Below are 57461 nucleotides of genomic sequence, written 5' to 3' on the forward strand. Positions count from 1 at the left end.
CCCGTGCGGTGTTCTTGGTCTCCATCGGGCCCCGAACGCCCTTCCAATATCTTCAAGTTGTGGTCTCAAAGGGGCAATTCCGCGCCCGATCGCGATAGGGTTGGAGGGTTGCGACGCCGCCGAAACCACCCAGTGATTGCCGGGTCGGTCCGGCGGCATTGTGCTTCATGGCGGGATATCCGCCACCACAGTTTTTGATGCAGACCTTTATACAGGGAGGACCCACATCGTGGCGCCACTAGCAGACACCAGCGATTTCGCCTGGAGCGGCCTTGACCAGCGAGCCGTCGATACCGCACGCGTGCTGGCCGCAGACGCGGTCGAAAAGGTAGGAAACGGACACCCGGGCACGGCGATCTCGCTGGCCCCGGCCGCCTATTTGATCTTCCAGCAGCACCTGCGCCACGACCCCAGCGACCCGGCCTGGATCGGCCGCGACCGCTTCGTGCTCTCCCCCGGCCACACGTCGCTCACCCTCTACCTGCAGCTCTTCCTCTCCGGCTACGGCCTGGAAATGGAAGACCTCGAGGCGCTGCGCACCTGGGGAGCCAAGACCCCCGGCCACCCGGAATACGGCCACACCGCGGGCGTGGAAATCACCACCGGCCCGCTGGGCCAGGGCCTGGCCTCGGCCGTCGGCTTCGCCTACGCGCAGCGCCGCATGCGCGGCCTGCTGGATGCCGAGGCCCCGGCCGGCACCTCCCCGTTCGACCACACCGTCTGGGTCATCGCCTCCGACGGCGACCTGCAGGAGGGCGTCACCGCGGAAGCCTCCTCGCTGGCGGGCCACCAGGAACTCGGCAACCTCGTGGTTGTCTACGATGAGAACCACATCTCCATCGAGGACGACACCGACGTGGCCTTCACCGAGAACGTGCTCGGCCGCTACGAGGCCTACGGCTGGCACACCCAGCGCGTCGACTGGACCAAGACCGGCAACTACGTCGAGGACCTCGCCGAACTGGACGCCGCGCTGCGCGCCGCCAAGGCCGAGACCAACCGCCCCTCGATCATTTCCCTGCGCACCGTCATCGGCTGGCCGTCCCCGACCAAGGCCGACACCGGCGGCATCCACGGCTCCAAGCTGGGTGCCGAGGAAGTCGCCGGCCTGAAGAAGGTCCTGGACTTCGACCCGGCCGAGTCCTTCGCCATCGAGGCCGAGGTCCTGGAGCACGCACGCTCCGTCCAGGACCGCGGCACCGCCGACCGCACCGCGTGGCAGGCCGGCTTCGACGCCTGGGCCGCCGCCAACCCGGAGAACGCGGCGCTGCTGCGCCGCCTCGAGGCCGGGGAGCTGCCCGCGGGCTGGGACGAGAACCTGCCCGTGTTCGAGGCCGGCAAGGATGTCGCCACGCGTTCGGCCTCCGGCAAGGTCATCAACGCCGTCGCCGGCGTGCTGCCCGAGCTGTGGGGCGGCTCGGCCGACCTCGCCGGCTCCAACAACACCACCATCGAGGGCGCCGCCTCCTTCATCCCGGCCTCGCGTTCCACCGAATCCTGGACCGGCAACCCCTACGGCCGCGTGCTGCACTTCGGCATCCGCGAGCACGCCGCGGCGTCGATCGTCAACGGCATCACGCTGGCCTCACCGACCCGCGCCTACTCCGGCACCTTCCTGATCTTCTCCGACTACCAGCGCCCGGCCATCCGTCTCTCGGCGTTGATGGGCGTCCCGTCGATCTACGTGTGGACCCACGACTCGATCGGCCTGGGCGAGGACGGACCGACGCACCAGCCCGTCGAGCAGCTTGCCTCCCTGCGTGCCATCCCGAACCTTGACGTGGTCCGCCCGGCGGACGCCAACGAGGTCTCCTACGCCTGGAAGAAGATCCTGGAGACCACCTCCAACCCGGCAGGCATCATCCTTTCCCGCCAGAACCTGCCGGTCTACGACCGCAGCGCACTCGGCTTCGGTGCCGCCTCAGGCGTCGAGAAGGGCGCCTACGTGCTCGCCGACGCCACCGCCGACGGCCAGGTCGTCGCCCCCGAGGTGCTGCTGCTGGCCACCGGTTCCGAGGTCTCCCTGGCCGTCGAGGCCCGCGAGGCACTGCAGGCGCAGGGCGTCGCCACCCGCGTGGTCTCCATCCCGTGCCTGGAATGGTTCAACCAGCAGGACGCCGACTACCGCGAAGCAGTGCTGCCGGCCGCAGTCAAGGCCCGCGTCTCCGTCGAGGCCGGCGTGGCCATGGGCTGGCGCGAACTGGTAGGCGATGCCGGACGCATCATCTCGCTCGACCACTACGGCGCCTCCGCCGACTACAAGCGCCTGTACTCGGAGTTCGGCATCACCACCGAGGCGGTCACCGCCGCCGCCCTTGATTCCCTGGCCGCCGGCTCCATCGCCGCCGCCAAGTAACCCGGAACGACTCGAAGGAACACCACCGTGAGCAATCCCAACACCCAGGCCCTCTCCGATGCCGGCGTATCCATCTGGCTCGATGACCTGTCCCGCGAACGCCTGAGCTCCGGCTCGCTGGCCGCACTGATCGCCGAGAAGAACGTCGTGGGCGTGACGACCAACCCGTCGATCTTCCACGCCGCCCTCTCCGACGGCGAGTCCTACGCAGCCCAGGTCGCCGAGCTGGCGGCCGCCGGCCTGGACGCCGAGCAGGCCGTCTTCAAGATCACCGGCGCCGACGTCACCGCCGCATGCGACCTGTTCGCCCCGATCGCCGCCGCAACCAACGGTGCCGACGGCCGCGTGTCGATCGAGGTCGACCCGCGTCTGGCCCGCAAGACGGCGGAGACCATCGCCGAGGCCAAGGAACTGCACAAACTCGTCGACCGCGAAAACGTGCTCATCAAGATCCCGGCGACCGTCGAGGGCCTGGAGGCCATCGCCGAGACCCTTGCGGCCGGCATCTCCGTGAACGTCACGCTGATCTTCTCGCTGGAGCGTTACCGCGCGGTCATCAACGCGTTCATGACCGGCCTGGAGAAGGCCAAGGCCAACGGCCACGACGTCTCCACGCTGCACTCCGTGGCATCGTTCTTCGTCTCCCGCGTGGATTCGGAGATCGACGCCCGCCTGAACGCCATCGGCACCGACGCGGCGCTGGCGCTGCGCGGCAAGGCCGGCGTGGCAAACGCGGTGCTCGCCTACCAGGTGTACGAGGAGTCCTTCTCCTCCGAGCGCTGGGCCGTGCTGGCCGGCGCCGGAGCCAACGCGCAGCGCCCGCTGTGGGCCTCGACCGGAGTGAAGGACCCGTCCCTGCCGGACACCCTGTACGTCACCGGCCTGTGCGCACCGAACACCGTGAACACCATGCCGGAAAAGACGCTGCTGGCCACCGCCGACCACGGCGTGGTCACCGGCGACACCGTCACCGGCGCCTACGCGCAGTCCAATGCGGTGCTCGACGAGCTCGCCGCCCTGGGCGTGAACTACAACGACGTCGTCGCCAAGCTCGAGGTCGAGGGCCTGGAGAAGTTCGAGATCGCCTGGAACGAACTGCTCACCGACCTCGACGCCTCGCTGGCGCGGGCGGCTGCGAAATGAGTTCGCTCGGCTTCATCGCCACCGGCGCCGCCCAGGCAGCCATCGAAACCCACGTCCCGGCGCTCGTCGCCGACGGCGTGGCAAGCCGCATCGCCGCGAAGGACACGACCCTCTGGGGTCCTGACGCGCAGGCCGAGGCCTCGATCCGCCTCGGCTGGGTCGACGCCGCGGAAACCTCCGCGGCCCTGGTCCCGGGCATCCTTGCGCTGCGCGACGAGCTGCGAGCCGAGGGAGTGAACCGGATCGTGCTGGCCGGCATGGGCGGCTCCTCGCTCGCGCCGGAGGTCATCGCCGCAACCTACGACGTCGAACTCGTGGTCTGCGATTCCACCGACCCGGAAATGGTCGCCGGCATCCTCGCCGACCGGCTGGCAACCACCGCACTGGTTGTCGCCTCCAAGTCCGGCTCCACCGTGGAGACCGACTCGCAGCGCCGCGTCTTCGAGCAGGCGTTCACCGACGCCGGCGTCGACGCGGCCCGCCGCATCGTCGTCGTCACGGACCCGGGCTCCCCCATGGACAAGGCCTCCCGCGAGGCCGGCTACCGCGCGGTCTTCAACGCGGACCCGAACGTCGGCGGGCGCTACTCGGCGCTGACCGCGTTCGGCCTGGTCCCCGCGGGCCTGGCCGGCGTCGACATCGAGGGCTTCCTGGAGGAGGCCGCGGCTGCCGCGGAGTTCCTGGCCGAGGACGACGAGGACAACATCGCCCTGGCCCTGGGTGCCGCGATGGCCGGGACCGCGCCGCTGCGCAACAAGCTGGTCTTCGCCGACGAGGGCTCGGGCCTGGTGGGCTTCGCCGACTGGGTCGAGCAGCTCATCGCCGAATCCACGGGCAAGTCGGAAACCGGCGTGCTGCCGGTGGTCGTCGAGGCCAACGCCCCGGAAACCACCAGCACCGCCGCTGACCTGCTGCAGGTCCGCCTGGTCGCCGACACCGGCCTGCTTACCGACGACGACGTCGACTCCGACGCCGCCTCGGTGTGCGTCTCCGGCTCGCTCGGTGCGCAGATGCTGCTCTGGGAGTATGCGACGGTCGTGGCCGGGCGCCTGCTGGGCATCGACCCGTTCAACCAGCCGGACGTGGAGGCCGCCAAGGTCGCCGCCCGCGCCCTGCTGGAGGCAACCCCGGAACCCGTTGAACCGGCGCTCGTCGAGGACTCGATCGAGGTCCGCGCCTCCGCGGGGCTGCTGGAGGGCACCACCGACCTTCAGGGCGCGCTGCGCGCCCTGTTGGCCGCGCTTCCGGCCGACGGCTACCTGGGTGTCCAGGCCTACCTGGACCGCCACGGCGATGCCGCGCTGGAGGGCATCCGCCCGGTCCTGGCCGCAGCGACGGGACGCCCCGTCACTTTCGGCTGGGGGCCGCGCTTCCTGCACTCCACGGGCCAGTTCCACAAGGGCGGGCCGCGCATCGGGGCCTACCTGCAGCTCACCGCCGACTCGGCGATGGACCTGGGGATCCCGGGGCTTCCGTTCACCTTCGGGGAACTGATCTCCGCACAGGCCTCCGGCGACGCGCGCGTGCTGGAGGACCTCGGGCGCCCGGTGTTGCGCCTGCACCTGCGCGACAAGGAATCGGGCATCGCCCGATTGGGTAAGATCATCCAGGGTCTGGCCCAGGCCTGACCCCGCCAAGGCGGGTGTGCGCGGCACGGGGGTTTTCCCGCGCCGCGCACGCCCGCCCGGCACCACTCCCCACTCGCACCGCACGTTCGCACCCCCCCTCCGCGATCCACAGGCACCAGAACAGTTGAAGGCGCTTCCCCGAATGCTTGATTCTTCACCCGGCCCCACCGGCCAGCACCCCAATCCGCTCCGCGACCGCCGCGACCGGCGGCTGAACCGCATTGCCGGCCCCTCCGCACTGGTCTTCTTCGGCATCACCGGCGACCTGGCCCGCAAGAAGCTCATGCCGGCCGTCTACGACCTGGCCAACCGCGGCCTGCTGCCCCCGAACTTCGCCGTTGTCGGCTTCGGCCGGCGCGGCTGGAGCCCCGAGGAGTTCGCCGCCCAGGCCCGCGGCTGGGTCATCGACCACGCCCGCACCCCCTTCAACGAGACGGTCTGGGAGCAGCTGGCCAGCGGCTTCCGCTTCATCACCGGCGGTTTCGACGACGACGAGGCGTTCATCACGCTGCGCGAGACGCTCGACGAGCTCGCGGCAACCCGCGGCACCGGGCACAACCACGCCTTCTACCTCTCCATCCCGCCGAACTCCTTTGAGGTCGTCTGCGAGCAGCTCTCCCGCCACGGCCTGGCCCGCGCCGAGGACTCCGGGGAGCAGCCCGCCGGCTGGTCCCGCGTCGTCATCGAAAAGCCCTTCGGCCACGACCTGCTCTCCGCGCGCGAGCTGAACGAGATCGTCGAGTCGGTCTTCCCGCCCGACGCGGTGTTCCGGATCGACCACTACCTGGGCAAGGAGACGGTGCAGAACCTGCTGGCGCTGCGCTTTGCCAACCAGCTCTTCGAGCCGCTGTGGAACGCCAAGTACGTGGACCACGTGCAGATCACCATGGCCGAGGACATCGGCATCGGCGGTCGCGCGGGCTACTACGACGGAGTGGGCGCCGCCCGCGACGTCATCCAGAACCACCTGCTGCAGCTGCTGGCGCTCACCGCCATGGAGGAGCCGATCAGCTTCGACGCGGACCACCTGCGCAGCGAAAAGGAAAAGGTGCTCACCGCCGTGCGGCTGCCGGCGGACCTCTCCGCCGCCAGCGCACGCGGACAGTACACCTCCGGTTGGCAGGGCGGCGAGCAGGTCACCGGCTTCCTGGACGAGGAGGGCTTCAACCCGGCCTCCAAGACCGAGACCTACGCCGCCATCAAGCTGGAGATCAACACCCGCCGCTGGGCCGGGGTGCCGTTCTACCTGCGCGCCGGCAAGCGCCTGGGACGCCGCGTCACCGAGATCGCCGTGGTCTTCAAGCGCGCCCCCAACATGCTCTTCCAGGACCACTCGGACGACGAGTTCGGGCAGAACGCCATAGTCATCCGCGTCCAGCCGGACGAGGGCGCCACCATCCGCTTCGGGTCCAAGGTCCCGGGCACGCAGATGGAGGTGCGCGACGTGACGATGGACTTCGGCTACGGCCACGCCTTCACCGAGTCCTCCCCGGAAGCCTACGAGCGCCTGATCCTGGACGTGCTGCTGGGCGAGCCGCCGCTCTTCCCGCGCCACGAGGAAGTCGAGCAGTCCTGGCGCATCCTGGACCCGTTCGAGGAGCACTGGGCACAGCTGCCCGAACAGCCCGAACCCTACGCCCCCGGATCCTGGGGACCTGCATCCGCCGATGAATTGTTGGCCCGCGACGGAAGGACGTGGCGCCGGCCATGATCGTTGAACTGGAAGACACCACCACCTCCAAGATCTCCAAGCAGCTTGTCGCCATGCGGCAGGCGCAGGGCGTCGTGGCGCTCTCGCGCGTGCTCACGCTCCTGGTGATCACCCGCGCAGGCTTCGAGGAGGACGCGATAGCCGCGGCAAACCTCGCCAGCCGCGAGCACCCCTGCCGCATCCTCGTGGTCGTCAAGGGCCGCGTCACCGGGGACACCCGGCTTGATGCCCAGATCCGCGTGGGCGGCGACGCCGGCGCCTCGGAGGTCATCGTCATGCACACCTACGGCCCCGGCGCCCACGTCGACGAATCCCTGGTCTCCGGCCTGCTGCTGCCCGACGCCCCGATCGTGGCCTGGTGGCCGCACGGCGTGCCCAAGAACGCCTCGCAGACCCCGCTGGGCCGGATCGCCCACCGACGCATCACCGATTCGGGCGCCGAGGCGGACCCCCGCAAGGCCCTGTTCACCCTTGCGGATTCCTACCGGGCCGGCGACACCGACCTGGCGTGGACGCGGCTGACCCTGTGGCGCGCCCAGCTCGCCGCGGTGTTTGACCAGCTCGACCCCACCGAGGTCACCGGCGTGACGGTCAAGGGTGCCGTGGACTCCCCCTCCACGGTGCTGCTCGCCGCCTGGCTCACGCTCTGCCTGGACGTGCCCGTCACCATCGCCTCCGCCCCGGAGGGCACCGGGGTGCGCTCCGTGCGCTTCACCCGGGACTGCGGCGACATCGAGCTCTCGCGCCCCGTGGGCGACGTCGCCGAGCTCTACCAGCCGGGGCAGAAGCCGCAGCTGATCTCCCTGCCGCAGCGCCCCGTGGCAGACTGCCTGGCCGAGGAGATGCGCCGGCTGGACCCGGACGAGGTATTCGGCGAGGTCGTGCGCACGGGCCTGAAGCGCACCAACCTGAGGAGCATCCGACCCAGTGAACGCTAAACGCCACATCCTCGTCCACCCGGACCTGCCCGCCACCGCCGCGGCTGTCGCCGCGCGGCTCATCACCGCGGTCCTGGACGCCCAGGCCGCCCGCGGGGAAGCCACGGTGGTGCTCACCGGCGGAACGCTGGGCATCGCCTCGCTCAAGGCCGTCGCGGACTCCCCCGCGCTCACCGCCGTCGACTGGTCGCGCGTGAACTTCTACTGGGGCGACGAGCGCTTCGTGGAAGCCGGTTCCCCCGACCGCAACGCCGTCCAGGCGGAGGTGCTGCTCTCGGTGCTCGACGGCCACGGACTTGACCGGGGCCGGGTGCACGCCATGGGTTCGTCCGACGAGTTCGCCACTCCGGAGGAGGCAGCCGCCGCCTATGCGCAGGTGCTCGCCGCCGAGGCCGTCGAGGAGGGAAGCACTTCGCTTCCCGTGTTCGACGTGCTGATGCTGGGCATGGGCCCGGACTCCCACGTGGCATCGCTCTTCCCCGACCACGTCGGGGCCGCCACCGCCGGCGCCGCAGTCATCGGGGTGCACGACTCCCCCAAGCCGCCGCCGCTGCGCGTGTCGCTGACCTTCGAGACCATCAACACCGCCCGTGCGGTGTGGCTCGTGGTGGCCGGGGCCGACAAGGCGCCGGCCGCCGCCGTGGCGCTGGGCGGGGAGGCAACGCGCGAGCGGGTCCCCGCCTCCGGCGTGCAGGGAACCGAAGGTACCTGGTGGCTGATGGACAGGGCCGCCGCGGCACTCATCTAGCAAGGCCCCGCGCCGTTCGCCGCGTGGGCACCCGACCCAAGGACATGCATGGTGGAACAAGTGGTGCTCGGCCTCACCGGCGGGCTGCTGGGCGCGCTACTGCTCTCCCTCTGGTTTGCCGCCATCACGAGCAAGAGCGTGCTGGGGGTGCTGCTGGCCGTGGGCATGGCCACGGCGCAGGTGCTCACCAGCATCCTCGATATCCCGTGGGCCCCGGATGCCGGTGCGGCCTTCGCCCTCGTGGGCATCGACAGCAACGTGGAGCTGGCGCCGGCCGGGGTCTCGACCCTCGTGGCTTCAATGCTCGGCTTCCTGGCCGTCGCCTGGTTCGGAGGCTTCATCCGCGCCCTGGCCCGGTGCATCGACCGGATCGGGGCGGCGTGCGGCACGCGTCGTTCCGGCCCTGCGGATCCGGACGGCATGGTTTAGCGAGTGGTGGTTTAACAAGTGAAGGACGGCTTCCCCGAGGGGAGGCCGTCCTTCACTTGTATGCCGTGAAAACTAGGATTCGACGTTGAAGCGCATGATCAGGGCCAGGCCGATGATCACGGTGACCCAGGTGATGCCCAGGACCACGGTGATGCGGTTCAAGTTGCGTTCGGCCACGCCGGAGGAGCCCAGCGAGCTGGTCATGCCGCCGCCGAACATGTCGGACATGCCGCCGCCGCGTCCCTTGTGCAAAAGGATCAGCAGGGTCAGCAACAGGCTCGTGATTCCCAGAAGTACCTGCAAAACAATCTTGATGGCGTCCATCATTGCCCTTCAATCAGCTGGTGGCGATTACTCGGTCACCAGGTGGTGCTCGAACCTAACAATGTTAGCAAATTCTGCGGCGTCAAGGCTTGCCCCGCCGACCAACACGCCGTCAACGTCCTTTTCAGCAAGGATTTGCGCCGCGTTGCCAGCCTTCACCGAACCGCCGTAGAGCACGCGGACCTTGCCGGCGACCTCGTCGCCGAACAGCGTTGCGAGCTCGACGCGGATCGCGGCGCACAGTTCCTGCGCGTCCTTCGGACCCGCGACCTCGCCGGTGCCGATGGCCCAGACGGGCTCGTAGGCAACGACCAGGGTCTCTGCCTGCTCGGCGGTGACGCCGGCCAGCGAGCCACGCAACTGCTCGAGCGTGAACTCCACGTGGGTTCCGGCCTGGCGGATCTCCAGGCCCTCGCCGACGCAGAGCACCGGGGTCACGCCGTGGCGGTAGGCCGCGGCGATCTTGGCTGCGAGCAGCTCGTTGGATTCCCCGTGCAGGGCACGGCGTTCGCTGTGGCCCACGAGCACGTAGCTGCATCCCAGGCGGGAGAGGAACTGCCCGGAGATTTCCCCGGTGTAGGCACCGGAGTCGTGCGCCGAGAGGTCCTGTGCGCCGTAGCGCACCGGCAGGTTGTCCCCCATGGTCAGCGTCTGCACGCCGCGCAGGTCGGTGAACGGCGGGAAGACGGCCACCTCGGTGCGGTCGAAGTCGTGTTCCGCGTCGGCCAGCGTCCAGGCAAGCTTCTGCAGCAGGGTGATGCCCTGGACGTGGTCCATGTTCATCTTCCAGTTGCCGGCAATCAGCGGCTTCCTGTCGAAGACCCCGTTGGTCGATGTTGTCACTTGGCACCCTCCAGCGCTGTCAGGCCGGGCAGTTCCTTGCCCTCGAGGTATTCGAGGGAGGCACCGCCGCCGGTTGAGATGTGGCCGAATTCGTCGTCGTTGAAGCCCAGCGTGCGCACGGCTGCCGCCGAGTCGCCGCCGCCGACGACGCTGAACGCCTCGGAATCCGCAAGGGCACCCGCCACGGCACGGGTGCCGTTGGCGAACGCCGGGATCTCGAAGACGCCCATCGGGCCGTTCCAGAACACCGTGTTGGCGCCCTTGATGTAGCTCGCGAACGTTTCGCCGGAGGCCGGTCCGATGTCAAGGCCCAGGCCGCCGGCCCCGAAGGAGCCACCCTCGATGTTGTCGGCTGCGAGCACCTCGTGCTCGGCGTCGGCACCGAACTTGGATGCCACGACCACGTCTGTCGGAAGCACGATGTCGCAACCCAGTTCCTTGGCGCGCGACAGGTAGCCGCGGCAGGTCTCGAGCTGGTCTTCCTCGAGCAGCGAGCCGCCGACCTCGTGGCCCTGGGCCTTGAGGAAGGTGAAGGCCATGCCGCCGCCGATCAGCAGGTGGTCGGCGCGTCCAAGCAGGTTGTCGATGACCGCAAGCTTGTCGGAGACCTTCGAACCGCCCAGGACGACCACGTAGGGTCGCTTGGGAGCCTCGGTGAGGGTCTTCAGCACGCGGACCTCGGTGGCCACCAGGTCGCCCTGGTAGGCCGGCAGCAGCGCCGCGATGTCGAAGACGGAGGCGTGCTTGCGGTGCACCGCACCGAAGGCGTCGTTCACGTAGGCGCCGTTTTCGCCGGTCAACGCGGCAAGCTCGGCCGCGAACTCGGCGCGTGCCGCGGCATCCTTGGAGGTTTCGCGGGCATCGAAGCGCACGTTTTCCAGCACCAGCACGGTGCCGTCGGCCAATTCACCGGCCAGCGTGCGGGCGGATTCGCCGACGACGTCGGTTGCCACGCGCACGTCGAGCCCGGAAAGCTCGGCCAGCTTGGTCGCCGCCGGGGCGATCGAGTACTTGGGGTCCGGTTCGCCCTTGGGGCGACCGAGGTGGGCCATCACGATGACGCGTGCGCCGGCCTCGGCCAGCTTCTGCACCACGGGGATGGAGGCGCGTACACGCCCATCGTCGGTGACGGTAACGCCATCGAGCGGCACGTTCAGGTCGCTACGGACCAAAACGCGCCGCCCGAGGACACCGTCGGCGAGTAGTTCGTCGAGAGTGTGGGAAGTCATGAGACTAGGTTATCCGAATCAACCGGACTAACCGAGCTGGCCACCGACGTATTCGACGAGGTCAACCAGCCGGGAGGAGTAACCCCACTCGTTGTCGTACCAGGCAACCACCTTGACGGTGGAGCCGATCACTGAGGTGAGGCCGGCATCGAAGATCGCCGAGTGCGGGTCGGTGACGATGTCGGTGGACACCAGCGGATCCTCCGAGTACTTCAGGAAGCCCTTCAGCGGCCCTTCCTCGGATGCCTTCTTGAACGCGGCGTTGATCTCCTCGACGCTGGCCTCGCGGGCCAGGGTGACGGTGAGGTCGGTGGCGGAACCGGTCGGGACCGGGACGCGCATGGCGTAGCCGTTGAGCTTGCCCTTGAGCTCCGGAAGCACCAGGCCGATGGCCTTTGCGGCACCGGTGGAGGTCGGGATCATGTTCAGGGCCGCGGCGCGCGCGCGGCGCGGGTCCTTCTTGTGCGGGGCGTCCTGCAGGTGCTGGTCGGCGGTGTAGGCGTGGATGGTGGTCATCAGGCCGTCGACGATGCCGAACTGGTCGTTGAGCACCTTAGCAACGGGGCCCAGGCAGTTGGTGGTGCAGGAGGCGTTGGAGATGATGTGGTGCTTGTCGGCCTCGTACTTCTCGTGGTTGACACCCATGACGATGGTGATGTCTTCCTTGGAAGCCGGGGCGGAAATGATGACCTTCTTGGCGCCGGCCTGCAGGTGCTTCTCGGCATCCGCGGCCTTGGTGAAGAAGCCGGTCGATTCGACGACGACGTCTACGCCGAGGTCCCCCCAGCCGAGGTGGGCCGGGTCCTTCTGGGAAAGCACCTTGATGCGCTTGTCGCCGATGACGATGTAGGCACCGTCTACGCTGACCTCTTCGGACAGGCGGCCCAGGACGGAGTCGTACTTGACGAGCATCGCCAGGTCGTTGATCGAACCAAGGTCGTTGACTGCGACAATTTCGATGTCTGCGCCATTGGCGAGGCTCGCTCGCAGGAAGTTGCGTCCGATGCGTCCGAAACCATTAATGCCAACACGGGTAGTCACGTGAATGTCTCCTAGACAGAGTGGTGTTGCCACAGCCGTCTGACACGCACCCAACGGGGCATGCATAACGGAGTGGCTTGGAATAATGACACTCCGTTGTGTCGCCGGCTGATGCCGGCCGGGTTGTTTCGGGTCTCGCGACACAGGCCGCGAGACCCGAAAAACACGTTGTTTTTATCTTACGCTATTTTGGCGCTCGATGTGACGGACGTAACGCCCGTCATGTTTTGTTGCTTTTCGGTGTTGCTTGGCCGTTGCTACTTGCCCGGGACGATCAACGTCGCAGCACCCGCACGCGCAGCCTCAAAACGAGCCGACACATCCGCCCAATTCACAATGTCCCAAAACGCCTTCACGTAATCCGCCTTCACGTTCACGTAATCCAGGTAGAACGCATGCTCCCACATATCCAGCATCAACAACGGAGTCGTCGCCACCGGAACATTGCCCTGCTGGTCATACAACTGCTCGATCACCAACTGGCCACCCAGCCCCTCGAACCCCAACAACGCCCAACCCGAACCCTGCAAGCTCATCGCAGCAGCAGTGAAATGCGCACGGAACGCATCAAACGAACCAAACGCATCATCGATCGCCGCAGCCAACTCACCCTCCGGCTTGTCCCCACCCTCCGGCGAAAGGTTGTTCCAGAAAATCGAGTGGTTCGTGTGACCACCCAAGTGGAACGCCAAATCCTTGGACAACTTCGGAATGCTCCCGAACTCACCCTTCTCCCGAGCCTCCGCCAACTGCTCCAACGCCGCATTCGCACCCGCCACATACGCCGCATGGTGCTTGCTGTGGTGCAATTCCATGATCCGCGCAGAAATGCTCGGCTCCAGCGCCGCGTAGTCGTACTGCAGCTCAGGCAAGGTATAAATAGCCAAAATGACTCCTCAGTCTCTGTGCACCCGGGACAACTGGATGCAATTCATTGGGGGTTACTGCATCTCCGCACTGAAGCGGAAAATCTCGCTGCCGGTCAGTTTTCCAGCATGTCTAGTGGAACGCTCGCCTCGGTGCCGGGTATTCCCAACTCGGAGGCCCGTTTGTCGGCCATAGCCAACAGCCGGCGGATGCGTCCGGCGATGGCGTCCTTGGTCATCACGGGGTCAGCCATGCGGCCGAGCTCGTCGAGGCTGGCCTGCTTGTGCGCGACCCGCAGCGCACCGGCGTACTTGAGGTGGTCGGGGACCTCGTCGCCAAGGATCTCCAGCGCGCGCTCCACGCGGGCGCCGGCGGCGACTGCGGCCTGGGCCGAGCGGCGCAGGTTGGCGTCGTCGAAGTTGGCCAGGCGGTTGGCCGTGGCGCGCACTTCCTTGCGCATGCGGCGCTCCTCCCAGACCATCAGGGCGTCGTGCGCCCCCATCCGGGTGAGCAGCTGGGCGATGGCCTCGCCGTCGCGGATGACCACCCGGTCCACCCCGCGCACCTCGCGGGCCTTGGCCACCAGGCCGAGCCGGCGCGCGGCGCCGACCAGGGCGAGCGCCGATTCCGGGCCCGGGCAGGTGATCTCCAGGGCCGAGGAGCGGCCGGGCTCGGTGAGCGAGCCGTGCGAGAGAAAGGCGCCGCGCCACACGGCCTCGGCATCGGCCGTGGAGCCGTTGACGATGACCGAGGGCAGCCCGCGCACCGGGCGGCCGCGGCCGTCCAGAAGGCCGGTCTGGCGGGCCAGGGCCTCCCCGTCTCGAACCACGCGGACCACGTAGCGGTTGCCGCGGCGCAGGCCGCCGCCGGAGACCACGAGGATCTCGGAGCTGTGGCCGTAGACCTCGGCGATGGCCGCTCGCAGGCGGCGGGCGGTGGAGGCAAGGTCGACCTCGGCCTCGATGACGATGCGTCCGGAGATGATGTGAAGTCCACCGCAGAAACGCAACATGGTGGAAACTTCGGCCTTGCGCTCGGATGATTTCCGGACTTCAAGGCGGGACAGCTCGTCCTTGACGGAAGCCGTCAGTGCCATGGATTGATTCCTAACTGGTGGGCTCGTCTGTGGTGAACGTCGTGAAAACGTCGTGGTACGCGGCGGCGAGTCGCAGGGGGTCGTGGACGGCACGTCCGGCACCAACCCCTACTTTACCGAAAAAGGTGCGCGCACCTAGCCGGGCCGCCGCGCGGGTGAAACTTTCGTGGTCCGCGACAGTGGAGGGATCGGCCAGCACGGCGTCGAGCCGCAGCCCGGGGGCGTAGCGCGCGATGACCTCCAGGTGGGCTGCCGCGTCCAGGCCGGCGGTCTCCGCGGTGTCGGTGGCGAGGTTCATGGTCAGCAGGCGCCGGGCCGGGGTCGACTCGAGCGCCTGGCGCATCTCCGGCAGCAGCAGGTGCGGCAGCACGGAGGTGTACCAGGAGCCGGGGCCGAGCACGACCCAGTCGGCGAGTTCGATCGCCTCGAGCGCCTCGCTACAGGCCGGCGCATCGGCCGGTTCCAGCCGGACGTTGGAGACAAGCCCCTCGCTGCCGGCCGTCGCGAGCTTCGCCTGGCCCACCACGTGGCGGCGCACCAGGCCCTGCTCCCCCGCGTCCTCGAGCACGTCGCCGGCGATCGTGAGCGGGACGGTGCTCATGGGCAGCACCTGCCCGCGGGCACCGAGCAGTGCCCCTGCCCAGCGCAGGCCGGCCACGGGGTCCTTGAGCAGTTCCCAGAGCGCGACGATCAGCAGGTTGCCCACGGCATGCCGGTCCAGCGACGCTGCGGAGTCGGGGGCCGAGGTGAAGCGGTGCTGCATGACATCGCGCCAGGTCCGGCCCCAGTCGGTGTCGTCGCACAAGGCGGCAAGGGCCATCCGCAGGTCGCCCGGCGGCAGCACGTTCAGTTCCTCGCGCAGCCTGCCGGAGGATCCCCCGTCGTCGGCCACCGTCACGATGGCCGTCAGGTCCGTGGTCAGCCGGCGCAGCGCGGAGAGCGACGCAGAGAGCCCGTGCCCGCCGCCCAGGGCGACGACGCGGACCAGCTGGTTCTCCTCCGGGGAGCGCGAGGGCGGCTGGATCGGAAGGGGTCCGGTGAAGAACGCCATGGCAGGCTACTCGCGGCCCAGGTCGCGGTGCGTGACGTTGACGCGGACGCCGGGAAGCTGCGCCAGGCGGCGCCCGACCTCCTCGGCCGTGGCCACCGAGCGGTGCTTGCCGCCGGTGCAGCCGATGGCGATCGTCGCGTAGTGCTTGTTCTCGCGGCGGTAGCCCTCGAAGACCGGCTCCAGCGCGGCGATGTAGTGCTTGATGAACTCCCCGGCACCCTTGGCGCCCAGCACGTAGTCGGAGACCTGCTTGTCCTTGCCCGTGTGCGGGCGCAGCTCCGGCACCCAGTGCGGGTTGGGGATGAAGCGGACGTCGGCGACGTAGTTGGCGTCGGTGGGGACCCCGTACTTGAAGCCGAAGCTCATCACGTTCAGGCGCAGCACGATCGGGCCCGAGTCGGTGAAGAGCTCGGTGACGGAGCGGGCGAGGTCGTGCACCGAGAGCTCGGTGGTGTCAAGCACGATCTCCGCGGCTTCCTTCAGTTCGCGCAGCACCTCGCGTTCCTTGGCGATGCCGTCGACGATGCGCCCGTCGCCCTGCAGCGGGTGCGGGCGGCGGCCCTGCTCGAAGCGGCGGACCAGCAGCTCGTCGCCGGCGTCGAGGAAGAGCACGCGGTAGGTGATGCCCGCGGCGCTGAGCGAGTGCAGTGCCTCGCGCAGCTGCGGGAAGAGCGACTTGGAGCGCACGTCCATGACGACGGCCAGCTTGGGGATCGAGCCGCCCGAGTGGGCGACGAGTTCCGTCAGCGTGCCCAGCAGCGCCGGCGGCAGGTTCTCCACGACGTACCATCCGTGGTCTTCCAGCGCATGGGCCGCGGTGGTCCGTCCTGCACCGGACATGCCAGTGATGACTAGTAGTTCGGTCTCGGCTGGTTTCACGGGGGAAAGCTCGGTGCTCATGTGGACAAGCCTAGTCCAGCACCTCTCCGGTCGTCATGTTGACGGCCGGGGCCGCGGCCCCGGAGCCGGCCAGCGACTCGTGGATGGTTGCGGCAAGCACCGGGCCGATGCCGGGGACCTGCGCCAGCTCCTCCGGGGAGGCGGCGCGCATCTTCTTCACCGAGCCGAAGTGCTTGCGCAGGGCGTCGCGCTTGGCCGGGCCCAGGCCGGGGATCTCGTCGAGCACCGAGGCCATCATGGAGACCGAGCGCTTCTTGCGGTGGAAGGTGATGGCGAAGCGGTGCGCCTCGTCGCGGATGCGCTGGACCAGGTAGAGCGCATGGGAGGCGCGCGGCAGGATCACCGGGAACTCGTCGTCCGGCAGCCACAGCTCCTCCAGCCGCTTGGCCAGGCCCACCACGTAGATGTCGTCGATGCCCAAATCCGCCAACGCGCGCGTGGCGGCGGCGACCTGCGGCGGGCCGCCGTCGACGATGACCAGCGAGGGCGGGTAGGCGAAGCGCCGCGCCGGGGCCTTGGCCGCGGCATCGGAGATGTCCACCTCCCCGGAGACCATCGGCACCATGTTTGCCGATTCCTCCAGGTAGTTCCTGAAGCGCCGGGAGATCACGTCGTACATGGAGGCTGTGTCATCGCGGGCGGCGTCCCCGGTGATGGAGAACTTCCGGTAGTCGCTCTTCTTGGGCAGCCCGTCCTCGACGACCACCATGGAGGCCACCACGTTGGTGCCCTGCACGTGGGAGACGTCGTAGCACTCGATGCGCAGCAGCGGCACCGGCAGGCCCAGGGCGTCCTGGAGCTCCTGCAGCGAGGCGGAGCGGGTGCTCAGGTCCCCGGCGCGGCGGGACTTGTGCAGGCGCAGCGCCTGCTCGGCGTTCTCACGCACCGTCTCGGCCAGCGTGGCCTTGTCCCCGCGCTGCGCCACGCGCAGCGAGACGGCCGATCCGCGGCGTTCGTGCAGCCAGGCGGCGACCTCGTCGTGGTTTTCCGGAAGCACCGGGACCAGCACCTCGCGCGGGATGCGGTCGTCCCCGTCTGCCTCGCCGTAGACCTGGGTGAGCAGGTGCTCGATGAACTCGGCCGGCGTGGAGTCCTCCACCTTCTCGACGACCCAGCCGCGCTGGCCGCGGATGCGCCCGTTGCGCACGTGGAAGACCTGCACCGCGGCCTCGAGCTCGTCCTCGTGCACCGCGAAGATGTCGGCCTCGGTGTTCTCCGCCAGCACCACGGCGTTGCGTTCGAAGACGCGGCGCAACGCGGCGATGTCGTCGCGGAAGCGGGCCGCCTGCTCGTACTCGAGCCTCGAGACGGCGTCGGCCATCTTGCCCTCGAGCTCCCTGATGAAGCGGGTGCCTTCCCCGCCCATGAACTGGCAGAGATCGGCCGCGAGCTTCTTGTGGTCCTCGGCGCTGATGCGTCCCACGCAGGGGGCCGCGCACTTGTCGATGTAGCCGAGCAGGCAGGGGCGCCCGGAGGATTCGGCCCGCTTGAAAACGCCCATCGAGCAGCTGCGCACGGGGAAGACGCGCAGCAGCGTGTCGAGGGTTTCGCGGATCGCCTTGGCCGGGTAGAACGGCCCGAAGTACTTCGCGTCCTTGCGCTTGTCCCCGCGCATGACCTGCGCGCGCGGGTAGGTCTCCCCCATGGTCACGGCCAGGTACGGGTAGGACTTGTCGTCCCGGAAGACGATGTTGAAGCGCGGGTTGTACTCCTTGATCCAGGTGTACTCCAGCTGCAGCGCCTCCAGCTCCGAACCCACGACCGTCCACTCGACCGAGGCGGCGGTGTGCACCATCGCATGGGTCTTGGGCGTGAGCCCCGCGGGGTTGGCGAAGTAGGAGTTCAGCCGCGAACGCAGCACCTTGGCCTTGCCGACGTAGATGACCCGCCCGACCTCGTCGCGGAAACGGTAGACGCCGGGATTCAGCGGGATGTCCCCGGTCCGGGGCCTGTAGCTCTGCGGGTCTGCCACGTGGGTGCGCTTTCGGTGTCTACTCTGCGGTGATTACTCTGCGGTGGGCGTCTGGTTGTAGGCGTCGACCCGGTCCTGGCCGGTCAGCTCGGCGATGGCGTCGACGATCTGGTCGGTGGCGGCGCGGCGCTGCGGCAGCGGGTGCTTGCGGCCGAGGTGCTCGAACTGCAGCGGCTTGCCGAACGCCAAGGTGAAGTGGTGCGGCTTGATGGTGTTCTTGCCCGCCGGCTGCAGGTTCTCCGTGCCGATCAGGCCCACCGGGACCACCGGGGCGCCGGTGGTCAGCGCCAGCCAGCCCACGCCGGTGCGGCCGCGGTAGAGCTTGCCGTCGCGCGAGCGGGTGCCCTCCGGGTAGATGCCGATGCCGCCGTCCGCCTCCAGGATGTCGACGAGCGATTCCAGGGCCGCCACCGAGGCAGCCTGCTCGCCGCGTTGCACCGGGATGGACCCGACCGACTCGAAGAAGGTCTTCATGGCCTTGCCCTTGAGCCCGGGGGTGGTGAAGTACTCCGCCTTGGCGAAGAACGCCACGTCGCGCGGGGTCAGCGCCTGGATGATGATCGAGTCCAGGAAGGAGAGGTGGTTCGAGGCGATGATGACCGGCCCGGTGCGCGGCACGTTCTCCAGCCCGGTGACGGTGGGGCGGCACAGCCCGTTGAGCAGGCCGCGGATCGAAGAGCGGGTCATGGTGTACAGGCTCATTTAGGCACGCGCTCCTTCGTGGTGGGTTGTCAGTTGTGTGCGGATGGCTTCCTCGGCGGCGTTGCCCAGCAGCAGCCCGGCAAGTTCGGCGGGGTCCTTGGCGTGGGCCCCGGCGCCGGCGGCTTCCAGCTCCCCCGGCGGGGCGAATCCCCACCTGGCGCCGATGGACGCCATGTTGTGGTCGTTGGCCGCCTCGATGTCGTAGCGGCGGTCCCCCACCATGAGGCAGCGTTCGGCTTCCAGGCCGTGGGCCTCGAGCACCGCGGCGACGATGTGCGCCTTGGATGCCGAGTTCCCGTTGGCCTCGTCGTCGTTCCCGAAAACGCCGTCCACCGCCCCGTCCAGGCCCTGGATCCCCAGCAGCTGCCGGGCGATGGCCGTCGGCTTGGCGGTTGCGACATACAGGGCGATGCCGGCCTCTCGCAGCGCGGCAAGCGCCTCGCGGATCCCGGGGTACGGGCGGGAGTCCGCCATCCCGGTGGCCGCGTACTCCGCGCGGTAGTCGGCGATGAGGCCCTCGATCATGTGCCCCTCGACGCCGTCGATCTCCGCGAGGCCCAGCACCAGCGGCGGGCCGACCAGCGTGCGGAGCTTGTCCTCGCCCGGATCCGGGACGCCGGCCTGCGCCAGTGCGCGGCGGATGCCCGAGGTGATGGCCCCGGCCGGATCCACAAGGGTTCCATCGAGGTCAAGCAGAACGGCGGAGGGAGCAATCATCACTGTCGTATTCTCGCATGAACCGGGTGCATCTGCCGTACACGCATGCCGCAATCGGCATACATGCACGGCAGAAACCCCTAGCCAAGCAGTGGTGCCAGGAATCGGCCGGTGTGGCTTTCGGGCACCGCGGCGACCTGCTCCGGGGTGCCGGTGGCGATGATCATGCCGCCGCCCGAGCCGCCCTCGGGGCCCAGGTCGATGACCCAGTCCGCGCTCTTGATCACGTCGAGGTTGTGCTCGATGGTGATCACCGTGTTGCCCTTGTCCACCAGCCCCTGCAGCACCAGCAGCAGCTTGCGGATGTCCTCGAAGTGCAGGCCCGTTGTCGGTTCGTCGAGCACGTAGATCGAGCGCCCGTTCGAGCGCTTCTGCAGCTCCGCGGCCAACTTGACGCGCTGTGCCTCGCCGCCGGAGAGCGTGGTGGAGGCCTGCCCCAGGCGGACGTAGCCGAGCCCGACGTCGACCAGCGTGCGCAAGTGGCGGGCGATCGGGGTGAAGGCGGCGAAGAACTCGGCACCTTCCTCGATCGGCATGTCCAGCACGTCGGCAATCGTCTTGCCCTTGTAGTGGACCTCGAGCGTTTCCCGGTTGTAGCGCGCGCCGTGGCACACCTCGCAGGGAACATACACGTCGGGCAGGAAGTTCATTTCGATCTTCAGCGTGCCGTCGCCGGAGCAGGACTCGCAGCGCCCGCCCTTGACGTTGAAGGAGAAGCGGCCCGGCAGGTAGCCGCGCACCTTCGCCTCGGTGGTCTCCGCGAACAGCTTGCGGATGTGGTCGAACACCCCGGTGTAGGTCGCCGGGTTGGAGCGCGGGGTGCGGCCGATCGGCGACTGGTCCACGTGGATGACCTTGTCCAGGTGCTCGAGGCCCTCGACGCGCGTGTGCCGGCCCGGCACCTGCTTGGCGCCGTTGAGCCGGTTCGCCAGCACCTTGTACAGCACGTCGTTGACAAGCGTCGACTTGCCCGATCCGGACACGCCCGTGACGGCAGTCAACACGCCCAGCGGGAACCTCGCAGTGAGGTCCTCGAGGTTGTTTTCGCGCGCGCCGACGACCTTGACCTCGCGCTTCTTGTCGATCTTGCGCCGCTTGGCAGGCACCTCGATCTTCTTGCGGCCGGAGAGGTAGTCGCCGGTGATCGACTTGGCGTTCGCCTTCAGGTCCTCCAGGGAACCCGAGTGGACCACCTCGCCGCCGTGCTCGCCGGCACCGGGTCCGATGTCCACGATCCAGTCGGCCTCGGCGATGGTGTCCTCGTCGTGCTCGACGACGATCAGCGTGTTGCCCAGCGAACGCAGGCGGGTCAGCGTCTCGATGAGCCGGCGGTTGTCCCGCTGGTGCAGGCCGATCGACGGCTCGTCGAGCACGTACAGCACGCCCACCAGGCCGGAGCCGATCTGCGTGGCCAGGCGGATGCGCTGGGCCTCGCCGCCGGACAGCGTTCCCGCCGCGCGCTCCAGGTTCAGGTATTCCAGCCCGACATCGAGCAGGAAGCGCAGGCGCGCCTGGATCTCCTTGAGCACCTGGCTGGCGATCTGTGCCTCGCGGCCGGTGAGCACGAGGTTCTCGAGGAACTCCGAGCACTCCCGCATCGGCATCGCCGACACCGCGGCGATGGACTTTCCGTTGATCAGGACCGACAGGGAGGCCGAGTTCAGGCGCGCACCGTTGCACTCGGGGCACGGGATCTGCCGCATGTACTCCTCGTAGCGGTCGCGCGCGTGGTCCGACTCGGTTTCCAGGTGCTTGCGGTGGATGTACTGCACCACGCCTTCGAAGCCCGTGGAGTACTTGCGTTCCCGGCCGAAGCGGTTCTTGTACTGCACCACGACCTTGTGGTCCTTGCCGTGCATGATTGCGGTGCGGGCCACGGCCGGCAGCTTGTTCCACGGGGTGTCGAGGGTGAAGTCCATTTCGGCGCCGAGGCCCTCGAGCAGGCGGTTCCAGTACTCGGTGGTTGCCGCGCCGAGCGACCACGGGGCGATCGCACCCTGCCCCAGCGGCATGTCCACGTCGGGAATGATCAGGTCCTCGTCAACCTCAAGCCGGGTGCCGATGCCGCTGCATGCCGGGCAGGCGCCGAAGGGGTTGTTGAAGGAGAACGAGCGCGGTTCGATCTCGTCGATGGCCAGCGGGTGCTCGTTCGGGCAGGCGAGGTGTTCGGAGAAGGCGCGGATGCGGCCGTCGTCTTCCGGGTCGACGTCCACGAAGTCGATCAGCACGCGTCCCTCGGCCAACCCCAGGGCGGTTTCGATGGAGTCGGTCAGGCGCTGGCGGACCGTGTCGTTGATGGCCAGACGGTCGACGACGACCTCGATAGTGTGCTTGAACTGCTTGCCGAGCTTCGGCGGTTCGCTGAGCTGGATGGTCTCGCCGTCGACCCGCGCACGGGAGTACCCCTTGGAACTGAGCTCCTTGAACAGGTCGACGAATTCGCCCTTGCGTCCACGGACAACCGGCGCAAGCACCTGGAAACGGGTCTTCGGTTCGAGTTCCAGCAGCTGGTCGACTATCTGCTGCGGCGTCTGCTTGGTTACGGCTTCGCCACACTCGGGGCAGTACGGTCGACCGACTCGCGCCCAAAGCAGACGCATGTAGTCGTAAATCTCGGTGATCGTTCCCACCGTCGAACGGGGGTTCTTGGAGGTCGACTTCTGGTCGATCGACACAGCCGGGGAAAGACCTTCAATGAAGTCCACGTCAGGCTTGTCCACCTGCCCGAGGAACTGTCGGGCGTAGGCCGAGAGGGATTCGACGTAGCGTCGTTGCCCCTCCGCGAAGATCGTATCGAAGGCCAGCGACGACTTTCCGGATCCGGAAAGACCGGTGAAGACGATCATTGCGTCTCTCGGCAAATCGAGGTCGACGTTGCGCAAATTATGCTCGCGCGCGCCCTTGACCACCAACCGGGTCAAATCGTGCGGACGAGGGGTTTCGAGGGAGCGGGAAGTAGCCACCCAAACATGCTAATCGAAAACTACTTCGAATGGCGCCGATGTGAGCAATTAGACCGGCCTTTGTTAGACCTGCGAGCTGAAGGCCGCCCTGACGTAGCCGATTGCGGCTTTTTCACTGATTCCCCAACGCGTTGCAACCGCCGCCAATTCCGAAGCGGCATCCGCCACGGCAATCGACCCCTGATCCTCCGAGGCTTGGACGATAGTGCCGTGCCGTCCTCGCGTAACCACCGCACCGCTTGCCTCAAGTTCCTTGTAGACCTTGGCCGCAGTGTTCACCGCAAGGCCCAGTTGCTCGGCGAGCGCCCGCACCGAAGGCAGCTTGGTTCCCGCTTTGAGCTTGCCCTTGGCGATTGCTGCGAGGATCTGCTGGCGCACCTGCAAATACGGCGCCGTCTTGTCTGTGCTGTCCACGTTGATGAATGCCAACGGATTGCTGTCCATGGATTAGGTCCTTTGATTGGGGAAGGTCGTTCCGCTTTCCAGATTATCCCGCTCGCCAATCCTCGCGTCGTAAAGTGGTGGTCATGAGCACAATCTTGCATGACCTAAATGACGTGACGGTTCGAGGTATCAGCGTTTCCGAGATGGCGAACAACGTGTATCTCGTGACATCCAAAGCCGATGGATCACAGCTGCTCATCGACGCAGCCGACGATGAGAATGCAATTTCCCAGCTGGTTCAGTCCGCGTCAGCCGATGCAGCGGTTCCGACATCACTGGTGGGCATCGCTACTACGCACCAGCATTGGGACCACATCCGCGCATTGAAGGCGCTGGCCGATTCCACGGGAGCGAAGACTTTCGCTGGGGCCGAAGACGTCGCCGGGATCCTGGAAGGCGCCTCGGTCAAGATCGACTCACCCCTTGGCCACGGAGACAAGATCCTTGTGGGCTCTACGGTTCTTGACTGCGTTCATCTTCGCGGCCACACCCCAGGCTCGATTGCCTTCATCCTTCGGGATAGCAGCGGAGCCACCCTGATCTTCAGCGGGGATTCGCTGTTCCCGGGAGGCGTCGGAAACACCGGAAACGACCCCGAGCGATTCACTTCGCTGTTGAACGACGTGACCGAAAGGCTCTTCGACCAGTATCCGGATGACTCGGTCGTGCTGACCGGTCACGGTAGTCCGACGACATTGGGTCAGGAACGACCACATCTTGGGGAATGGCGTAACAGGGGTTGGTAGAAGCCTTTGCTAGCCACCACCGGGCGGAATGGTGCCAAGGTCTTCCGGGGTACCGGGTAAAGGTGGCGCTATGGAGAGGAACACCTGGCCGCTCGGCGTTGTGATCTCGAAGGTGTGGCGAAGCCCGTCAACGACGCGCTCCTGCCACCCTTCGGTTTCCTTGGTGTAGTTGCACCATGCACAGCGCCCGTCACCGTTCACGGCGGTGGTTTGGCCTCCCATTGCCACCTGCTGGACGTGGTCGTAGTGCCTTATGGGCGCGTCGCAGTAGGGGGTTCTGCAGAATTGATCCCTGATTGCGATCATTCGCTTGAGCGGCTTGGGCATGATCCGCTTGGAAGACTCCATGGCGACAAGCTCGCCGCTGCTTGGCGCCGTGAACAGGCGCCTGATCCAGACTTGGGCTTTCGATTCCTTGGGCGAGCGGCTCGGGTCCCCCGTCACGAGATACCGGGCGTACCCGGCCGGTATGGTTCCATAGCCGCTGAGGTACGCCGGCTCGCTATCGCCTTGCAGCAAGGTGCGGTCGGTCATCACCAGATTGACCATCAAAGATGTGCCCGTGGCGGATGATTGTCCCGTAACGCGCTCCACGAATACGTCCACCTTCACCTGCATGTCCGTGCGGCGGTCTTCCGGCGAGCGCTTCTTGGCTACAGCGGCAGCCAATGCCTCATTCAGGGCCACGCCCTGTTCGAGAGGAAGCGTTCCGCTGATCCTCATGAAACCGCCTGGAACCACCCTCACTGAGATGGACCGTTTCCTGAGGGCCTCGGAGCTCCTGTTCATTTCGACAGTGCTGTCAAAAGCCAAGCTCAGTCGCTTCAGCCGGGCGGTAAGCTCCCGGGATCCCACTCCACGGAGGGCGCCGTTTCTGCCTGCGAGTTCACGGTCAATGATCTCTTGGACTACCGGATCCAGCTCACTTGTTTCCCGAACGATGATCATCGAACTTTTCTCATTGATCTCGCCTCGCCGCAACGCCTCAAAGGTATGCGGCATGTGCTCAAGCATTTTTCGGGAGTAGCTGAGGAACTGGGGTCCGAAGCATTGCGACTCGCCTCGCGCCAACGCAATTTCAGCGCCGGCGCCGCGGTTGGGGTTGTCCTGGTATTTGCCGGCGGATTGGTGGCGTGAAATCACAGCAACTTCCGCCGCGACGGCTTCAACCGATTGGCTTGCCGAGACCGAGGACTTCAGTTTTTCCAGGGCTGCGATTCGCGCGAATCCTGTGGCTTCGTCTTCAGCGGGCGGGAGGTTCCCCAGAGTTGCCGCGAACGCCAGAATCATCTCCAGGGCATCATCGTGCGTTGGGGTGCTGGCGTTTCGCGTCTCGGTGGAACGCCCCGGGACTTTCCGGATTGGCCTGTGCCCAAGAAGCATTTCCCCGGCCCGCTCGATTGGCAGCGATTCCGGGTTCGACGGTTCATCATCGAACTCTTCGAACATATTTACTACTATACGCCGCATGGGAGGTTTTGTGAAGGGTTCATCTTCCCTTGTTGGACACAAAACACCTAGTCACTACGAGTATCAGAAATCCACAGCCGGTTTCACGGGTATTGACACCACGTGACGAATTCAGCCCGGCACACTACTTGAAGGACATGCCTTGCGCTTCACAGGCACGCTTGAATTCGGCAGGGTCGTTGATCACGGGGCGACCGGCTTCATCGGTGTCGACGGCGTTCCGGATGGCTTCGGTCTTTGAAGACGCGCCATGCTCGGCAGCCTTGGCCAAGTTCGTGCGACCGACGTTGCCGCCGTCCGCATCCCCGCTCCCGAAATGGATACACGCCGTATTGCCCTGGACGTCGCTTTGTCGAAACTCGTCAGCACTGGGCCCCGCGCAGGCCGACAGGGTCAATCCAAGAACAACCAATGCAGGGATCACTTTCCTCATGACCTCACCCTACGAGCCAGCACCAACCGGCAACGAATTCAGCCCTTGCGGCCGACCATGAAAATGCGGCGGAACGGGAACAAAGTCATCAGTTCCCCGCCCACGCCCTCCATTGGCGGATAAGCCTGCGAGACAAGCCGCGCGTAGTCGGCCTCAAACGCCGCGGCATCAGCCGCATTCAATCTGGCAAGGACCGGACGCAGGGCTGTGCCTCGCACCCACTCGAGCACGGGGTCAGCACCCTTTAGGATCTGGCCGTACGTGGTTTCCCAGACGTCGGCTTCGAACCCCGCTGCAAGAAGGATCCTGAGATAGTCCGCCGGCTCCCCGACAGCATCGGTATGGCGCAACACGCCTGAGAGTTGCGGGGCCCAGCGGTCCGACTCCGCAAGTTCCCGCATGAGTGCATGCGAAGGGGAACCAAAATTGCCGGGCACCTGGACAGCAAACCATGCTCCGGGCCGCAGGGCATCGATCCAGCTGGCCATGAGTTCCCGATGACCGGGGATCCACTGCAGCATGGCATTGCTGACCAGGACATCCGTGGCGGGGTCCGGCATCCAGGTGATTGCATCGGCAAGTTCGAATTCCAGGCCGGGGGCATGCTGCCTGGCCCGGGCCTGCTTGACCATTTCCTCCGAGGCATCCAGACCGACGACCCTGGCGTCCGGCCACCTCTCGGCAAGCGACCGTGTCAACGGACCTGGACCGCAGCCAAGATCAACGACCAGCTTCGGGTCGTCGGCGGCGATGCGGCCCGTCAGGTCGAAAAACGGCCGGTCTCGGTGATCGGCGAACTGAACATACTTTTCCGGGTCCCATTTCATGCCCACAGCCTAGCTGTAGCCGAAACGGCCTGTCCGGGAGCACCGAAAGAAACCGCAACATAGGCGATAGGCTTGAAGCATCATGAATCTTACCGAGTTGCTGCCGAACACTCCCCCGCGTGGAGCCACCGCCGAATCCGTCTACGAAGCGTTCATCACCTGGGTGGAGGACCGCGGCATCGGACTGTACCCCGCACAGGACGAGGCCGTCATGGAGATCGTGGCCGGCAACAACGTCATCCTGGCCACCCCGACGGGTTCAGGGAAGTCGCTCGTTGCAGTCGCCGCCCACTTCTATGCGCTCGCCCGCGGAGAACGCAGCTACTACACGGCACCCATCAAGGCACTGGTCTCCGAGAAGTTCTTCGACCTGTGCAAAATCTTCGGCGCCGAGAACGTCGGCATGGTCACCGGCGACTCCTCGGTGAACCAGGACGCCCCGATCATCTGCTGCACCGCGGAGATCCTGGCCAACATCGCGCTGCGCGAAGGCAAGGAAGCCGACCTCGGCCCCGTCGTCATGGACGAGTTCCACTTCTACGCGGACCCGCAGCGCGGCTGGGCGTGGCAGGTTCCGCTGCTGGAACTGCCGCAGGCGCAGTTCCTTCTCATGTCCGCGACCCTGGGCGACGTCACCCGATTCGAGGATGAGCTGACGCTGCGTACCGGCCGCGAGACCACGACCGTGGCGCATGCCGAGCGGCCCATCCCGCTGCACTACTACTACTCGCAGGACCCGGTGCAGGAAGCCATCGAGGAACTGCTCAAGACCCGGCAGGTGCCCATCTACGTGGTGCACTTCAGCCAGTTGGAGGCGATCGACCGGGCCAGCAGCCTGATGAGCATCAACGTCTGCACCCGCGAGGAAAAGGACCGGATCGCCGAGCTGATCGCAGGATTCCGCTTCGCCGCCGGGTTCGGCAAGACGCTCAACCGCCTGGTCCGCCACGGCATCGGCGTGCACCACGCGGGAATGCTGCCCAAGTACCGCCGACTGGTGGAGCAGCTGGCACAGGCCGGGCTGCTGAAGGTCATCTGCGGCACCGACACCCTCGGAGTGGGCATCAACGTGCCGATCCGCACCGTGCTGATCACCGCTCTGTCGAAATACGACGGCGTGCGCACCCGCATCCTCAACGCCCGCGAGTTCCACCAGATCGCGGGCCGGGCCGGACGTGCCGGCTTCGACACCGCGGGAACCGTCGTCGTCCAGGCGCCGGAGCACGCCATCGAGAACAAGAAGGCCATGGAGAAGGCAGTCGCGAAGTTCGGCGACGACTCCAAGAAGATCCGCCAAGTGGTCAAGAAGAAGCCGCCGCAGGGCTTCGTGACATGGGGCGAGAAAACCTACGAGCGCATCATCGTCTCCACCCCGGAACCGCTGAGCTCCTCGTTCGTCGTCACGCACTCGATGCTGCTGAACCTGCTGGACCGCAAGGGCGACTCGTTCGCCGCGGCCCGCCGGCTGCTCACCGAAAACCACGAGACCCCGGCCAAGCAGCGCGCGCTGCAGCGCAAGGCATTGGGCATCCTGCGCGAGCTGCTGGCCACCGGCGTCGTCGAGCGCCTTGACGTTCCCGACGAGTACGGCAACAAGCTCGCGCTGACGGTGCACCTGCAGCAGAACTTCGCGCTGAACCAGCCGCTGTCCCCGTTCGCGCTGGCGGCACTGGAGCTCTTCGACGAGGAAAGCCCCGGGTACGCGCTGGACGTTGTTTCGGTCATCGAGGCCACGCTGGAGAAGCCCCGCCAGGTGCTCTCCGCCCAGGAGAAGAAGGCCCGCGGCGAGGCAATCGCCGCGATGAAGGCCGAGGGCATGGAGTACGACGCCCGCATGGCAGCCCTGGAGGAAGTCAGCTACCCGCAGCCGCTGGCCCAGGTGCTCGGCGACGCGTTCGAACAGTACCGCGCCGGCGCCCCGTGGCTCGGCGACTTCGAGGTCGCCCCGAAGTCCGTGGTCCGCGACATGTACGAGCGCGCCATGAGTTTCAGCGAATACGTTCAGCACTATTCGCTGGCCCGCTCCGAGGGCGTGCTGCTGCGCTACCTCACCGATGCCTACAAGGCGCTGCGCCAGACCGTCCCGCAGGATGCGCTGCGCGAGGACCTCGAGGACCTCATCGAGTGGCTCGGCGAAATGATCCGCCAGATCGACTCCTCGCTGCTGGACGAATGGGAGGAGCTGGCCAACGGCGTGCTCCACGAGCCGGACGCGGAAATCATCCCGCCGGCCCCCGAACGGCTGACCTCCAACGAACGCGCCTTCCGCGTGATGGTCCGCAACGACATGTTCAAGCGCGTGAAGCTCTTTGCCGACGAGCAGGACGAGGCGCTGGGCGACCTGGACGGGCACCACGGCTTCGATGCCGACGCCTGGGCCGACGCCATGGACGCGTACTTCGAGGAACACGAGGACATCGACGACGGCCCCGGCGGCCGCGGCCCGAACCTGCTGGTCATCACCCCGGGCGCCAAGACCTGGAAGGTGCGGCAGATCTTCGCGGACCCGGCGGGCAACCAGGACTGGGGCATCGACGCCACGGTGGACCTCGCCGATTCCGACGAGGCCGGCTACCCGGTCATCACCGTCACCAACGTGGGGCGCCTGGACTAGCACCGGGTACGCCAACGGCCCCGGTACTTCGTCTCCGCAGGGAATGAAGTGCCGGGGCCGTTACATTGGGGCGGCTAGAACCCCAGGAACTTGCTCAGCGACTGCGACTGGTCCCGGAGCACCAGCACCAGCGGCACCACCATACCCACCAGCGCGTAGGCGGAAACCGGGACGCAGAGCAGCCACTCGCGGCCGGACCCGGCCTTGCCCAGCACCGGGATGGCGATGCGGCCGCTGGGCTTCCAGACGTCCTTGAGCACCGGGACCTTGCGCAGCGCCCGTGGGGACTTGATCTTGATCGGCCAGATCAGGTTGCACCCGCCGACGGTGAGCATGTCGCCCAGGATGTGCACGGCGCAGCCCACGGCCACCGCGATGACCAGCCAGTTCTGCTCGTCCGGGGAGAACACCGCCACGAAGATGCCCGCCGGGACGGACAGCAGCCACGGCAACCTGGCCATGGTGTCGGGGATGAACTTCAGGGCCTTCAGCGCAAAGGACACCAGAAGCACCGCGAGCAACCCCGCGCCGGGGTAGATGATCCCGAACTTCTCGCTGTCCATGGTCCACAGTCCCAGCACCCAGGCCAGCGCCGTGAACACGCCGATGCCCAGCAGCGAGTGGGTGCCGTTGCGGTGCCCGCCGGAGACCTCGCCGATGCCGGCGCAGATCGCGTTGGAGACCGGCGGCAGGGAATGCGCGATGGTCGCGCGGCGGTGGTCGGCGTCGGGCAGCAGGGCCGCCCCGGCGCACACCATGGCGCCTGCGACTCCGGCAATGGGGGTTTGCTCCAGCAGGCCGAAGCCCAGCGGGATGGCATCGGGCATCCACGAGACCATCTCGGGGAGGTTGCCGGTGGGGAGCTTGAAGCTCGTGGTCAACGCGATCCAGGCTGCTGCGCCGGTGGCCGCGTGGTGGCCGCCCATCATTCGGGGGGTCCCCCTCTAACTTGTTCTGGCAATCGATCGCCCCCACCTTATGACGGCCCGCCCACGCGTTGGCTTCACCGCGCGCAATCCGCCCCGGTAGGCTTGGTCACATGCCTACCCTCCGACCCGCCCAACCGGCCGACGTCCCCGCAATCCTCCAACTCATCCACGAATTGGCGGTGTTCGAGCGGGAGCCCGACGCCGTCAGGAACACCGAGCCCGAACTCGCGGCGCACCTCTTCGGCCCCGCCCCGCAGGTCTTCGCCCACGTGGTCGAGGCCGAGGGCGAGGTGCTCGCCTTCGCCCTGTGGTACCTGACGTATTCCACCTGGGAGGGCACGCACGGCATCCACCTCGAGGACCTGTACGTGCGCGAATCCGGGCGCGGCGGCGGACACGGCACGGCGCTGCTGCGCGAGCTCGCGGCGATCGCCGTGCAGCGCGGCTACAAGCGCGTGGAATGGAGCGTGCTGGACTGGAACGAACCGGCCATCGGCTTCTACGACTCGCTCGGCGCCGGCTCGATGGACGGCTGGACCGTGCGCCGCCTCGAGGGCGACGCGCTGCAGGCACTGGGCTCGGCAGCACTGGGGGCCGCCTCGTGATCTCCTTCCGCGGCATGCACACCACCGAACACCACCTCACGGTCCCGCTTGACCACGCCAGGCCGGACGGTGAAACCATCACGGTCTTCGCCCGCGAGATCGTCTCGGCGGAGCACGAAGACGCCTCCGCGCTGCCCTGGCTGCTCTTCCTGCAGGGCGGACCCGGCGGCAAGTCCCCGCGCCCCGGGTCGCTCTCCGGCTGGATGGCCGAGGCCGCCAAGGACTTCCGCATCCTGCTGCTTGACCAGCGCGGCACCGGGCTGAGCACCCCCGCGAACCGGCAGACGCTGCCGCTGCGCGGGGACGCCGCCGCACAGGCCGCCTACCTGACCCACTTCCGCGCCGACTCGATAGTGCGCGACGCCGAGGCCCTGCGCGAATCCCTGGGCATCGAGCGCTGGAGCACCTTCGGCCAGAGCTACGGCGGGTTCTGCACCCTGACCTACCTCTCCCTGGCACCCCGGGCGCTGGAGCGCTGCCTTGTCACGGGCGGGCTTGCCTCGCTGACCGCCGACGCCGCAACCGTCTACCGGGCCACCTACTCCCGCATGGCCGCCCGCAACGAGGAGTACTTCTCCTGGTACCCGCAGGACCGCGAGATGCTGGCCCGCATCGCCAGACACCTGAAGGGCACCCAGGAACACCTGCCCAACGGGCGCCCGCTGACCATGGGGCTGGTGCAGATGCTCGGCCAGTTCCTGGGCGGCAACACCCGTGTGCACCAGCTGCACCACGTCTTCGAGGGCGCCCTGCTGCACACCCCCGGCGGCGAGCGGCTCTCGGACACCTTCCTGGCGGCTGTCCAGGAGCAGGCCGAGCGGACCACCAACCCGCTCTACGCGCTCATGCACGAATCCATCTACGGCCAGGGCGCCGCGACAGCGTGGGCGGCCGAGGCCGTGCTGGAGGAGTTCCCGGACTTCTCCCCCGCCGCCGAGGTGCCGTTGCTGACCGGCGAAATGGTCTACCGCTGGTACTTCGAGTCGGACCCGGTGCTGCGCCCGCTGGAGGAAACGGCCCGCATCCTGGCCGAGCACGAGGACTGGGCCCCGCTCTACGACCCGGAGGCGCTGGCCCGCAACACCGTCCCGGTGGCCGCCGCGGTGTACACCGACGACGTCTACGTCGATCGGGACCTGTCGATGGAAACCGCCGACGCCGTCGCCGGGCTCAGGGTCTGGGAGTCCGACGGGTTCCACCACGACGGGATCGCCGACGAGGGCGCGATGATCTTCGCCAAGCTGCTGGAAATGACCGGGCCGTTGGAAAAGACAGCCGCACCCGCGTAGCTTTCCTCCCATGGGCGATGAACGGGTATTGGTCACCGGCGGGTCGGGGTTCCTCGGCGCGCACTGCATCGTGGCGCTGCTCGAGCGCGGCTACCGGGTGCGCACCACGGTCCGCACGATGGACGGGGCGGCCGGGGTCCGGGCCGCGCTGCGCATGGCCGGGCACGGCGGCGACGACGCCGGCGTTCTCGAAGTCCTCGCCGCGGACCTGGCCTCGGACACCGGCTGGGCGGAGGCGGTCTCCGGGTGCGCCTCCGTGCTGCACACCGCCTCCCCCTTCCCGGTGACGGCACCCCGGGACGAAAACGAGCTCATCGTCCCGGCCCGCGACGGCGCCCTTCGAGTGCTGCGTGCCGCCCGTGGCGCCGGGGTCAAACGGGTCGTGCTGACCTCGTCGTTCGCCGCCGTCGGCTACGGCAAGGCACCCCGGGACACGGAGTACACGGAGTCCGACTGGTCGGATCCGGAGGCCCCGATCGGCGCCTACGGCAAGTCCAAGACCCTCGCCGAGCGCGCCGCATGGGACTTCACCAAGGCCGGCGGCCCACCGGAGCTGTGCGTGGTCAACCCGGTGGCGATCATCGGACCCGTGCTCGGACCCAAGCTCTCCACCTCGATCGAGCTCGTGCGGCGGCTGGTCTCCGGGGGCCTTCCGGGATTGCCCCGGGTTTCCACCGCGCTGGTGGACGTGCGGGACGTCGCCGACCTGCACCTGCGCGCCATGGTCGATCCGGCGGCGGCCGGCGAGCGTTTCCTGGCCGTTGCGGGACCGGCGTGGAGCCTCGAGGACATGGCCGGCGTCCTGCGCTCGGCCGGGTACCGGGCACCGGCGCGTGTGCTGCCCGACGCGCTGGTGCGCGCTGCCGCGGTGTTTGCCCCGGCATTGCGCGAGCTGGTCCCGCGGCTTGGCGTGGTGCGGAACGCGTCGAACGCCAAGGCCGTGGGCATGCTCGGGTGGACGCCGCGGCCCGTCGAGGAATCCTTGCTGGAGACCGTGCGTTCGCTGCAGAAGCTGGAGATGCTCTAGGACCTGCGCTGCGTGGCAAGCTCGCGCAGGCAGAACACCGTGACGGCCAGGATGAAGGCCAGGCAGAGGTAGCCGAGGCCGGCGAAGCCCAGCCAGGCCAGCAGCAGCCCGGATCCGGCAGCGCCGAGTGCCCCGGCCGCACCCATGAGCGTGTCGGAGACACCCTGCACCAGGACGCGGCGTTCGCGCGGGACCCGTTCGGCAAGGAACGCCGATCCGGAGACCGTGGCCATGGACCACCCCAGGCCCAGCAGCACCAGCCCGGTGGTGACGGCGCCCTGCGACTCAGCACCCAGGCCGCACACCAGCACCGCCGCCACCAGCATGCCCTGGGAGGCCAGCATCATCCGGATCCGCCCCATCCTGTCGGCCAGCGCGCCGATCAGCGGGGAGAGCGCATACATGCCGGCGATGTGCAGGGAAATGGTGAAGCCGATGACCACCAGGATGTCGCCGCCGCCGTGGTGCATGGCATGCCCCGGCGTCGCTGCAAGGTCCTTGAGATGCACCGGGGTCATCGACATGATCCCGACCATGACCAGGTGTGCCGTGACGATCACGGAGATCCCCAACAGCGCGCCCGGTGACCGGCGGGCGGCGGACAACCCGGTGGCCAGCGAGCCGCGCTTGCGCCCGGGTGCGGGCGACGGCGCGGCGGGCCGGTGCCCGGCGGTTTCCTCGAGGCCGCGGGCCAGGAAGATCGGGTCGGGGCGCAGCCCGATGTTCAGGATCGCGATGGCCAGCACCATGCCGGCCAGGGAGAAGAGGAACGGCCCGCTCATCGGCGGCAGGCCCATGCTTGCACCGAGTGCCGAGCCGGGGCCTATCAGGTTCGGGCCGGCGACCGCCCCGACGGTGATCGACCAGACCACCAGGCCCAGGTCGCGGCCGCGGGTGGCATCGTCCGCCAGGTCCGTGGCGGCAAAGCGCGCCTGCAGGTTGGCTGCGGACCCCACGCCCAGCAACGCGGCGCCGAGCAGCAGCACGGGGAAGCTGCGGGTGACAGGGGCCAGCATCATCAACACCGCACCGATCCCCGCCAGCGCGTAGCCCAGCGAGAGCGCCACCCGGCGTCCGCGCCTGACCGCCAGCGCGGCAAGCGGCAGCGCGCTCACGGCTCCCGCGACGGAGATGGCCGTGGTGGAGGCGCCGGCGAAGGCGTTGGACCCGGTCAGCTCCACGGCCATGAGCGATCCGATGGCCAGGCCGGCGCCGTTTCCCACTCCGGAGAGCAGCTGGGAGGCCGAGAGCGTGAGCACCACGCGGCGCTGTGCCGCGGTGCGCGTTGATGCCGTGGCTGTTGCGGGGCTGGGGGAAGTAGTCACCCGTGCAAGTTTAGCAACGGGGAGTTGCCATGGGGCCGGGCGGCTGTGCCGTTAAGCGGCCGCGGGGCCCGCTTCCGGATGGAAGCGGGCCCCGCGGGGAAGGATGGTGCCTGTGGGCTACTTGGAACCGTTGGAGGATTCCTCGGAAGCCTCGAGCTCGGCTGCTGCCATCCGCTCCGCTGCGGCTGCCTTCTGCTCGGCGGCAGCACGGCGGCCGGCCGGGGAGAGCAGCGAAGCCACGGTGGCGACAACGATGGTGCCGAGGATGACCACCAGGGAGGTGGTGATCGAGATGTCCGGCACCCACTCGATGTGGTGGCCGCCGTTGATGAACGGCAGCTCGTTGACGTGCATCGCGTGGAAGACCAGCTTGATGCCGATGAAGGCCAGGATGATCGACAGTGCGTGCTTGAGGTAGACCAGGCGGTCCATCAGGCCACCGAGCAGGAAGTAGAGCTGGCGCAGGCCCATCAGCGCGAACAGGTTCGCGGTGAAGACGATGAACGGGGACTGGGTCAGGCCGAAGATCGCGGGGATCGAGTCCACGGCGAAGAGCAGGTCGGTCATGCCGATGGTGATGAAGACCATGACCATCGGGGTGAACATCTTCTTGCCGTCGACGGTGGTGCGCAGCTTGTTGCCGTCGTAGTCCTTGGAGATCGGCAGGTTCTTGGTCAGCTTGTAGATCAGGCCGTTGTTGGCGCCGTCGGACTCGTCCTCGCCGTGGTCGGTGGCCTGCTTCCAGGCGGTCCAGAGCAGGAACGCGCCGAAGATGTAGAAGACCCACGAGTAGTTCTCGATGACTGCGGCGCCGGCGATGATGAAGATGCCTCGCAGGACCAGCGCGATGATGATGCCGAACATCAACACTTCCTGCTGGTACTTACGCGGCACCGAGAAGCGGGCCATGATGATGATGAACACGAAGAGGTTGTCGATGCTCAGCGAGTATTCGGTGACCCAGCCGGCGATGAACTGCTGGCCGAGGTCCGGTCCCGCCTGCCACCAGACAACGGCGCCGAAGATCAGGGCCAGGGTGACGTAGAAGCCGACCCAGAGGCCGGATTCCTTCATCGAGGGTTCGTGTGGTTTCTTGACCACGTACAACAGGTCAAGAAGAAGAATGATGCACAATGCAGAAAGAGAAATGATCTCAAACTGCAGCGACAAGCCGTGGTTTCCCAATGGTGGGGCCTTTCAAACGGGGTACGTGGAATTACCGCAAGTCTCTCCGCCGCCCACTCAGACCAGGACGACCGCTGCGCCCGGCGAGGCATCGATGCCTCGCGTGTTGACGACCACAGCACAATCGGGATACTCCCCTACGCTCGTACCAGTCTAGCGCAAGCATGTTTCGGGCATGTGAATGACCTGTGGGTTTACCCCGGATTCGTCGAACAGGCGCGGGCCGCCGACTCTATGCGTGGCCCGCGTTCTTCATCTGGCGCAGTTCCTTCTTCAACTCGGACACCTCGTCGCGCAGGCGCGCGGCAACCTCGAAGTGCAGTTCCGCGGCGGCCGCGTGCATCTGCTCGGTCATCTGGCTGATCATGTCCACGAGGTTCTCCGCCGGTGCGGCGGCCAGGCCGTCGGCACGGACCGCGTCGTGCGCCTTCTTGGTGCCGGAGGCCGAGCGCTTGGCGGTCTTGGCCAGGCGCTGGTTGTTCAGCAGTTCCTGGGTGTCGGCGTCCTCGCGGGCCAGCGAGTCGGTGATGTCCGCGATCTTCTTGCGCAGCGGCTGCGGGTCGATCCCGTGTTCCGTGTTGTACTTCTGCTGCACCTCGCGGCGGCGGTTGGTTTCCTCGATGGCCTGGGCCATGGCGTCGGTGACCTTGTCCGCGTACATGTGCACCTGGCCGTCGACGTTTCGGGCGGCACGGCCGATGGTCTGGATCAGCGAGGTCGCCGAGCGCAGGAAACCCTGCTTGTCCGCGTCGAGGATCGCCACCAGCGAGACCTCCGGCAGGTCGAGTCCCTCGCGGAGCAGGTTGATGCCGACCAGTACGTCGAAGAGGCCCATGCGCAGCTCGCGCAACAGCTCGACGCGGCGCAGCGTGTCGACATCCGAGTGCAGGTACTGGACCTTGACCCCGTGCTCGGTGAAGTAGTCGGTGAGGTCCTCGGCCATGCGCTTGGTCAGCGTTGTGACAAGGATGCGTTCGTTGCGTTCGACGCGCACGCGGATCTCGTCGAGCAGGTCGTCGATCTGCCCCTGCGTGGGCTTGACGATGATCTCGGGGTCGATCAGGCCCGTGGGGCGGATGATCTGCTGGACCACGCCGTCGGCCTTGCCGAGCTCGTACTTGCCCGGGGTGGCCGAGAGGTAGACGGTCTGGCCGATGCGCTCGAGGAACTCGTCCCACTTCAGCGGCCGGTTGTCCATGGCCGAGGGCAGCCGGAAGCCGTGCTCCACCAGGGTGCGCTTGCGCGACATGTCCCCTTCGTACATGGCGCCGATCTGCGGGACCGTCACGTGCGATTCGTCGATGACGAGCATGAAGTCGTCGGGGAAGTAGTCGATGAGGCAGTGCGGGGCACTGCCCGCCTCGCGGTCGTCGATGTGCCGCGAGTAGTTCTCGATGCCGTTGCAGAAGCCCATCTGCTCCATCATTTCCAGGTCGTAGGTGGTGCGCATGCGCAGGCGCTGGGCCTCCACCAACTTGTTCTGGCTCTCCAGCGTCTCGAGCCGGGACCGGAGCTCGTCCTCGATGTCGCCGATGGCCCGGTTCATGCGATCGGCGCCCGCCACGTAGTGGCTCGCGGGGAACACGTACATCTCGTTTTCCTCGCGGATCACCTCGCCGGTGACGGGATGCAGCGTGTGGATCGACTCGACCTCGTCGCCGAAGAACTCGATGCGCAGCGCCTGCTCCTCGTACATCGGGATGATCTCCACGGTGTCCCCGCGCACGCGGAAGGTGCCGCGGTGGAAGTCCATGTCGTTGCGCGCGTACTGCATGGAGACGAACTTGCGCAGCAGGTCGTCGCGGTTCAGCTCCATGCCCTTCTTCAGGGTCACCATGCCCGCAACGTACTCCTCGGGGGTGCCCAGGCCGTAGATGCAGGACACCGTGGCGACAACGACGACGTCGCGGCGGGTCAGCAGCGCATTGGTGGCCGAGTGGCGCAGGCGCTCGACCTCCTCGTTGATGGAGGAGTCCTTCTCGATGAAGGTGTCCGTCTGCGGCACGTAGGCCTCGGGCTGGTAGTAGTCGTAGTAGGAGACGAAGTACTCGACGGCGTTGTTGGGCAGCAGCTCGCGGAACTCGTTGGCCAGCTGCGCGGCAAGTGTCTTGTTCTGGACCAGCACCAGCGTGGGGCGCTGCACCTGTTCGATCAGCCAGGCGGTGGTCGCCGACTTGCCGGTGCCGGTGGCGCCGAGCAGCACCACGTCCTTCTCCCCCGCGTTGATGCGCGAGGTCAGTTCCTTGATCGCCGCGGGCTGGTCGCCGGCGGGCTTGAACTCGCTGATGACCTCGAAGGGGGCGACGACGCGGTTGATCTGCTGGGCAAGGCTCATGCCTCTAGGCTACGCCTCCCGGCCCACGCTTTGGCCGGTGCTCGCGGTGGGCTGAACGGTCCGTGAGCCCCGCCGGGATTTCGGGGAACGGCACACACCACTTACTATTGCTGAGGCGTGTGCTGCGCCACAACCCGCATTCAACCCCTCGTGCAGCCATGAGCGCAGCGCCGCGCGACCCGACCCCGTCGACCTGAGGACCCCCATGAACCTGCTGAAAAAAATCCCCCTGCTCGGCTGGATCGTCATAGCCATCGTGCTGGGCATCCTCACCGGCCCGGTCATGCCGACCTGGCTCGGCAGCGCGTTCCTGACCTACAACTCGATTTTCTCCGGGTTCCTCGGCTTCATCGTGCCACTGATCATCCTCGGTCTCGTCACCCCCGCCATCGCGGAGCTCGGCAAGGGCGCCGGCAAGTGGCTCGGGATCACCGCGGTGATCGCCTACGGGTCCACCATCCTCGCCGGCCTGCTCGCCTACTTCGTGAGCCGCTGGCTGTTCACCTCCAAGCTGTCCGGCGGCGGGCTCGAGGCCCTCGGCGATGAAGCCGGCTCCGGCTTCACCCCGTTCCTGACGGTTGTCGCCAAGGCCGGCGACTCGGCCACCGAGATCGTGCTTCCGCCGGTGATCGACGTGATGAGCGCCCTGGTGCTCGCCTTCGTGCTCGGCGTGGGCATCACCGCGTTCCACAGCAAGGTCATCTTCCGCGGCGCCGTCGAGTTCCGCACGGTCATCGAGTCCGTGATCCGCCGCATCCTGGTGCCGGCGCTGCCCCTGTTCATCTTCGGCATCTTCATGGACCTCTCCGCCAGCGGCGCGGCGGTCACCGTCGTCACGAAGTTCGCGCTGGTGGCCCTGGTGTCCTTCGCACTCACGCTCGTGGTGCTGCTGCTGCAGTACACCCTTGCCGGCTCGATGTCCGGGCAGAACCCGCTCAAGGCGCTGTGGAACATGCGCGACGCCTACTTCACCGCCCTGGGCACCTCCTCCTCCGCAGCGACGATCCCCGTCACGCTGGCCTCGACCAAGAAGAACGGCGTCTCCGACTCGGTCGCCGGTTTCGTGGTGCCGCTGTGCGCGACGATCCACCTCTCCGGCTCGATGGTCAAGATCACCTGCTTCTCCATCGCCGTGCTGCTGCTCACCGGCGGCGACGTCTCCTTCGGCGCCTACCTGCCGTTCCTCCTGATGCTCGGCGTCATGATGATCGCCGCCCCGGGTGTCCCCGGCGGCGCCATCGCCGCGGCAGCCGGCCTGCTGGTCCAGATGCTCGGCTTCGGCGAGGTCGAGGTCGGCCTCATGTTCGCCGCCTACATCGCGCTTGATTCCTTCGGCACCGCGACGAACGTGACGGGCGACGGCGCCATCGCGATGATCATGAACAAGCTCACCCGCGGCCACCTCGGCGCGCAGGCCCAGGACCCGGCCGACGAGACCGTCGAGCCGGCCACCGGCAGCACCGCGGCAACGCACCAGCTGGCCGAGTAGCCACCGGCCTCCGCCGCAGGACCACGGCAGCAAGAAAACAGCGGTAAAACAGCGGGACCCGCCATCGGCATTCGATGGCGGGTCCCGCTGCATGTGGGGCGGATGTCCGCCCGGGTGCTTGTCCGGGTGCCTGCCCGGACCTAGCGGCGGCCGCGGGTGGCGCGCACCTCGCGCTCGACGATGTTGCCCAGCGCGCCCCGCATGGTCCGCACCATGAACAGCACCGCGGCGAAGCTTGCCGCAAGGATGCCGGCCAGCGCCAGCCAGGCCGGGACCAGCACAGCGGCGTCGTAGCCCGAGTCGCGGAGCACGAATTGCGCGCGCCCGCCGAGGAACAGCCAGGGCACCAGCGCCGCGGCAAGGCACAACCCGCCCAGCAGCCAGGCGGCCCGGATGCGGCGCAGTTCGCGGTCGGAGCGGGCCTGCTCGGCCTCCAGCGCCTGCCGCAGCCGCTCCTTCCTCGCCTCGCGGCCGTCTGTTTCATCGGCGGCGGGCATCGAGCACCCCCCAGACCTCGTTGACGCGACCGCGCAGCTGCTCCACGGTGCCGGAATTCTCGATCACGAGGTCCGCTGCCGCGGCGCGTTCCTCGTCGGTGGCCTGGGCCGAAATGCGCGCAAGGGCCGCCGCCTCGTCCATGCCGCGGTCCCGGGCCAGACGCTGCAGGCGCTGCTCCAGCGGGGCGGCGACCACCAGCACCACGTCGAAGTCCTTGGCCTGGCCGGTCTCCACCAGCAGCGGGATGTCCTGCACGACGACGGCGTCGGCGGGGGCCGCGGCGCGCAGCCGGGCGGCCTCGGCGCGCACCAGCGGATGCACTATGGCGTTCAGCCGCGCGCGGGCGTCGTCGTCCCCAAAGACCAGGGCGCCGAGCGCGGGGCGGTCCAGCGACCCGTCCGCGGCGAGGACGCCTGGGCCGAACGCGTCGAGGACCGCCGCGAACCCGGGGGTCCCGGGCTCCACGACGGCCCGGGCGATGGCGTCGGCATCGATGAGCACCGCCCCGAGTTCGGCCAGTTGCCGCGCGACGGCGGACTTTCCTGCGGCGATCCCGCCTGTCAAACCAACATTGAGCATGTGCCCCAGCCTACAGGCGGTCGGGGTTGCAGGCGTCCCTCATGCCTCGGGCGCGGGCTCGATGTTCTGGTTGTGGTGGAAGAGGTTGGCCGGGTCGTACTGCGCCTTGGTGCGGGCCAGCCGGTCGTAGTTGTGCAGGTAGGAAGCGCGGATCCGCTCGGTGCCCTCCTCCATCATGAAGTTCACGTAGGCGCCCCCGGAGGTCGTCGGGTGCAGCTCGTCGTAGTACGACTTGGTCCATTGCGTGATCAGCCCGGCGTTCGCCGGGTCCGGGTCGACGCCCACGATCACCCCGGCCCAGCCGCCGTCGCGGTAGGCGAACGCCGTGGCGTCCGGTGCCACGCGGGCCGCGGCCCCGTCGATCGGGTACAGGTGCATGGTGGAGTGCCCGGTGGGCAGCGCCGCCCCGTACGTGGCGTGGACCTCGATCGCATCGTCGGAAATCTCCTTCACGAAGTCCGCCCGCCAGTACCACTGCAGGCCGGCCGGGAAGAGCGGGTCGAAGGCCTGCTGCAACGCGGTGAACGGCATGGCGTGCAGTCCCTCCAGCAGCGGGGTGCCGAACGCGCGCACCGGGGCCAGCACCGCATCCGCAGCATCGTGCGCGCCGGTGTAGCACCAGAGGATGCCGCAGGCCTTGCGGCCCCAGAGCGCCTCGGGGAACGGGGCGGCCGGCGGGATGGTCAGCAGCCCGAGCCAGCCGCTGAGCTCCTCCGGCAGCGCCGGCAGCAGTTCGCGGTACCAGCGCATGACAGCGGGCGTGTCCGCCAGGTCGTAGAGCACGGGTCCCCCGATGATGACCCCGTGCTCCCCGATGTCGTGCGTGCGGAAGGTGAAGGAGGTGACGACGCCGAAGTTGCCGCCGCCGCCGCGCAGGGCCCAGAACAGGTCCGGGTGCCGGTTTTCGTCGGCGGTGGCCAGGGTGCCGTCGGCCAACACCACGTCCGCGGCCAGCAGGTTGTCCACCGTCAGGCCGAAGCGCCGGGTCAGGTAGCCGATGCCGCCGCCCAGCGCCAGCCCGCCGACGCCCGTGGAGGCGATGAAGCCGCTGGGCGTGGCCTGGCCGAAGGCGACGGTGGCGTGGTCGACGTCGGCCCAGGTGGCGCCGCCGTCGACGCGCACGGTGTGGCCCGCGGGGTCGACGGTGGTGGAGCGCATGGCGCCGAGGTCTATCACCAGCGAGCCGTCGGCTACGGCCAGTCCCGAGGCCTGGTGGCCGCCGCCGCGCACCGCCGGTGCCACGCCGTGGGTGCGGGCGAAGTCAACGCAGGCGACGATGTCAGCGGTGTCCGCGACGCGGGCGATGGCCGCCGGGTGGCGGTCAACCATGCCGTTGTAGACGGCGCGCGCCGCGTCGTATCCCGCATCCCGAGGCAGCGTCAAGGTGCCGCGCAACGCGGCGGCGAGCTCGGCAAAGGGTGCTTCCGTGGTTTCCGGATGCCCGTTCATGGTGTGTCTCCTGCTGGGTTTGGGGGTCTTGCGGTTGATGCTCCCCACGCTAGGCGCCCGCCCGTTCGCCGGGCGTTCGTGCGGGGCACTCAGGCTTCGGAGTCCAGCCGGCGCAGCAGCGCCGTGCTGCCCTGGGCTGCGGCCAGGGTGCGGGCGCGCCGGAGCATGGCCCCGCGCGCGGGACCGCGGGCGTGGGCTGCGCGCAGGCGCAGCACCTCCGGGAGCCACCAGGCATCGCCGTGCTGTTCGGCGGTGGCCACCGCCGCGTCGAGCACCGCGCATGCGGCCCGGCCGTCCCCGGCGGCGTCGAGGCTGTTCGCGAGCAGGGCGAGCCAGTAGGGCATCCGGGCCAGCGCATCGTGGGCACGCAGGCTGGCGATCCCGGCCCGGATCCGCGCCGTTGCCTCCGGCCCGCCCGCCGCCGAGCCCAGCAGGATCTCTCCCCACTGGCCGTAGTAGGAGAGGTCGTAGCGGCGGCAGAGCCCCAGCAGCTCCCCGGCCAGCGGCTCCATGGCGTCGTTGTCCCCGCGCAGCCGGTGCAGCAGCGCCGCGTAGGCCAGCGCCACGGCCCGCGTGTAGGGTTGCTCGCCGGGCCCCGCCATGGACAGCGACTCGGTCGAGAGTTCGACGGCGCGCTCGTCGTCCCCCGCCAGCCAGTGCGCGTGGGACGCCCAGCCGCGGGCGTGGATCTCCAGCCGCGTGCCCAGGATGTAGGAGTAGCCAGGCCACCCGATCTCGCGGCAGCGCCCGAAGTGCCCTATCGCCTCCGCGGCCAGCCCCAGCCCTTGCGCCGCCCCGGCCACCGCGAAGTGCGCCTGGCCCAGCAACCTGGTGTCCCCACCGGCCAGGTCCAGGGCCTGCCGCGCGAGCACGTGCGACTCCCTGATCCGGCCCTGGACGTAGCGGCCGGCGAAGATCCCGATCAGGCTGTCGGCCAGCACCTCCCGCTGCCCCAGCCGTCCGGAGAGCTCCCTGATGCGTTCCAGGTTGCCCAGCAGCTCGGCGGAGGAGTAGCCCAGCAGCGCCGTTTGCGGCGGGGACATGGCCCGGCGCACCGACAGCTCGGCGGCGTCCCGGCCGCCGCCCGCCGGCTGGGCCGCGATCAGCCCGAGGGCCTTGCCGTAGCTGCCCAGCGCCGCGGCATTGGCGAACACGCGAGCCGCGTCGGCCCCGGCGCGAAGGTGGAAGGGCAGCGCCCGCTGCGGGCTTGAACCGAGCGTGTACTGCTCGGCGAGCGTGGAGGCCACGGCGTCGAGGTTCCCCGCATGCAGCAGTTCCAGCCCCTGGGCGAGCCGGCGGTGCAGCAGCCAGCGCGTGGCGGGGCTCGCTGCCTCGTAGGCCGCCGTGCGCAGCAGCTGGTGGGCAAAGCCGTAGCCGGGGCCCGCCGGAAGCAGGATGCCCAGGGTCCAGAGCTCGTCGATGGCCTCCACCAGTTCGGTGTTTCCGAGGTCCCCCGCCTCGCTGAGCAAATCCAGGCTGATGTCATGCCCGAAGGCCGCGGCAAGCTCCGCAACGTGCCTGGCCGCGGGACCCAGCCGCTCGATGCGCCGCCCCAGCAGCGGGCCGAACCCGCCCTCGGGGAACGGGCCGCCCGGCGGGAGCACACGCACTGCCTCCACCACGTGGAGCGGGTAGCCGCCCGTTGCAGCATGCAACAGCTCCGTCTCCCCCGGGTCCGGGGTACGGCCCAGCAGGTGTCCGGCCAGCTCACCGACGGCCTCCCTGTCCAGCGGCCGCACGGCAAGTTCGCGCAGCTGCCCGGCGCCGCGTGCCCCCTGCAACAGGTGCGCCACGGACGCGGATGCGGCCTCGCCGCCGGTGCGCAGTGTCGCGACGAAGAGCAGGCCCGCCGCACGGCCGGAGCCGAGCATGAAGGAGATCCACGCGGCGGTGTCCGCATCGCACCATTGCAGGTCCTCAAGCACCAGCACGGTGGGTCGCCCGGTGGCCTCCACCGTTGCGGCAAGCGCCTCGAAGAACCTGTAGCGCTGCCACGCGTCCACCATGGCACGGCCACCGGCGGGCAACTCCCCCGGTGGCGCGCCGGGCCCGGGTCCCGGCACCAGCTCCGGCAGCAACCGCGCCGCTTCGCTGCGCAGGGGTGCGGGAAGCGTGGCAAGCACCGGGGTGAAATCCCTCCCCCGCAGCCACCTGGCCACCGGGGCCAGCGGGATCCTGCCCGAGGCATCCACGCAGCGTGCCCGGGCCACCACCGCGCCCGCGGACCTTGCCACCTCGCCCAGCGCGGTGGCCAGGTGGGTCTTGCCGACGCCGGGGGCCCCGGAGAGCACCAGCATTCCCCCGCGGCCGTCGCGGGCCTGCTCCCAGCATTCCCGCAGCTCCGCCATCTCCCGCCCCCGACCGATCGGAGCGCGCCCGGACGCCGGGGCTGCAGCGGGGGTGCGGCCCGGGCCCACCAGCCGGCGGGTCTCCTGGGACGGCGCCACCCCGAGTTCCCGCTCCAGCACCGCGGCGCAGCGGTGGAAGGCCTGCAGTGCCGCGGCTCTGTCCCCGAGCGCCAGGTGGGCGCGGATCAGCCCGCGGTACCCGGCCTCCTCCAGCGGCTGGATCGCGATGCGTTGCCCGGCGACGGCCAGCGCGCGGCGGCCCTCCCCCAGCCCCGTCCATGCGGCGGCGGCTTCGTCGCACAGCGCCGTGCATTCGCCGCGGATACGCTCCCGCACCTGGGGCACCCAGTCCGAGTAGTTCCCGGGCATCAGGTCCCCGCGGTACGCCTCAAGGGCCAGCTGCGCGTGCCCCAGGAAGTCCCGCGCATCGGGATCCCCGGCGGAGGCCAGGGCCGCTGCGCGTTCCTCGGCAAAGACCTGCACGTCCACGCACAGCCCGGGGTCCGGCCGCCAGCCGATCGCCCCGTCGGAGGCGGCGAGGGCGTCGGTGCCCGCCAGCAGGTGGCGCAAGTTGTGCAGTTCGCGCCGGAGGTTGGTCATGGCCTGGGCCTCGGGCGTCTCGGGCCAGAACGTCCCGGCCAGCACGGGCCGCGGCACGCGGATCCCGGGGTGCAGGACCAGGTAGGCCAGCAATTCCACGGCCCGGGACCCGCCGGCCACCAGGTCGACGCCCAGCATGGTGAGACGTTGTTCACCGAGCAGATTCAGTTGCAGCACGGCATGTTGCCCCTTTTGGCGACCATCCCCCGCCTGGAATTCTCCCACCGGCACCGGGGGCGGGCAACCGGCGGGCCGCACCGACTGACTAGAATGGATCGGTGATGCACAGCGATTCGGTGGCGACGGCCTATACGACGGTGGACGGCGACTTCGTCCACGAGGTGGAGATCAAGCGTTCGCGCTTCATCACCTACCTGCGCCGCGTCGAGTCCGAGGAGCAGGCGCGCGGCCTTGTCGCCGAGCTGCGCAAGTCCCACTTCGATGCGCGGCACCACTGCAGCGCGTTCATCCTGGGTCCGGACCGGATGGCCATGCGCAGCAACGACGACGGCGAGCCCTCCGGCACCGCCGGCATCCCGATGCTCGACGCGCTGGCCAAGCGGGAGACGGCCCCGGGCCTCACGGACCTCTCGGACACCGTCGCGGTGGTGGTGCGCTACTTCGGCGGCATCCTGCTGGGCGCCGGCGGCCTGGTGCGCGCCTACTCCGACTCGGTCTCCGGCGCCCTGGATGCGGCGCCCCTTCTGCGCCGCCAGCGCATGCGCATCCTGGGCGTGGATTCCGACTACATGGCCGCGGGAAAGCTGGAGAACGACCTGCGCGCCGGCGGCACCCAGGTGCTGGGCACCGACTACGGCCCGCGCCTGGCCACGCTGCGCGTGGCCCTGAACGACGATGCCGGGGCCATCGCGCTGTTCAAGGACCGGCTCGCCACGCTCAGTGCCGGCGCCGGCACCGCCGAAAACCTGGGAACCGAATGGGTGGATCTACGATGACTCTTGATTTTGCGCTGCTGCGCCGCTGGCCCGATGTCGAGGCCGAAAACCTGCAGGCCGTCGACGCCGCCGACCGGCTGCTGCTGGACATGGCCGCCGATGCCGGCTGGCCTGCCGAACCCGGCCGCGTCGCCATCCTCAACGACCACTACGGTGCGCTGACGCTCGGCGTGCTGGCCGCCGGGGTGACCGGGGTGCGCGTGCACCAGGACGCGCTCTCCGGCGCCCGAGCCATCGAGGCCAACGCGCAGCGGCTGCTCCCGGGGCTGGCCGGCGGCCATACGCACCTGCCGCTGGGTGCCGGGCTGCTGGAGGGCGCCTCCCTGGTGCTCATCCAACTCCCCCGGTCGCTGGACGCCCTGGAGGAGATGCTGGGCTTCATCGCGGCGCACGCGGCGCCGGATGTCACGGTGATGGCCACCGGACGCCTCAAGCACATGGGCCTGGGCATGAACGAGGTCATGGGCCGGTACTTCGGTTCCGTCACGGCCTCGCTGGCCCGCCAGAAGTCCCGCGTGCTCACGGCCACCGGCCTCCGGCCGGCATCCGGGCGCCCCGCGCCGCGCTTCCCGCTGCAGGCATCCTTCCCCGTCGGGCTGGAGCGCCCCCTGCAGCTGCGCGCCTATGCCCAGACGTTCGGCGGCGCCAAGCTGGATCCGGGGACCCGCTTCCTGCTCGAGCACCTTCAGCTGCCGGATACCGCCGTGCGCGCCGTGGACCTGGGCTGCGGCAACGGCACCATCGCCGCCTTCATGGCGCTGAAGCACCCCCGGCTCGCGGTCCACGCCTCCGACCAGTCGGCATCGGCCGTGGCCTCGACGGCAGCGACCGCCGCCGCCAACGGCGTCGCCGGGCGCGTCGCCCCGGTGCAGGACGATGCGCTCGCCTCGCTGCCGGATGCCTCGGAGGAACTCGTGGTGCTCAACCCGCCGTTCCACATGGGCAACACGGTTCACGCGGGGATCGCACTGAAGCTGATTGCCGACGCCGGCCGCGTGCTCTCACCCGGCGGGGAACTGTGGTGCGTCTGGAACTCGCACCTGGGCTACCGGGCGCAGCTGGAGAAACTGGTGGGGCCCACCCGCCAGGTCGCCAGGAACCCGAAGTTCACCCTCACGGTGTCGACACGGGCGTAGCCGCCGCCTTCCCGGCGTAGCGGGTGGGCCGCGGCATCGGGCCGGTTTCGAACACCGGACGGGCGCCGGCGACCCGGACGGCGTAGCCCGGCAGCCCCGCCGCTTCCAAGCCAATGCTGTCGATCACCGCCACGCCGGTCGTCTCGATGGCCGTCGAGTCCGGGGTGCAATTGGCAAGATTGCGCCGGCGCACCGTGCGGCCGGCACGATTCAGGACCTCCGTGGCGCGCCACGGCCGGAAACCCGTGTGGGTCCCCGGGCCTTTCCTGTCTCGCCGGGCCGGTGTCCCCGGCACCGCGGGCCGACTGCCCCAGGCGCGTAGTCCAACGATGGCGAGGCGGGTGTGCGCCGGTACCGGAAGCTTCACGACGTTGGCACCCCAGACCCACGGCTCGTTGGCCACGGCAAGGAATTCCCGATGGCCCAGTGCGTTGACCGCGTTGATTCCGTGCACCGGGCACCGGTCATCGAGCGCGAGCACCGGCGGCATCCCCCCGGGCGCCGAGCGCTCCTTGCCGCCGCAGCTGCAGCCCTCGCGTTGGGCCTCGGCCAGGTCCACGCATTGGGCCGCACGCTGGAAGACCAGCGGACCGATGGCGGGATCCAGCGGGATCTCCAGAACGACAGCCCCGGCGATTCGTTCCTGGGCAAGGTGCAGCGCACCCACCAAGAACCAACAGCAGAGCGCCAGCAACGGGATGACGAGGTGGTCGAGGTCATCGAAACCGAAGGTCCCGGGCACCGCCGCGATGTCACGCCTGGCGGAAGTAAAGTAGGAGACGACGACCTTGATGAGCACGAGCGCCAGCAACGTGCCGGCGAACTTCTTCATGAACCGCCCGGCCCTGCGGTGCATGCTCGAATCGCGCAGCAGGGCCCTGGACACCAGGGTTTGCCCGCTTCCTTGCTGCCTCCAGGCCCTGACCAGCATCGTGAGCCGCATCCCGGACATGCCCCCGGCAAGACCCAGCAACAGGAGCCAGAGGGAGGCCGCCCACCACAGGGCCGCGAACAGCGTGGTTTGTTGCTGGGAAAAATACAGCACCGCTGTCCCCAGCAGGCATATCCAGGGCGTGAGTCGTGCCGAAACCGCTGTGCAGAACCCCCAGGAAAGCAAGGCCCCGACGACGTAGGGATCTGCCTCGTGGTCCAGCCCCGAGTCGAGTCCGCTTTTCAGCCCAATCGCAAGCAGCGCGTAGTAGGGCACCAGGGAGCCCCAACGCAGCAGCCGGTCCGGAACCGTCCGCGGCACCGCCGCCCATTCGGCTTCCGAGACCACGTAGCGCGGCAGCGCCACGGTTGGGTCCTGCTGTTCCTTCGCGCCCACGCTGGTTCCTCCCTGACTGGCCAATGGCACAAGGCTAGGCGAGGAAACCCTACCTGCCCGTCATCCTTGCGGGTGATCATCGGGGCCGCCGGGACTACCCGGCATGCCTCAGATTCCTTCGAAGAGGTCACCCAGCAGCGCCGCACCGGGTTCCCTCGCGGGCCAGGCAATGACGGATGGCTCCTTGCCGACGGCCCGTTCCCAGCTGCGTGCATCCCTCCCTGGATCGATCAGGACGTGGCGTTGGCTGCGGTGCTCCTGCAGGCCCGCGACGATGCGCGATGCCACGGCGCGGGTGTCGACCTCGATGCCGATGTCCTCGTCAGGCACGGGACGCAAGTGGTACTCCAGCGAGGGGTCCCAGGCCGGGAGCCCCTTGCGGCAGCGCGCCGCGTTCCAGCGCTCGAAGGTGGAGGTGCGGATCGCGCCGTGGACCAGGCGCCGCAACCCCGGCCCTGGAACCTGCCTCGCCAGTTGGAACGCCGCGTCGGTGGCCCTGCCGATCGCGATGTGGTCGCGGTGCCCGGTGATTCCGTCGGGGCCGAAGGTCGCCACGACCTGCGGCCGCTCGCAGAGCAGGATCTCCCGGATGCGCTCTACAAGTTCGCCGGCGTCGACGGTGTCCAGCCGCCCGTCGTCGTAGCCGAGCCATTCGTGGCGGTCCGGGATGGTTCCGTGGGCGCGCCACGCATTCGCGCTTTCCACCCGCCGCCATGCGCCGAGCGTTTCGGGGGTGGCGGGGACACCCTCGCAGATCTGGCCGGCGGCGCCGTCCGTGGCCAGCACCAGGATGAACCGGAAGCCCGGATCGCGTTCGTGAAGGGCGATCGACCCGGCGCAACCGTAGGCGTCGTCGTCGGGGTGGGCGACGATGACCGCGACGGAATGCGGCTCGTTCATGGGCAAATTTTAGTCCCGCGTTCCTCCACGGAACAGCGCGGCGGGGCCCACACTGGCGCGCTTCAACCGGCAGCGGCCCCCGAGGTGCAATACTGCTGGAATGGATGAGCGCACCGAGGTACCCAACAAGGCCCTGATCGTCGTGGACATGCAAAACGGGGTCGTCGAACACTGCGTGCACCCGAAGAAGGTGACATCACGCATCCAGGAGATGGTCACCCGGGCGCGCGACACCGGGACCCCGATCTTCTGGGTCCAGGACGAACAGGACTTCGCCCGGCATTCCACCGCCTGGCGGATCGTCGCCCCGCTGGAACCCCGCGACGGCGAACACCATGTCTTCAAGACCTACCGCGACGCCTTCGCCGGGACCGGGCTGCATGCGGCGCTGAACGCCCAGGGCGTCGGGCACGTGGTGATCTGCGGCGCCCAGTCCGACTACTGCGTGCGCACGGCGGCCCAACGCGCCGCGGCCATGGGCTTCGACGTAACGCTCGTGCGCGATGCCCACACCACGGGTGCCGCAACCTTCGAGGGCCAGAGCCTGACCGGGGACCAGGTCATCGCCCACACCAACGCCTACTTCTCCGGGCTCGAGTATCCCCAGCAGGCCATCTCGCTGCTGCGCGCCGACGAGGTCGTCTTCCACCCGGTGCCATCGAACGACTAGGGCTGGCCGGAGTTGGGACTTGTTTTGTTGCCGCGCTGATCCACAGGGACAAAGATCGGGTGCCCGTGCTTGTATCGACAGGCAAACCCATCGATCCCGAACGGCCGCAAGTCCAGTTCGTCAATGCGCCCGGCCATGGGTGCCGGTTTCCGGGCCGCCTCGCCATCGCTTTCGGATGTCCGGGTGGCACCGCTCCTGCCCCGGCCTAGGTGGTTTTCCGCGGGCTCTCCGCGCCACCTTTCAACGGCAAGGAAACCGTTTTCCTCTACCAGTCCGGCGCGCCCGGGCAACCCCGGACCCGCGTAGCCCAACACACCGATGGGTCTGCCCATGGCGGTGACCGGAAGCCCGGACAAGGGACTCCAGACCCAGGATGCCGTGCGGGCGGCGGCTGCAAATTCCGCCGTGCCCATGGCGTTGACCACGTCGACGCCATGCACCGCGCCATGACGGTCGACGGAGACCTCGTCCATGGTTTCGGCACCGGAATGCTCTTCCGTGAATGCCGAATCCTCCGCACAACTGCAGCCTTCGCGCTGTTGCTCCGCTTCGGGAAGTCCCCCGGCATCCAGCCAGTCCATGCCCGCCACCGATAGCGGTCCGCCATCGGGCGTCGGCAGGATCCACAGCACCGGACCGATCAACGAGGCACGCAACCTCCGCCACCCAAACCGCAACGGAAGAACCCCGGCCCACAGTGCAGCCGCCAGGGCCACCGCCAGCAGGAACGGATCAAACGGTTCCGGATACGCCTCGGGCCCGCTGGTTCGGGATTCGTGGAGGAACCAGGAAAAGGCGAGGTAGGCGGCCAACGCCGTGCACGCAAGGAACACGAATGCCCCGCGACCACTCTGTGTATCTTCCCGCCCCCACGTAGCCTGTTCCTCGGTGAGTGGGAGGACGTCAGACGCCCCTTGATCCAGGACGTGCCGCAATTTTCGCAGCGCCATGAACTGCCGCATGCCCATCGTCATGTCGATCAATCCTGCCGCTCCGATGACCGCCGAGCTGGCCCAGAACCACCAGCGTGGTTCAAGCCCCAGGCTTGTCGCGACAATGTTGTCGACCTGGACGGCAAGAAACGCCACCCAGATTCCCGGCCGCGGCACAATCAAGACGGGTATCAGCACAAGCAGCATGAGCGTGATCGACGTATCCGGCATGAAGCCCGACGGCTCCACTGACGCGGCCCACGTCGTACTATCCGCCGAGGCATCTTCCGACAGCGAAGCAATGGCCTTTGAAACCAGGAACCCTCCAAAGCCCAGGAGCAGGGCTCCACGCAACACGGAGTTCGGGAACATCCTGGGCTGGGCATTCCACTGGGCTGCGCTGGGCTTCATCAACCGGACGGTACGTGAATTTGTCACCCACCGATCTTGCCACTGCTCGCGCCCCCGGACCGAATTCGCTAGGGTGGCCAAAACGCCCAGAGAGCAACAGGGAGGCACCATTGTCGATGAACCCGAAACACCAAAGATTCGTTGCCGACCTCGAACGGGCGGGCATTTCCCGTAAGATCCGGCTGCTCGACGAGCACACCCACACCGCCGCCGCGGCGGCCAGTTACCTGGGCTGCGACGTGGCGGCCATTGCCAATTCACTGGTCTTCGACTGCGGGGGCGAGGCGCTGCTGATCATGTCCAGCGGCGCGGGCCGGGTGGACACCGCACTGGTCTCGCAGGCCTTGGGCGGACGGCAACTGAAACGGGCAACACCCGACTTTGTGAAGCAGGCGACGGGCCAGGTCATCGGCGGTGTGGCACCGGCGGGGCATCCCGCTCCCCTGCGCACCGTCATAGACACCTCCCTGCGGGACTTCGACGAACTCTGGGTTGCCGCGGGAACCGCCGATTCACTCATGCCCCTCAGCTACGCGGAACTTCTCAAGCTCACCGGTGGAACCGAACTGAAAGTCCGCTAAGAACCCGAAACCGAAGGTTCAAGGCGGTGCTCGACGTCGGGCCAAGCCAGCGTCGTCTTCTCGGTGGGAGCCAGCGCCTTCAGCAGCAGCGCGTCGGCGACAACGATTCCATGCGGTGAGACCTCCAGGATCGCCAACGGGCCGGAGAATGCACCGCGCCCGCCCTCAAGCACCCATGGCTGCATCAGTTCGGCGATTCCCTGTTCGCACAGGCGTTCTTCGCCGTCAACGTAGTCGCACGGTTCGCCGGCGACATGCCCCAGGACGGAGCGCGGCTGCACGACGCCGTAGTCGGGGGTCACCGGCTCGAGGTACCCAACCGTTTCCCCGTCTTCCCGGGTGACGGCTATCCATGCTGAAGTATCCATGGTTCGAGGCTAGCCCGGAGGCGCCTGATTTCCCGAACCGGCCGCTTAACGACGAAGGTCCCCTCCACCAACGGTGGAGGGGACCTTCGTTCAAGCTACCTCGAGTGAATCAACGATTCACAAGCGGAGGAAGGCTTAGGCTCCGGTGAGCTTCTCGCGCAGTGCGGCGAGGGCTTCGTCGGATGCCAGGGTGCCTGCCTCGGGAGCCGGAGCTTCCGAGGAGTAGGAGGTTGCAGCGGACTCGGCCGGTGCGGCTTCGGCAGCTGCATCGTCGGCGAGGTGCTGTGCAACCTGCTTCTTGTGGGCTTCCCAACGGGTCTGGGCGTCAGCGTACTGCTGCTCCCAAGCTGCACGCTGGGTCTCGAAGCCTTCGAGCCACTCGTTGGACTCCGGGTCGAAGCCCTCCGGGTACTTGTAGTTGCCCTCTTCGTCGTACTCTGCGGCCATGCCGTAGAGAGCCGGATCGAATTCGGCACCTTCCGGATCGACGCCCTCGTTGGCCTGCTTGAGGGACAGCGAGATGCGGCGACGCTCGAGATCGATGTCGATGACCTTGACGAACAGTTCGTCGCCAACGGAGACAACCTGCTCTGCCAGCTCCACGTGGCGCACGGCCAGCTCGGAGATGTGCACGAGGCCTTCGATTCCGTCTTCGACGCGAACGAATGCACCGAACGGAACAAGCTTGGTGACCTTACCCGGAACAACCTGGCCGAGGGCGTGGGTGCGGGCGAAGGTCTGCCACGGATCTTCCTGGGTGGCCTTGAGCGAGAGCGAAACACGCTCGCGGTCCAGGTCGACCTCGAGAACCTCGACGGTGACTTCCTGGCCAACTTCGACAACCTCGGACGGGTGGTCGATGTGCTTCCAGGACAGCTCGGAAACGTGGACGAGACCGTCTACGCCGCCAAGGTCCACGAATGCACCGAAGTTGACGATGGAGGAAACGACGCCCGGACGAACCTGGCCCTTTTCCAGCTTGTTGAGGAAGGTGGAGCGAACCTCGGACTGGGTCTGCTCGAGCCATGCACGGCGGGACAGAACAACGTTGTTGCGGTTCTTGTCCAGCTCGATGATCTTGGCTTCGATTTCCTGGCCGATGTACGGAGCCAGATCGCGCACACGGCGCATTTCGACGAGCGATGCCGGCAGGAAGCCGCGCAGGCCGATGTCGAGGATAAGGCCGCCCTTGACCACCTCGATGACGGTGCCGGTAACGACGCCGTCTTCTTCCTTGATCTTCTCGATGTCGCCCCAGGCACGCTCGTACTGAGCACGCTTCTTGGACAGGATCAGACGACCTTCCTTGTCCTCCTTGGTGAGGACGAGGGCCTCGACGTTGTCGCCGACTGCGACAACGTCGCCCGGGTCAACATCGTGCTTGATGGAAAGTTCGCGGGAAGGGATGACACCTTCGGTCTTGTAACCGATGTCGAGCAGAACTTCGTCGCGGTCAACCTTGACGACGATGCCTTCGACGAGGTCGCCATCGTTGAAGTACTTGATGGTGGCGTCGACGGCAGCGAGGAAGTCTTCAGCAGAGCCGATGTCGTTGATTGCAACGACTGGAGCACTGGTCTTCTCGTTGGAGGTGATGGTCATGTAGTAGGGACTCCGATGTGGATAGTCTTGTTGGTCGGTCAGCCGGAAGTCCCGGCATGTTCCGAATTAAGCATTTGCGGGCACGGCAGGGCCGAAACACGCGTACCCAGTCTATTCCCCCACCCCCTGCCGGGTCAAAACGTCAACCGCCCCTCTTGTCAAGCCGGGGTGCCCGAATCCGCCTCTCCCGGGGCGACCGATGCGAGGTGCGGTGCGCGGCCCTCAGGCGAAGGCGTCGGAGAGCGTGAGCAGGCGCAAACCCCTGGATCCAAGGGCGTCAAGCAGCCCCGGCAGCGCCCGCGCCACTCCGGCCCCGGTGCCCGAGTTCGGACGGTTGAAATGCGCGATGCCGACATCCCGCCGGCCCAGCAGGGCGGTTTGCGCGGCAACGGTGGCCGCCGGGAAGGTGGCTCCGGCATCGAGGTTCACGGTGAAGTTCATCGGAATGAGTCCAAGCTCACGCGTCATGCGCGTACACAGTTCATCCATGTGGGCGGTCCCGGAGCGGAAGAAGCCGGCCTCGACGCCGAAGACCTCGGCCAGGTAGCGCTGGTTGCCCATGACTTCCTCGTAGGCCTGGGCGATGGACGCGGTGCCGGGAATCCCGTAGGCGGCCTGTCCCCGGCTGGCCAGCGGCGCGTGCGAGGTGCCGTGGTTGGCGATCTCGAAGAGCGGGTCCGCGACAAGGTCCAGCATCAGGGAGTGGTTGGCCTTGGCCCAGCGGCGGTTGACGAACAGTGTGGCCGGGGCGTTGTGCTTCCGCAGCGCCTTGACGAGCGTCGCGTCGTAGCCTTCCCCGTGCGGTCCCCCGCAGGCGTCGAAGGTCAGTGCCGCGCCGCGGGCCCGGGCCGGCAGCTGCAGCGCAATGCCCTTCACCTCGAGCCCGAAGGCGCCGGCGGGCTTGCCGGAGAATCCGGCGACCACCTGCTGGCGGGTCGGCACCGTGGCAGCGCCCGGCGAGGCGGATGGCACGGCATTCGGCGCGGCCGTCGGTGTGGGGGCCGAGGTAGGGCTCGGGTCGGGCACCGGGTTGCCCGTAGCCGCGCCGGCGGCCTGCTCGAGCGGTGAGCGTGGCGAACCCGGGTCGGCCACGCAGGAACTCAGTGCCGCGGCGCCGAGGCCGAGGGCCGCGCCGAGGAAGGCCCTGCGTCCCGGGAGGGACGGGGCCGGAGATGGAACGTGCATGTTTCTAGAAGTCCGCCTGGCAATAGGGAACGGTGGCCGTGGCGAAGAGCGCGTCGAGCGTCGGCAGTGCGCCGGGTGTGTGCACCGCGAGGACGCCGGCCTCGTGAAGCCGCGTGGCGCTGGTGGCGCCGAGGTAGAGCGAGGCGAGGTCGCGCACGTCGAGGTTCGCGTCCGCCGCACTGTCCGCCGGGGCCCGGCGCACCGCGGGCACGCCCCCGTCCACGGCCAGTTCCCAGGTGCCGCCGGCAAGGCCGAGGTCGTCGCGCACCTCGAGGCGGATGCTGCCGTCGGCGGTGTAGGTGCGGGCACCGAGCGCCGCGGGGAGGTCAAGGATGCGTAGCCAGAGGTGATCACCCAGCGCCGTGACCTTGTAGGAACGCGAGTCGGCAAGCGCCGTCGGCAACACGTCGTCGACGGGGCCGCGCCCCGTGACCTTCTCGATCAAGTCGTGGGCGCCGAGGTGTGCCACGAGTTCCCGGCGGGCGGCACCTGAGGCGGCACACAGCTGCTGGATCTCCAGGGTGTGCGTCTCGTTCTTCCAGCCATTGAACAGGTAGGTCACGAATCCGTCGGGGGTACCCTGGGCGTCAAGGTGCAGGGCGGCACGCAGGTTCTTGACCGGCTTGAGCGACTCGTAGTCGTCCCACCGGCCCTCGGCGAAGCCGAGGTCGAAGTGGTTGTGCCGCACCGAGCCGAGCGTCTTGGCGTGGGCCGCCTCGAAGATGGCGGCGGCGTGGTCCTTCAGGTCCGCCGGGGCGAGCTCGACGATGCTGCCGGTGGCCGGGGCGCGCAACTGCGCACCGCGGTCGTCGACCGTCAAGGCGAAGCGCACGCGCTCGGTGGCACGGCCGAAGCCGAAGCGCCCGTAGATTGTCGCCTCCGAGGCGGTCAGGGCGGCAAGCGGCATTCCGGCGTCCCTGGCGCGGAGCAGGTCCTGGGTGATCACGGTGCGCAGGATGCCGCGGCGGCGGTGCGTCGGGCTGACGGTCACCGAGGTGATCTGGTGCACCGGCACGGGTTCGGCACCGCCCACGTTGAGCGTGCCGGGGTACGCCGCGTAGGTGGCGACGGGCTGTTCGGCGTGGATGGACGGGGCGGCCTCGGCGTCGTCATGCACGGCGGTGAAGGCCAGGCCGTCGGCGACGGCGATCTCCGCGAGGGTCCTCAGCGCCTCGGCCTCCGGCGGGCCGTCGTGGAACCCGCGGCTGGTGGCCAGGTTGAACGCGTCGGTTCGCCCGGTGGGCACGCCGTCGACGATTTCCGGTGCGAAGCGCTCGATGCGCAGCGTGTTCTTCACTGTCTCGCTCATGGCCTGCGGGTGCTCCCTTGTCTCAGAATCCGTTGATGGCGTGGGGTAGCCCGGGCACATCCAGCAGGCGGCCGAGCCGTTCGATGTCCGCGGGCCCATCCCCGGCGCCGTGCCCGGGCCCATCCCCGGCGGTACGCAGCAGTCCCGCGGCATGCAGGTCCGCAACGCCCGCGGCACCGAGCAGCAGCGGGCCCAGCGTCGCGGCGTCGCAGGACAGCGTGGCCGGTGCGTCGTCGGTCAGGCGGGTGACGGCCGCGCGGCCGTCCGCCACCTGGAAGCCGTAGGTCCCGGCGGCCAGGTCCAGCGCGTCCCGGACCTGCAGGGTGAAGCTGCCGTCGCCGCGGTACTCGCGTGCGGCGAACGCCGCCGGGACGTCGAGCACGCGCACCCACAGGCCGTGTTCGCGGTCCGTGTAGGAGAGCCGGGCCGGGTCCTCCAGCGCCCAGCCGAGCGGGTCGTTCGCCGCGGCGAACGGGTAGCTCACGCGCTCCACGAGGTCGTGGGCGAAGAGGAAGCGGAAGAGTTCGCGGCGGGCGACGGGGGTCGTTGCCACAAGGTCCAGCACGTTCAACGTGACGGGCTTGGCGTCCCACCCGGCGAAGGCGTAGGTCGCGAAGCCCCGGACCTCGCCGGCCTCGTCGAGGTACAGCGCGGCACGCGTCTTGGGGTCGGCCTCCGGCCCCTCCGAGCCCCACCGGCCCGTCGCGTGGCGGAGGTAGGCGTCCTGGCGCCCCACGGATCCGCGCTGGCCCTGATGGAAACGCTCGAAGAGCGGCCCGGCGAACTCCTCGAGCTTGGCCGGCGCGACCTGGAGGACGGAGCCGGCGGGTTCGGCGTGGAAGCGCACATCGCCGCGCACGTCCACGTTCAGGGTCTGCTGCTCGGTGGCCCGGCCGAAGCCGAAGCGCCCGTAGATCGTCGCCTCGGTGGCCGTCAGCGCGGCCAGCGGGAATCCCGCCCGCTTAGCCCGGGCCAGGTCGGCGGTCATCAGCTCGCGCAGGATGCCGCGGCGGCGGTGGCTGGGGCGCACCGTGACAAGGGTGACAAGGTGCGCGGGGACCGGCGCCGCGCCCACGTTCAGCGTCTTGTCGAACGAGGCGAAGGTCGCCACGGGCACCAGCGGGTCGGCAAGCGCCGAGGGACGCGAATCGTCGTAGACCCCCGTGAGCACCCGCGCGTCAAGCGTGTGGGACCGGATCATCTCCTCCAGCTGCTCGGCCGTGGCCGGCTTGCG

At 68.3% G+C, this 57461-nt stretch carries 49 protein-coding genes (1 of these 49 cut by a window edge); 17 read left to right on the top strand and 32 right to left on the bottom strand.

Annotated elements, in window-relative coordinates; all coding sequences use genetic code 11:
- Positions 1–229 precede the first annotated feature (229 nt).
- From tkt to ACSYDW_RS01605, 7 genes are all read left to right on the top strand, one after another.
- Positions 230–2356 (top strand): transketolase, encoded by a 2127-nt coding sequence (gene tkt / locus ACSYDW_RS01575; RefSeq protein WP_438336948.1) that lies wholly within the window; start codon positions 230–232, stop codon positions 2354–2356.
- Positions 2357–2383: 27 nt separating this feature from the next.
- Positions 2384–3499, top strand: coding sequence for a transaldolase (tal, locus tag ACSYDW_RS01580; protein ID WP_438336949.1), 1116 nt, complete (start codon positions 2384–2386; stop codon positions 3497–3499).
- Positions 3496–5127, top strand: coding sequence for a phosphoglucose isomerase-related protein (locus tag ACSYDW_RS01585; RefSeq protein WP_438336950.1), 1632 nt, complete (start codon positions 3496–3498; stop codon positions 5125–5127). The genes tal and ACSYDW_RS01585 overlap by 4 nt, the downstream gene beginning before the upstream one ends.
- Positions 5128–5269: 142 nt before the next feature.
- Positions 5270–6838 (top strand): glucose-6-phosphate dehydrogenase, encoded by a 1569-nt coding sequence (gene zwf, locus ACSYDW_RS01590; RefSeq protein ID WP_438336951.1) that lies wholly within the window; start codon positions 5270–5272, stop codon positions 6836–6838.
- A complete protein-coding gene (locus tag ACSYDW_RS01595) occupies positions 6835–7776 on the top strand; it encodes a glucose-6-phosphate dehydrogenase assembly protein OpcA (protein ID WP_438336952.1) in 942 nt (313 codons plus the stop codon). The genes zwf and ACSYDW_RS01595 overlap by 4 nt, the downstream gene beginning before the upstream one ends.
- Positions 7766–8524: a 6-phosphogluconolactonase gene (gene pgl / locus ACSYDW_RS01600; RefSeq protein ID WP_438336953.1), complete on the top strand. Its 759-nt coding sequence runs from the start codon at positions 7766–7768 to the stop codon at positions 8522–8524. The genes ACSYDW_RS01595 and pgl overlap by 11 nt, the downstream gene beginning before the upstream one ends.
- Positions 8525–8572: 48 nt before the next feature.
- On the top strand, positions 8573–8953 hold the full coding sequence (locus ACSYDW_RS01605; RefSeq protein ID WP_438336954.1) for a hypothetical protein: 381 nt from the start codon (positions 8573–8575) through the stop codon (positions 8951–8953).
- A 72-nt stretch (positions 8954–9025) separates the two neighbouring features.
- Here the strand turns inward: ACSYDW_RS01605 and secG are convergent, their stop codons facing one another.
- The 13 genes from secG to ACSYDW_RS01670 form a co-directional block, all read right to left on the bottom strand.
- Positions 9026–9277 carry a preprotein translocase subunit SecG gene (secG, locus tag ACSYDW_RS01610; protein ID WP_438336955.1) on the bottom strand — a complete coding sequence of 84 codons (252 nt, stop codon included), beginning with the start codon at positions 9275–9277 and terminating at the stop codon, positions 9026–9028.
- 27 nt (positions 9278–9304) lie between these two features.
- Positions 9305–10120 (bottom strand): triose-phosphate isomerase, encoded by an 816-nt coding sequence (gene tpiA / locus ACSYDW_RS01615; protein ID WP_438336956.1) that lies wholly within the window; start codon positions 10118–10120, stop codon positions 9305–9307.
- Positions 10117–11349, bottom strand: a complete 1233-nt coding sequence (locus ACSYDW_RS01620) for a phosphoglycerate kinase (RefSeq protein WP_438336957.1) — start codon at positions 11347–11349, stop codon at positions 10117–10119. The genes tpiA and ACSYDW_RS01620 overlap by 4 nt, the downstream gene beginning before the upstream one ends.
- Before the next feature lie 27 nt (positions 11350–11376).
- A complete protein-coding gene (gap, locus tag ACSYDW_RS01625) occupies positions 11377–12390 on the bottom strand; it encodes a type I glyceraldehyde-3-phosphate dehydrogenase (RefSeq protein ID WP_438336958.1) in 1014 nt (337 codons plus the stop codon).
- Between the two features lie 257 nt (positions 12391–12647).
- A complete protein-coding gene (locus ACSYDW_RS01630; RefSeq protein ID WP_438336923.1) occupies positions 12648–13277 on the bottom strand; it encodes a superoxide dismutase in 630 nt (209 codons plus the stop codon).
- A gap of 95 nt (positions 13278–13372) precedes the next feature.
- Positions 13373–14353 carry a DNA-binding protein WhiA gene (gene whiA / locus ACSYDW_RS01635; protein ID WP_438336959.1) on the bottom strand — a complete coding sequence of 327 codons (981 nt, stop codon included), beginning with the start codon at positions 14351–14353 and terminating at the stop codon, positions 13373–13375.
- A gap of 10 nt (positions 14354–14363) precedes the next feature.
- A complete protein-coding gene (locus ACSYDW_RS01640; RefSeq protein ID WP_438336960.1) occupies positions 14364–15404 on the bottom strand; it encodes a gluconeogenesis factor YvcK family protein in 1041 nt (346 codons plus the stop codon).
- A 6-nt stretch (positions 15405–15410) separates the two neighbouring features.
- Positions 15411–16304: an RNase adapter RapZ gene (gene rapZ, locus ACSYDW_RS01645; protein ID WP_438336961.1), complete on the bottom strand. Its 894-nt coding sequence runs from the start codon at positions 16302–16304 to the stop codon at positions 15411–15413.
- A gap of 10 nt (positions 16305–16314) precedes the next feature.
- Positions 16315–18276, bottom strand: coding sequence for an excinuclease ABC subunit UvrC (uvrC, locus tag ACSYDW_RS01650; RefSeq protein WP_438336962.1), 1962 nt, complete (start codon positions 18274–18276; stop codon positions 16315–16317).
- Positions 18277–18309: 33 nt separating this feature from the next.
- A complete protein-coding gene (locus ACSYDW_RS01655) occupies positions 18310–18978 on the bottom strand; it encodes a lysophospholipid acyltransferase family protein (RefSeq protein WP_438336963.1) in 669 nt (222 codons plus the stop codon).
- Entirely contained in the window at positions 18979–19695 is a 717-nt protein-coding gene (locus ACSYDW_RS01660) for an HAD family hydrolase (protein ID WP_438336964.1), read from the bottom strand.
- An 80-nt stretch (positions 19696–19775) separates the two neighbouring features.
- Positions 19776–22658 (bottom strand): excinuclease ABC subunit UvrA, encoded by a 2883-nt coding sequence (gene uvrA / locus ACSYDW_RS01665; protein WP_438336965.1) that lies wholly within the window; start codon positions 22656–22658, stop codon positions 19776–19778.
- Between the two features lie 63 nt (positions 22659–22721).
- Positions 22722–23102: a GntR family transcriptional regulator gene (locus ACSYDW_RS01670; RefSeq protein WP_438336966.1), complete on the bottom strand. Its 381-nt coding sequence runs from the start codon at positions 23100–23102 to the stop codon at positions 22722–22724.
- 83 nt (positions 23103–23185) lie between these two features.
- On the opposite strand from ACSYDW_RS01670, the gene ACSYDW_RS01675 reads away from it, so the two are divergent.
- Positions 23186–23848 (top strand): MBL fold metallo-hydrolase, encoded by a 663-nt coding sequence (locus ACSYDW_RS01675; protein ID WP_438336967.1) that lies wholly within the window; start codon positions 23186–23188, stop codon positions 23846–23848.
- Between the two features lie 9 nt (positions 23849–23857).
- On the opposite strand, the gene ACSYDW_RS01680 is transcribed toward ACSYDW_RS01675, so the two are convergent.
- The 3 genes from ACSYDW_RS01680 to ACSYDW_RS01690 form a co-directional block, all read right to left on the bottom strand.
- Positions 23858–25297 (bottom strand): DUF222 domain-containing protein, encoded by a 1440-nt coding sequence (locus ACSYDW_RS01680; RefSeq protein WP_438336968.1) that lies wholly within the window; start codon positions 25295–25297, stop codon positions 23858–23860.
- Between the two features lie 145 nt (positions 25298–25442).
- Positions 25443–25751 (bottom strand): hypothetical protein, encoded by a 309-nt coding sequence (locus ACSYDW_RS01685; protein WP_438336969.1) that lies wholly within the window; start codon positions 25749–25751, stop codon positions 25443–25445.
- A 38-nt stretch (positions 25752–25789) separates the two neighbouring features.
- Positions 25790–26578, bottom strand: a complete 789-nt coding sequence (locus ACSYDW_RS01690; RefSeq protein ID WP_438336970.1) for a trans-aconitate 2-methyltransferase — start codon at positions 26576–26578, stop codon at positions 25790–25792.
- Positions 26579–26660: 82 nt separating this feature from the next.
- Here ACSYDW_RS01690 and ACSYDW_RS01695 point away from each other — a divergent pair, with 82 nt between their 5' ends.
- Positions 26661–29192, top strand: coding sequence for a DEAD/DEAH box helicase (locus ACSYDW_RS01695; RefSeq protein WP_438336971.1), 2532 nt, complete (start codon positions 26661–26663; stop codon positions 29190–29192).
- A 74-nt stretch (positions 29193–29266) separates the two neighbouring features.
- Here the strand turns inward: ACSYDW_RS01695 and ACSYDW_RS01700 are convergent, their stop codons facing one another.
- The gene (locus tag ACSYDW_RS01700) at positions 29267–30121 is read right to left on the bottom strand and encodes a metal-dependent hydrolase (RefSeq protein ID WP_438336972.1); all 855 of its coding nucleotides are present in this window, start codon (positions 30119–30121) and stop codon (positions 29267–29269) included.
- A gap of 110 nt (positions 30122–30231) precedes the next feature.
- Here ACSYDW_RS01700 and ACSYDW_RS01705 point away from each other — a divergent pair, with 110 nt between their 5' ends.
- Genes ACSYDW_RS01705 through ACSYDW_RS01715 form a run of 3 tightly spaced genes read left to right on the top strand, consistent with a single transcriptional unit; the run spans position 30232 to position 33042 of the window.
- Positions 30232–30726: a GNAT family N-acetyltransferase gene (locus ACSYDW_RS01705; RefSeq protein ID WP_438336973.1), complete on the top strand. Its 495-nt coding sequence runs from the start codon at positions 30232–30234 to the stop codon at positions 30724–30726.
- Positions 30727–30740: 14 nt separating this feature from the next.
- Positions 30741–32015 (top strand): alpha/beta fold hydrolase, encoded by a 1275-nt coding sequence (locus ACSYDW_RS01710; protein ID WP_438337316.1) that lies wholly within the window; start codon positions 30741–30743, stop codon positions 32013–32015.
- A 10-nt stretch (positions 32016–32025) separates the two neighbouring features.
- Entirely contained in the window at positions 32026–33042 is a 1017-nt protein-coding gene (locus tag ACSYDW_RS01715; RefSeq protein WP_438336974.1) for an SDR family oxidoreductase, read from the top strand.
- Here ACSYDW_RS01715 and ACSYDW_RS01720 read toward each other — a convergent pair.
- The 3 genes from ACSYDW_RS01720 to uvrB form a co-directional block, all read right to left on the bottom strand.
- Positions 33039–34367 (bottom strand): MFS transporter, encoded by a 1329-nt coding sequence (locus ACSYDW_RS01720; RefSeq protein ID WP_438336975.1) that lies wholly within the window; start codon positions 34365–34367, stop codon positions 33039–33041. The two genes, ACSYDW_RS01715 and ACSYDW_RS01720, sit on opposite strands and share 4 nt — an antisense overlap.
- 117 nt (positions 34368–34484) lie before the next feature.
- Positions 34485–35537 carry a TerC family protein gene (locus ACSYDW_RS01725; RefSeq protein WP_438336976.1) on the bottom strand — a complete coding sequence of 351 codons (1053 nt, stop codon included), beginning with the start codon at positions 35535–35537 and terminating at the stop codon, positions 34485–34487.
- Between the two features lie 247 nt (positions 35538–35784).
- Complete coding sequence (uvrB, locus tag ACSYDW_RS01730; RefSeq protein ID WP_438336977.1) at positions 35785–37887, bottom strand: excinuclease ABC subunit UvrB; 2103 nt, start codon at positions 37885–37887, stop codon at positions 35785–35787.
- A 205-nt stretch (positions 37888–38092) separates the two neighbouring features.
- Here uvrB and ACSYDW_RS01735 point away from each other — a divergent pair, with 205 nt between their 5' ends.
- Entirely contained in the window at positions 38093–39376 is a 1284-nt protein-coding gene (locus ACSYDW_RS01735; RefSeq protein WP_438336978.1) for a dicarboxylate/amino acid:cation symporter, read from the top strand.
- A 140-nt stretch (positions 39377–39516) separates the two neighbouring features.
- On the opposite strand, the gene ACSYDW_RS01740 is transcribed toward ACSYDW_RS01735, so the two are convergent.
- From ACSYDW_RS01740 to ACSYDW_RS01755, 4 genes are all read right to left on the bottom strand, one after another.
- Positions 39517–39873, bottom strand: coding sequence for a hypothetical protein (locus tag ACSYDW_RS01740; protein ID WP_438336979.1), 357 nt, complete (start codon positions 39871–39873; stop codon positions 39517–39519).
- The gene (gene coaE / locus ACSYDW_RS01745) at positions 39857–40453 is read right to left on the bottom strand and encodes a dephospho-CoA kinase (RefSeq protein ID WP_438336980.1); all 597 of its coding nucleotides are present in this window, start codon (positions 40451–40453) and stop codon (positions 39857–39859) included. The genes ACSYDW_RS01740 and coaE overlap by 17 nt, the downstream gene beginning before the upstream one ends.
- A gap of 39 nt (positions 40454–40492) precedes the next feature.
- Entirely contained in the window at positions 40493–41902 is a 1410-nt protein-coding gene (locus ACSYDW_RS01750; protein ID WP_438336981.1) for an FAD-binding oxidoreductase, read from the bottom strand.
- Positions 41903–41991: 89 nt separating this feature from the next.
- The gene (locus tag ACSYDW_RS01755) at positions 41992–45027 is read right to left on the bottom strand and encodes an ATP-binding protein (RefSeq protein WP_438336982.1); all 3036 of its coding nucleotides are present in this window, start codon (positions 45025–45027) and stop codon (positions 41992–41994) included.
- A gap of 104 nt (positions 45028–45131) precedes the next feature.
- Here ACSYDW_RS01755 and ACSYDW_RS01760 point away from each other — a divergent pair, with 104 nt between their 5' ends.
- The gene (locus tag ACSYDW_RS01760; RefSeq protein ID WP_438337317.1) at positions 45132–45806 is read left to right on the top strand and encodes a YigZ family protein; all 675 of its coding nucleotides are present in this window, start codon (positions 45132–45134) and stop codon (positions 45804–45806) included.
- The gene (locus tag ACSYDW_RS01765; protein WP_438336983.1) at positions 45803–46942 is read left to right on the top strand and encodes a class I SAM-dependent methyltransferase; all 1140 of its coding nucleotides are present in this window, start codon (positions 45803–45805) and stop codon (positions 46940–46942) included. Before ACSYDW_RS01760 ends, ACSYDW_RS01765 begins: the two co-directional genes overlap by 4 nt.
- Here the strand turns inward: ACSYDW_RS01765 and ACSYDW_RS01770 are convergent.
- Both ACSYDW_RS01770 and ACSYDW_RS01775 read right to left on the bottom strand, forming a co-directional pair.
- Positions 46920–48269, bottom strand: a complete 1350-nt coding sequence (locus ACSYDW_RS01770) for a hypothetical protein (RefSeq protein ID WP_438336984.1) — start codon at positions 48267–48269, stop codon at positions 46920–46922. The genes ACSYDW_RS01765 and ACSYDW_RS01770 overlap by 23 nt on opposite strands.
- Before the next feature lie 108 nt (positions 48270–48377).
- Complete coding sequence (locus ACSYDW_RS01775; RefSeq protein ID WP_438336985.1) at positions 48378–49169, bottom strand: PIG-L deacetylase family protein; 792 nt, start codon at positions 49167–49169, stop codon at positions 48378–48380.
- 100 nt (positions 49170–49269) lie between these two features.
- Here ACSYDW_RS01775 and ACSYDW_RS01780 point away from each other — a divergent pair, with 100 nt between their 5' ends.
- Positions 49270–49839: an isochorismatase family protein gene (locus tag ACSYDW_RS01780; protein ID WP_438336986.1), complete on the top strand. Its 570-nt coding sequence runs from the start codon at positions 49270–49272 to the stop codon at positions 49837–49839.
- On the opposite strand, the gene ACSYDW_RS01785 is transcribed toward ACSYDW_RS01780, so the two are convergent.
- The gene (locus ACSYDW_RS01785; RefSeq protein WP_438336987.1) at positions 49836–51020 is read right to left on the bottom strand and encodes a hypothetical protein; all 1185 of its coding nucleotides are present in this window, start codon (positions 51018–51020) and stop codon (positions 49836–49838) included. The genes ACSYDW_RS01780 and ACSYDW_RS01785 overlap by 4 nt on opposite strands.
- Before the next feature lie 278 nt (positions 51021–51298).
- Here ACSYDW_RS01785 and ACSYDW_RS01790 point away from each other — a divergent pair, with 278 nt between their 5' ends.
- Positions 51299–51763, top strand: coding sequence for a YbaK/EbsC family protein (locus tag ACSYDW_RS01790; RefSeq protein WP_438336988.1), 465 nt, complete (start codon positions 51299–51301; stop codon positions 51761–51763).
- Here the strand turns inward: ACSYDW_RS01790 and ACSYDW_RS01795 are convergent.
- From ACSYDW_RS01795 to ACSYDW_RS01815, 5 genes are all read right to left on the bottom strand, one after another.
- A complete protein-coding gene (locus ACSYDW_RS01795) occupies positions 51760–52131 on the bottom strand; it encodes a hypothetical protein (protein WP_438336989.1) in 372 nt (123 codons plus the stop codon). The genes ACSYDW_RS01790 and ACSYDW_RS01795 overlap by 4 nt on opposite strands.
- Positions 52132–52266: 135 nt before the next feature.
- Positions 52267–53733 carry a 30S ribosomal protein S1 gene (gene rpsA / locus ACSYDW_RS01800; RefSeq protein WP_387525380.1) on the bottom strand — a complete coding sequence of 489 codons (1467 nt, stop codon included), beginning with the start codon at positions 53731–53733 and terminating at the stop codon, positions 52267–52269.
- Positions 53734–53955: 222 nt separating this feature from the next.
- Positions 53956–54918 carry a polysaccharide deacetylase family protein gene (locus ACSYDW_RS01805; protein WP_438336990.1) on the bottom strand — a complete coding sequence of 321 codons (963 nt, stop codon included), beginning with the start codon at positions 54916–54918 and terminating at the stop codon, positions 53956–53958.
- A 4-nt stretch (positions 54919–54922) separates the two neighbouring features.
- The gene (locus ACSYDW_RS01810) at positions 54923–56227 is read right to left on the bottom strand and encodes a GNAT family N-acetyltransferase (RefSeq protein ID WP_438336991.1); all 1305 of its coding nucleotides are present in this window, start codon (positions 56225–56227) and stop codon (positions 54923–54925) included.
- A 22-nt stretch (positions 56228–56249) separates the two neighbouring features.
- Positions 56250–57461, bottom strand: partial view of a GNAT family N-acetyltransferase gene (locus tag ACSYDW_RS01815; protein ID WP_438336992.1) — the 3' portion only. The gene runs 111 nt beyond the window's last position; 1212 of the gene's 1323 nt are visible here — the last part of the coding sequence; the start codon falls outside the window, past its right edge; its stop codon occupies positions 56250–56252.

The sequence above is a fragment of the Paeniglutamicibacter selenitireducens genome (genome assembly GCF_051550675.1).
In the GTDB taxonomy this organism is placed as follows: domain Bacteria; phylum Actinomycetota; class Actinomycetes; order Actinomycetales; family Micrococcaceae; genus Paeniglutamicibacter.

Bases quoted from the DNA above. Each gene is read 5' to 3' on its own strand.
- ACSYDW_RS01585 (WP_438336950.1), top strand. From the start codon at position 3,496: ATGAGTTCGCTCGGCTTCATCGCCACCGGCGCCGCCCAGGCAGCCATC.
- zwf (WP_438336951.1), top strand. From the start codon at position 5,270: ATGCTTGATTCTTCACCCGGCCCCACCGGCCAGCACCCCAATCCGCTC.
- ACSYDW_RS01595 (WP_438336952.1), top strand. From the start codon at position 6,835: ATGATCGTTGAACTGGAAGACACCACCACCTCCAAGATCTCCAAGCAG.
- ACSYDW_RS01605 (WP_438336954.1), top strand. From the start codon at position 8,573: ATGGTGGAACAAGTGGTGCTCGGCCTCACCGGCGGGCTGCTGGGCGCG.
- secG (WP_438336955.1), bottom strand. From the start codon at position 9,277: ATGGACGCCATCAAGATTGTTTTGCAGGTACTTCTGGGAATCACGAGC.
- ACSYDW_RS01620 (WP_438336957.1), bottom strand. From the start codon at position 11,349: ATGACTTCCCACACTCTCGACGAACTACTCGCCGACGGTGTCCTCGGG.
- whiA (WP_438336959.1), bottom strand. From the start codon at position 14,353: ATGGCACTGACGGCTTCCGTCAAGGACGAGCTGTCCCGCCTTGAAGTC.
- ACSYDW_RS01640 (WP_438336960.1), bottom strand. From the start codon at position 15,404: ATGGCGTTCTTCACCGGACCCCTTCCGATCCAGCCGCCCTCGCGCTCC.
- rapZ (WP_438336961.1), bottom strand. From the start codon at position 16,304: ATGAGCACCGAGCTTTCCCCCGTGAAACCAGCCGAGACCGAACTACTA.
- ACSYDW_RS01655 (WP_438336963.1), bottom strand. From the start codon at position 18,978: ATGAGCCTGTACACCATGACCCGCTCTTCGATCCGCGGCCTGCTCAAC.
- ACSYDW_RS01660 (WP_438336964.1), bottom strand. From the start codon at position 19,695: ATGATTGCTCCCTCCGCCGTTCTGCTTGACCTCGATGGAACCCTTGTG.
- ACSYDW_RS01670 (WP_438336966.1), bottom strand. From the start codon at position 23,102: ATGGACAGCAATCCGTTGGCATTCATCAACGTGGACAGCACAGACAAG.
- ACSYDW_RS01675 (WP_438336967.1), top strand. From the start codon at position 23,186: ATGAGCACAATCTTGCATGACCTAAATGACGTGACGGTTCGAGGTATC.
- ACSYDW_RS01680 (WP_438336968.1), bottom strand. From the start codon at position 25,297: ATGTTCGAAGAGTTCGATGATGAACCGTCGAACCCGGAATCGCTGCCA.
- ACSYDW_RS01685 (WP_438336969.1), bottom strand. From the start codon at position 25,751: ATGAGGAAAGTGATCCCTGCATTGGTTGTTCTTGGATTGACCCTGTCG.
- ACSYDW_RS01690 (WP_438336970.1), bottom strand. From the start codon at position 26,578: ATGAAATGGGACCCGGAAAAGTATGTTCAGTTCGCCGATCACCGAGAC.
- ACSYDW_RS01695 (WP_438336971.1), top strand. From the start codon at position 26,661: ATGAATCTTACCGAGTTGCTGCCGAACACTCCCCCGCGTGGAGCCACC.
- ACSYDW_RS01700 (WP_438336972.1), bottom strand. From the start codon at position 30,121: ATGATGGGCGGCCACCACGCGGCCACCGGCGCAGCAGCCTGGATCGCG.
- ACSYDW_RS01705 (WP_438336973.1), top strand. From the start codon at position 30,232: ATGCCTACCCTCCGACCCGCCCAACCGGCCGACGTCCCCGCAATCCTC.
- ACSYDW_RS01710 (WP_438337316.1), top strand. From the start codon at position 30,741: ATGCACACCACCGAACACCACCTCACGGTCCCGCTTGACCACGCCAGG.
- ACSYDW_RS01715 (WP_438336974.1), top strand. From the start codon at position 32,026: ATGGGCGATGAACGGGTATTGGTCACCGGCGGGTCGGGGTTCCTCGGC.
- uvrB (WP_438336977.1), bottom strand. From the start codon at position 37,887: ATGAGCCTTGCCCAGCAGATCAACCGCGTCGTCGCCCCCTTCGAGGTC.
- ACSYDW_RS01735 (WP_438336978.1), top strand. From the start codon at position 38,093: ATGAACCTGCTGAAAAAAATCCCCCTGCTCGGCTGGATCGTCATAGCC.
- ACSYDW_RS01740 (WP_438336979.1), bottom strand. From the start codon at position 39,873: ATGCCCGCCGCCGATGAAACAGACGGCCGCGAGGCGAGGAAGGAGCGG.
- coaE (WP_438336980.1), bottom strand. From the start codon at position 40,453: ATGCTCAATGTTGGTTTGACAGGCGGGATCGCCGCAGGAAAGTCCGCC.
- ACSYDW_RS01750 (WP_438336981.1), bottom strand. From the start codon at position 41,902: ATGAACGGGCATCCGGAAACCACGGAAGCACCCTTTGCCGAGCTCGCC.
- ACSYDW_RS01760 (WP_438337317.1), top strand. From the start codon at position 45,132: ATGCACAGCGATTCGGTGGCGACGGCCTATACGACGGTGGACGGCGAC.
- ACSYDW_RS01765 (WP_438336983.1), top strand. From the start codon at position 45,803: ATGACTCTTGATTTTGCGCTGCTGCGCCGCTGGCCCGATGTCGAGGCC.
- ACSYDW_RS01775 (WP_438336985.1), bottom strand. From the start codon at position 49,169: ATGAACGAGCCGCATTCCGTCGCGGTCATCGTCGCCCACCCCGACGAC.
- ACSYDW_RS01780 (WP_438336986.1), top strand. From the start codon at position 49,270: ATGGATGAGCGCACCGAGGTACCCAACAAGGCCCTGATCGTCGTGGAC.
- ACSYDW_RS01790 (WP_438336988.1), top strand. From the start codon at position 51,299: ATGAACCCGAAACACCAAAGATTCGTTGCCGACCTCGAACGGGCGGGC.
- ACSYDW_RS01795 (WP_438336989.1), bottom strand. From the start codon at position 52,131: ATGGATACTTCAGCATGGATAGCCGTCACCCGGGAAGACGGGGAAACG.
- rpsA (WP_387525380.1), bottom strand. From the start codon at position 53,733: ATGACCATCACCTCCAACGAGAAGACCAGTGCTCCAGTCGTTGCAATC.
- ACSYDW_RS01805 (WP_438336990.1), bottom strand. From the start codon at position 54,918: ATGCACGTTCCATCTCCGGCCCCGTCCCTCCCGGGACGCAGGGCCTTC.
- ACSYDW_RS01810 (WP_438336991.1), bottom strand. From the start codon at position 56,227: ATGAGCGAGACAGTGAAGAACACGCTGCGCATCGAGCGCTTCGCACCG.